This is a genomic window from Neobacillus ginsengisoli (assembly GCF_030813055.1).
The window spans coordinates 1-52190 of sequence record NZ_JAUSTW010000017.1 but is presented as its reverse complement, the minus strand read 5'-3'; the positions used below and the strand labels follow the sequence as shown (position 1 = coordinate 52190).

Here is a 52190-nt window from a genome sequence, read left to right as displayed (position 1 = left end):
ATAAAAGTTACGTTGGCTCAGCTTCACTTTCATACGAAAGATTCACTGATAGTTATTGTTTGTTTACACGATTTTGTTTGTTTAGTTTTCAAAGAGCGATTTAACCCGTCGCCCAAAAGCGACTTTTTAATCTTACCAAGTTATCAACTGAAAGTCAATAACTTTTTTATTTTCTTTTTTCATTTCGTTGTTATTTCGCAACAACAGATATTAATATACCACCATTAATCATAAGGCGCAATAGCTATTTATGCTTTTTATACATAAAATTTAAAGTAAAAATATTCGAACTCTTCTGTATGGGGGTACAAAAAAGCACCGATGAAATCGGCGCTTTTTAAATAGACTATCAACGATGACGCATTAACGGGAATAATAGTACATCTCTAATAGACGGAGAGTTAGTTAATAACATTACCAATCGGTCAATACCGATTCCTAAACCGCCGGTAGGCGGCATACCATACTCTAAGGCTTCTACGAAGTCTTCATCCATCATGTGGGCTTCGTCATTTCCTTGTTCTCTTTCTTTGAGCTGTGCTTCGAAACGTTCTCTTTGATCAATTGGATCATTTAACTCTGTAAATGCATTAGCATGCTCACGGGCAACGATAAATAATTCAAAGCGATCCGTGAATCTTGGGTCTTCATCATTTTTCTTCGCAAGAGGTGAAATCTCAACAGGATGACCGTAGATAAATGTTGGTTGAATGAGCTTCTCCTCTACCTTTTGCTCGAAGAATTCATTAACAATATGACCGTAAAGCATATGGTCGTTTATTTCTACATCATGTGCTTTTGCATGTTCACGCGCTTCTTCAACGCTCATCTCTTTCCAAAAGTCTACACCCGTGTATTCTTTAATGGCATCTACCATATGAAGCCTTTTCCATTCCGGCTTTAGATCTACTTCATAGTCACCATATTGAACGGTTGTTGTGCCCAGCACTTCTTGTGCAATATGGGCAATTAGATTCTCAGTGAGGCTCATGATATCTCTATAATCAGCATAGGCTTCGTAAAGTTCAATCATTGTAAATTCCGGATTATGACGGGTTGAAACACCTTCATTTCGGAAAACACGACCAATTTCATATACTTTTTCAAGACCGCCAACAATTAAACGTTTTAAGTGTAATTCAATCGCGATACGCATAAATAACGGCATATCCAGTGCGTTGTGATGAGTAATAAACGGACGGGCAGAAGCACCGCCGGCAATAGCATGCATCATCGGTGTTTCCACTTCTAAATAGCCATGATCATCTAAATAACGGCGCATCGATTGAATTATAAGGCTTCGGGTAATAAAGGTGTTTTTACTTTCCCCGCTCATAATTAAATCCAAATAACGTTGACGGTACCGTTGTTCAACATCCTTAAGGCCATGAAATTTATCCGGTAATGGACGAAGCGCTTTTGTTAAAAACACAAAGTTATGGACTTTTACAGATAGTTCCCCCACCTTTGTTTTAAAAAGAACCCCCGATACGCCAATGATGTCTCCCAAATCAGCTGAATCAAACACCTCATACTGTTCTTCGCCAATGGCATCCTGTCTTACGTAAATTTGAATTTGACCTGTTAAATCTTGAATATGGGCAAAACCGGCCTTTCCTTTACCGCGCTTTGTCATAATACGTCCAGCCAGACTAACAGTTACGTTTTTTTCTTCAAGCTCTTCCTTTTCCAACTCACCGTATTGTTGGATCAATTCGTTTGTACTGTTTGATCGGTCAAAACGCTTTCCAAACGGATCAAGACCATTTTCACGCATTGTATTCATTTTTTCGCGTCTGACCCTTAATTGGTCATTTAATTCTTCCTGACTCATTCCAACTCAACTCCAATAATCTCTTAATATGTAATAACGCTAGAGCAAACCGCGATCACTTTTTTGCATACTTTATTATTTTACACAAACTTACGAGTTCAGACATCAAAAAAGTTCAAGATAGAATAAAAACTGCCAGTTATTCCACTGGCAGTTTCCTTCTTAAACAAAAATAGTATAAAAAAGTAAGCACAAAAAGTCAAATTCACCCTACAATCAATTGGCTTCTTTCCTGTTCTTCAGCATCTAGGACTAAACCATTTAATAGAGAAACTAAATCGTTGCGTGAATTACATTCATTGATGGCATTACGGGCTTTTCCGTTTCCTCGTACCCCTTTTAAATACCAAGCAGCATGTTTGCGCATTTCACGAACGGCAATATCCTCATTTTTCAAAGCAATTAAGCGATCTAAATGCAGGATACAAACATCAATTTTTTCCCGAACGGATGGCTCGTCCATCAATTTGCCTGTTTCCAGGTATTGAACGGTACGGTAGATCATCCATGGGTTTCCTAAGGCAGCCCTGCCAATCATAACACCATCAACGCCGGTTTCATCCAGCATTCTTTTCGCATCCTGCGGTGTTTGAACATCACCGTTTCCGATGAGTGGAATATTAATCGATTGTTTTACTTCACGAATAATGTCCCAGTTTGCTTTTCCTTCATACATTTGTACACGTGTGCGGCCATGAAGGGAAACTGCTTTCCCGCCGGCACGTTCAACCGCTTGGGCATTTTTAACAGCATAGATATGCTGTTCATCCCAACCTATCCGCATCTTCACAGTTACCGGCTTTTCAACTGCATCTACTACAGCTGAAACCATTTCATAAATTTTATCCGGATCAAGAAGCCACTTAGCCCCTGCATCACATTTGGTGATTTTCGGTACCGGGCACCCCATATTAATATCAATTATATCCGCATTTGTATTTTGATCGACAAATCGGGCCGCTTCTACAAGCGTTTCTTTTTCACCGCCAAAAATTTGCAAACTGAGCGGTTTTTCACGCTCGTCAATATAAAGCATATTCATTGTTTTTTCATTTTTACAAACGATCCCTTTATCACTGACCATTTCAGCACAAACAAGACCTGCTCCAAACTCTTTTACCGTTAACCGAAACGCAGAGTTACAAACACCGGCCATCGGTGCAAGGACGACCGGGTTCTTCATCTCAATATCACCGATTTTTAACATGAAACAACCTCCTTCATTATTCCTTAGGCTCTAATTCTTCTATACTAACCTTTAAGGACCGTGCTATTTTTTCTATAAAATCAACTGCAGGCAAACGGTTTCCTCTCTCAATCTCTCCTAAAATTGAAACCGATACACCTAGTTCCTTCGAAAAGCTTTCCTGTGTGAAACCCTTTAGCTTCCGATAGGCTCGAATACGTCTTCCCCATTTTTCCGCTTCCATATTCGGACTCCTTCTTTATTAGGTAATTCATTTAAGTATGATTCAAAAGGTTTTTCCATTTCCGGAATAAGAACGTCATTGCGAATCTCCAACAGTGGAATCATGACGAAAGCTCTCTCCAGCATCCGAGGATGCGGAACTGTAAGCTTCTCTGTTTCAATATTTTCTTGGTTATAAAGGAGAATGTCAAGGTCTATTGTTCTGGGACCCCACTTTATTTCCCTTTTTCTCCCAAGTTCCAGTTCCGTTTTTAAACAGATATCTAATAATTCCTGAGCGCTATACTCGGTGTTTATCTCAATTACCATATTTAAAAATAAATCCTGTTCCTCATAGCCGACAGGATCTGTTTCATAAACAGAGGAATAATTTACAAGTTGAATCCCAGGGTAATCAATTAAACGCCTAATTGCATTCACTAAATAATCATAACGGATTCCCATATTTGAGCCAAGGGCAATAAATGCTGAATTTCCCATTATTATCTACTCCTTGTAATTTCTACTGCAACAGACTTGTAATGACCCGGTATAGGCGGGTCCGGTTTAATTACCATTACCGTGACCTCCTTAACAGCAGGGAATTCCTGCAATACAGAACCTGCTATTTTTTCAGCAACGGCTTCGACTAGCCTTTTGGGTTTTCCCTCTACAATCTCTTTGCATAACTGAAAAAGTTCACCGTAATTAACTGAGTATAGTAATTCATCAGTATCCCCTGCTTTTTTCAAATCCAAGGAAACCGTTAAATCAACACTAAAACGTTGTCCTAGTCGATTCTCTTCAGGAAATACACCGTGATATCCGTAAAATTCCATCCTATTTACATATATTTTATCCAATGATATCACCTTTTCCCATCAAGGCATCCATCATTCTTGCCATTCTGCTCATTTCCTTAATATCATGGACCCTGATTATCTGACACCCTTTTTGAATGCCATAACAAATGGTTGCACCCGTTCCTTCCGTTCTTTCGCTAACAGGGAGATCTAAAGCCTGTCCAATCACCGTTTTTTTCGAAGTCCCCAAAAGGACCGGATAACCAATCATTGTAAGCTTATCTAAGTTCTGCATCATTTGAATATTTTCTTGATAGTCTTTAGCAAAACCGATACCCGGGTCCAAAATAATATTATGATCCCTCACTCCGGCATTTTTTACGATCGTGATGCTTTCATACAGATCATTGAAAACATCTCTTATAAATAAGGAGTAGTTTCGATCATGGCGGTTATGCATTAAGATAATCGGGACATCATACTCCGCTGCAACCTGCGCCATTTTATCATCGGCTTTAGCCCCCCATACATCATTTATGATATGGGCTCCTGCTTCAATTGCTTGTTTGGCCACCTCTGCTTTATATGTATCAATGGAAATCGGTATCTGTACCTGTTTGGAAATGGCTTTAATAATCGGAATCACCCTGCCGAGTTCATCCTCCAAAGAAACAGCCGCAAAACCGGGCCGAGTTGATTCACCGCCAATATCAATAATATCAGCTCCATTTTCCACCATCTCTATGGCATGTTTAACAGCTATGTCAACCTCATTAAATTTGCCGCCATCTGAAAATGAATCAGGTGTTGCATTTAAGATTCCCATGACAATCGTCTTTTTCCCATAGTCTAAGGTAAATGGGCCACATTGTATCGTTTGTTCATAAGCTGCTTTCATCCCTTATCCCTCCTATGCCGTACTAGTTTTCCTTTTTTATCATACATGAAGTTTATATTGGTTTCATTTTTTATGCAAAAAAAAGAGACGTTGGCCAAATCACCAGCCGCCTCTCTTTGTGTTTTATTCAACATCATATTGGTAAAGCGGTGTGCTTAAATAGCGTTCACCGTTATCAGGAATGATCGCTAACACTTTTTTACCTTTTCCTAGTTCCTTTGCAACTTTTAAAGCGGCAGCAACCGCTGCTCCTGAAGAAATTCCGCCTAGAATACCTTCTTCTCTTGCTGCACGGCGTGAAGCTTCAAACGCTTCTTCCGTTCCAATTTGGATGATTTCATCATATATGCTTGTATTTAGAGTATCAGGAACAAATCCTGCACCAAGTCCTTGAAGCTTATGCGGGCCCGGTTTTCCCCCTGAAAGAACCGGAGAATCCTTTGGCTCAACAGCGTAAATTTTTACATTTGGATATTTTTCACGAAGAACGGTGCCTGCACCTGAAATAGTACCGCCAGTACCGATACCGGAAACAAATGCATCAAGTTGATCCATTTGTTCAGCAATTTCTCTTCCGGTTGTACGTCTATGTACCTCTGGATTTGCTTCGTTCTTAAATTGCTGCGGCAAGAAATAACCATGTTCCTTTACAAGCTCTTCCGCTTTGGCAATTGCACCTTTCATACCTTCCGGTCCCGGAGTTAATACAAGCTCAGCTCCATAGGCACGAAGAAGGTTACGTCTTTCTAAACTCATTGTTTCAGGCATTACAAAAACGGCTTTGTAACCTTTTGCTGCAGCAATCATCGCAAGGCCGATACCGGTGTTTCCGCTTGTAGGCTCAATAATGGTATCTATACCGGGCTTAATTAATCCTTTTTCTTCTGCAGCTTCAATCATTGCTAATGCAATACGGTCTTTAACACTGCTGCCTGGATTAAAATATTCAAGTTTTAAATAAACCTCAGCACTGTTTTCATCTACTAATCTGTTTAATTTAACAATTGGAGTTTGGCCGACTAAATCGGCAACTGAATTTGCAACACGAACCATTAAGAGCACCCCTATTCCGAGTAATTTGATTGGATTTATATTATTAAATTTACCAGTTTCATACTCAGTTTGTCAATCATTTAACCCGAACTTTTTTGAAAATTTTTAATATAGAAAAGCGGAAGCGCCCGTTTTGCGACGATGGACTGGAGCGCTTCGACTGAGATAAAGTCAACACGAATCGCGTTTTTGGCTTTTTCGTGTTGACTTATCGTAGGGAGAAGAGCGAAGTACACTAGTCGCTGGGCGCTGAAGCTGGACAATTCTCAAAGACAAATATTATACATTCTTATATTTTAAAAAGCACAGAAAATTTATTTCTGTGCTTCTTTGTTTCCATAAAACCAATCGACCTTCGCTTCATCCCAAAAGGTGCTTGCAGATTCGGGTGTTTTCATTTGTTCAAGGGCAATTTGGCGGCGAATTTGCTCTTTCACCTCATCAAACGAATATTTTTTTCCGTTCATTTTTCCGACAAGCTTTAGAACGGCATATCCTTTATCAACCTTAATCGGGTCACTGTACGCCCCATCCTTTAACGTCTTTGCTGTATTGATATATTCGGAAGGATAGCGGTCATCATCACCACTAATATAACCAATATCGCCGCCTTCATTAGCAGAAAACTCATCGACAGAGCGTTCCATAGCCATGGCGGAAAAACTTGAGCCTTGAGATAACTCTTTAATCGCCTTAGTTGCTTCCTCATTTGTTTTAACAATGATTTGTGCTAAATGATATGCGGTTGGTACATTGAATTGTTCTTTATTTTTATCATAATAACTTTTTAGTTCTTTATCGGAGATATCCACATCTTTTGTCAATAATTCTTCTAAAAGCAGGCTATTGCGAATTTGTTCTTTCCAATTCTTTTCATCAGCGCTTTTATTCTGGGTGGAAGAATTATAGTTTGTTTGAAGCATCCTGAATTCCCGTTCAACATCCTGGTCAGATACTTTTATATTATATTTCACGGCCATTTCTTTAATTACTTTTTGGTCAATCATTTCTTTTAAAACATCTTTTCCATACCTGTCTGCTAATTCATTAAGCCAATCTTGTCTTGAAATTGTGCTTTTCCCCACCGTGGCTACAGTCTCTTCACCTCCGCCTGCCCCGGATACCTTATTTTCTTTTGATAGAAAAAAGGCAACCGTTAGACAATTGAGCATAGAAAGAGCTACGATTATAAGCCAAAGCTGCTTTCTCCTCAACTTCTCCTCCCCCCATATAAATTTTTATCTGGCTTCTACTTTTAATTGTTCTAATTCTTCCTTTGAAAAATGGTATTTTTCATTACAAAAATGACAATGCGCCTCTGCCTGTCCATCTTCTTTAATCATATCGTCAATTTCAGTAACACCTAAACTGACAATGGCATCTGAAAAACGTTCTTTTGAACAATTACATTCAAAGCGAACCGGCATCGTTTCAAGGATCTTCACATGATCCTTGCCAAAGAGCTCTTCTAAAATCTCTTCAGGAGTTAATCCCTTTTCAACTAACTTAGAAATCGGGGGAATCGTTTTTAACCGTTCTTCCAACTTACTAATCGTTTCTTCCTTTGTACCGGGCATTAATTGAAAAATAAATCCTCCTGCAGCCAAAATACTATCATCAGGATTTACCAGAACGCCCACACCGACAGAAGAAGGCAGTTGCTCAGATGTAGCAAAATAATAAGTAAAGTCTTCCCCCAGTTCACCAGAAACAATAGGAACCTGACCGGAGAAGAAGTCGCGGAGCCCCACATCCTTTACAACTGACATGGTACCCGACGTTCCAACTGCACGGCGGACATCAAGTTTTCCGTGCTCATTTGATTCAAAATCAATTTGAGGATTCGTGACATAGCCGCGGACCTCGCCTTTCGCGTTACTATCAACCAAAATCACACCAATAGGACCGCCGCCATCTATTTTTACGGTTAATTTATCTTCACCTTTAAGCATTGCCCCCATCATAACCCCTGCAGTCATCGCGCGGCCAAGCGCAGCAGAAGCAGTACGCCATGTTTGATGACGGCGCTGCGCCTCTGAAACTGTTTCAGTCGTACGAACCGCATATGCCCTAATATTCCCGTCATACGCAAGAGCCTTTACCAAATAATCATTCATTGTCAAACTCCTTTCCAGCTGTTATTTCTTATCTGTCAGGCACGAGGCACGCCTTACACATTTCTTATCATATCCATGTTTCGTTTATAGATAAGCTGCAGCCCTTTTAAAGTTAAATAAGGATCTACAACGTCAATAATTGTAGACTCTTGGGCAATCAAAGCGGATAACCCTCCTGTAGCGATTACTGTTGGCTTTTTCACACTTTGATCCATCATTCGCTTTACGATACCTTCCACTTGGCCAACATAACCATAGACAATACCTGCTTGCATTGCCGAAACAGTATTTTTCCCAATTACACTCTCTGGCCTGGCAATTTCAATTCTTGGCAATTTTGCTGCTCGTGAGTATAGGGCTTCCGTTGAAATACTTACACCTGGAGCAATTGCACCGCCCATATATTGACTTTGTTCATTAATATAGCAATAGGTCGTAGCTGTGCCAAAATCTACAATAATAAGGGGACTCCCGTATTCATTAATAGCGGCAACAGCATTTACGATACGGTCTGCACCCACTTCTCTTGGGTTTTCATACTTAATATTTAACCCTGTTTTAATTCCCGGTCCAACAACGAGAGGCTTAATATGGAAATATTTATGGCACATTCTTTCTAAGGCAAACATAATTGGCGGAACGACAGAAGAAATAATAATACCTTCAATATCTGAAAACAATAGGCCTGAATGATCAAACAACGATTTAATGATCATTCCAAACTCATCTTCTGTTCGATTTCGATGCGTTTCAACTCGCCAGTGATATTTAAGTTCATCACCTTTATAGACACCTAAAACAATATTTGTATTACCTACATCAAATACAAAAATCAAATCGATCACTCACTTTTCAGGATTTCTTTCTCCACACTGCCAACATCATAACATAAATACAAATTAACATGAAAAAAAGAGGGCTTCAATAGAAGCACTCTTTTTAAATCATACTTTTATTCACGGTCAGAAGGAGGAAGATCCGATTTTTCTAAATCAACTCTCTCATCTTCTTTTTTAGTGTTGATATTAACCTTTACATCGTCAATTTTTTTAGGGCCGATTTGTACGCTTTCGAGAGCAACTGAACTATCCGGCATATGACCGTGGTCTACCAAATATTTGATTTGCTCAGCAACAAGAGTTTCAACTTCAAGAAGAGTTTTGGCAATAAGATCTAATTTATCACGATTTTCAGTAAGGATCTTTCTCGCTCTCTCATAACACTCTTTTATAATCCGTTGAATTTCAAGGTCGATTTCGTAGGCAATCGCATCTGAATAATTTTGTTCATTATGAATGTCACGCCCTAAGAAAACCTGACCTTGTGCTTGACCGAACTGCAATGGACCAAGTTTATCACTCATTCCATATTCGGTAACCATTTTGCGGGCAATTCCAGTAGCGCGTTGGAAATCATTATGCGCTCCGGTACTTACTTCTCCAAAAACAATCTCTTCTGCCACTCGTCCGCCTAATAAACCGACAATTTTATCAAGCAACTCAGGTTTCGTCATAAAGTAGCGGTCTTCCCGAGGAAGCATGACGGCATATCCGCCTGCCTGGCCGCGTGGAACGATCGTAACTTTGTGGACCATGTCCGCTTCATCGAGGACTAAACCAATCACGGTATGGCCACCTTCATGGAATGCCACAATATTGCGTTCTTTTTCAGAAATAACTCTGCTCTTTTTCGCAGGGCCGGCAATTACCCTGTCTGTTGCTTCATCAATATCTTCCATATCGATTTTCTTCTTACTTGAACGAGCTGCAACCAGTGCAGCCTCATTCAATAGATTTTCCAAGTCCGCACCTGAAAATCCAGGTGTCCTCATAGCAATATTCTTTAAGTTAACAGAGTCATCTAACGGTTTATTACGAGCATGTACCTTTAGTACTGCCTCACGGCCAATAACATCCGGCCGGTCAACGGTAATTTGACGGTCAAAACGTCCCGGACGCAATAATGCAGGGTCCAAAATATCGGCACGGTTTGTTGCTGCAACGATAATAATCCCTTCATTTGCGCCAAACCCATCCATTTCAACCAACAATTGATTCAACGTTTGTTCACGCTCGTCATGTCCGCCGCCCAGTCCTGCACCACGCTGACGACCGACAGCATCAATTTCATCGATAAAGATAATACATGGAGCATTTTTCTTTGCATTTTCAAATAAATCACGGACACGGGATGCACCGACCCCGACGAACATTTCAACGAAATCAGATCCGCTTATTGAAAAGAAAGGAACGCCTGCTTCACCTGCTGTTGCTCGGGCAAGAAGCGTTTTACCTGTACCCGGAGGACCTACAAGAAGTACTCCTTTTGGAATACGGGCACCAAGTTCAGCAAATTTGCGCGGGTCTTTTAAAAACTCTACCACTTCTACTAATTCCTGCTTTTCTTCATCTGCACCGGCTACATCTCTAAAACGAACCTTTTTCTTATCATCGTTATAAAGCTTCGCTTTGCTTTTACCAAAATTCATAACCCGGCTTCCGCCGCCTTGAGCTTGGTTTAATAAGAAGAAGAATAATATAAAAATAATCACAAACGGAATAATCGATGTGAAGAAGGTAACCCAACCGCTTGTTTCTTTCGCCGGTAAAACTTCAACGTCTTTTCCGGCTTGATCAATCCGGTCAAGAATTTTTTCACTGTTTGGAATATAAGTTAAGAAATTTTTATTTGTCCCATCCTTTAATTCACCCCGAACCTCATAAACACCGCGTTCAGGCTGCATGGAAAATGACTGTACTTCACCCTTTTCCAAATAGGAAACAAACTTGTCATACGTGATATTATTGGTTGTCTGATTGGTTCCATTGAAGAAACTGACAACACCTATAATGACTAAAAATATCAATAAATAAAAGATGGTATTACGGAAAATCCGATTCATCTCTTACCTCCTCCCACGGATAAACAAACTATATTAAATAGTATCATAGAAAATCATGCCAATTCAAGGAATTACACTTATTAACAAGTCTTTAAAGACTTTAGGCAAACGGAGAAAAAAATCCTTCTATTTAGGTATTGCTTAAAGACTGTCGCTATATACTTCAGGTTTTAAAACACCAATATATGGAAGGTTTCGATATTTTTCAGCATAATCCAATCCGTATCCAACAACGAACTCATCCGGCACGATAAAACCAACATAATCAGCTTTAATAAGGCTCTTTCTTCCAGTCGGCTTATCAAGCAATGTGACAATCTTGATTGATTTAGCTTTCCGATAACGGAAGAGATCGACTAAATAACTGAGAGTTAAACCACTGTCGATAATATCTTCGATGATTAAAATGTCTCTTCCTTCTACTGAAGTATCCAAGTCCTTAAGAATTTTTACTTCTCCAGTAGAAACAGTCGAATTGCCGTAACTGGATACATCCATAAAGTCCATTTCCAGAGAGCAATCCATTCGTTTTAATAAATCAGCCATAAAAGGCATTGCACCTTTTAAAACGCCAATTGCAAGCGGGAAGCGTTCTTTATACTCTTCTGTAAGTTGATGCCCTAAATCCCGAATCTTCGCTTGAAGCTCGTCTTCCGTAAATAATACCTTTTCGATATCCTGTTTCATTTTAATTGTGCCCCCTAGAAGATCATTACTTATCATATGTGAGTAGTATATATTGTTTTGCTTTGTAATCTATTCCTTCTAATGAAGATTTTTTTAATCCCGGAAGCCAAAGAATCGTTCCTTCCGCGTCTGTAATCACAGGCCATGTATCCCGGTCCCGGATTGAGACTTTGCGATCAATAAAGATATCTTTTAATTTCCGCGTGCCTGACATTCCTTTTAAAGTCATTCGATCCCCTATTTTCCTGGTACGGATAATAAAAGGCATCTTGATTTTATCTACATGGAATAATGCAAACACAAGGTTTGTCTCTGTAAATTCCCTATCGATAAAACTCATCTTAATTCTTCCGCCGCACGGTAACTCAATCGTTCCAGGCTCATGTACTTCAAAATGATAGGTTTGATCATTTACCGAGTCAAATTGGAAGGACATATTCAGATAGGATCGAATGATGTGTAAACCATGCGGTAAATCAAGTTTCCCTGAAGGATGTGAATTCTGCATTAATGATAAAACTTGATCAATATGTATAGCTGAAAGGGAACCTGGTTTTTCATTGTAAAGATATTTTAATATTAGTTGAATACCTCTCCTTTGTAAAGGTATAGGCACTATAGAAAAACGTTTAACGTCAATGGTAATTTTGTTCTTTTCCCTTTTTGTCATTACTGTATTCATTTGTTGGACAGTTAATTCCTGCAGAAACGTTTCATCACTTTGCAATTCTTCACTAAACCGTTGAAAATGTTCATGAACATGTCGATTTTCAAGCTTCAAAAAGGGAAGTACTTCTTTTCGGAATCGATTCCTGCTATACGTGCTTTTCATATTACTGGGATCCAGCCTCGGTGTGAGACCCTGCTCTTTACAATACTCCTCGATTTCTGCTTTCGTTAAATTTAAAAAGGGGCGAAATATGATTCCCTTATGAAAAGCACGCGTAAATGGAATTCCTGCTCTTGCTTTACCCGAGCTTCCCCTGGTCATCCGCATTAGCATCGTTTCCATTTGATCATCACCATGGTGCCCAAGAGCTAGATACGGATAATTATACTTTTCCATGATTTTCGCATAAAATTCATATCTCGCTTCTCTTGCTGCAATTTGCGAACTGTTTCCCGTTTGTTTTATCAGCTCGGGGACATTAATCCGTACCATTTCAAAGGGAATGGTGTATTGTTCACAATAATGCTTTACAAACAATGCATCCTCAAAGGATTCCCGGCCACGGAACATATGGTCCACATGTGCCACAACGATGGACAGGTTTCTCACTTCTTTTTGTCCTTTTAGGTAATGAAGCAAGGCAAGAGAATCAGGTCCCCCCGAAACACCGACAACCATTTTTAAATTTTCCAATTTGAATGAGTGGCGGTTAAGAAAAGCCTCTACCTTCGTTTCCAACATATTGTACGCTTCCTTAAAAACAATAATTTTTACTAAAAAATATAGAATACCAATAGCTTACCACTTTTATAAATAAACTATCAAAAACAAAGGCTTGTTTCCCGGTACAAAAAATGATTTTTGAATCTTGCAATTTTTAGAAAACCATTTTTTCCAATATTACTTCCTTTTTATACGATTAAATTTCATAATGGTTTCAAAAATTTACATCATTTTAAAAATATATACCACGTACAAAAGGATAATTCCCGCTGCGATCAGCATGGTCTCCAGCCACCGGCTTTTTTTCTTTTTCCTTCGATAATGTTGTCTTGTAATAGCCTTTGACTTTTCCGGATTATTTGCCGGAGGGGTCTTGCTTTCCGCCTGCTTAGTCCTTAATGGCGGACTTTTATCTTGAGTTGTTTTATCAACCATTAAATCTAATAAATCAGCTCTCATTTGTTTGGCATTTACGTATTGCCCCTGCAATGCTTTTAAAATCACTTTTTCCAAAGGTACTAACTCAGGTTGCTGCTTAATGGCCTCTCTTAATTGAGATAAACCTCCCGCCGTTTTATTAAACCGCTTTGGATAGGCTGTATTAATCATAATCATCGCAACAGCAAAAAGATCATAGGACGGTTCTGCCTTTCTTGTACCAAGACCCCAATAGCCGCGGTCATAAAATTCGGTAAATTCTTTAATGGCTCTCCCTTGAATGGTAGTGCCGCCAACATCAATGCAGCGGATTTTTGGAGGAGGACCTGTCACAATTAAGTTTTCAGGCTTTAAATCACCAAATACCCAGCCCGTCTTATGCAGTTTATCCAAATCATTTAGGAGCTGCAAAAATAACACGATTGTCCACGCTTTCCCTTTTTGCTGAATAAAGGACAAAAGGTCAGTGCCTTGAATATACTCCATTACATAAAAGGAGATTTGACCGCTTTTATTTTGCCAGTCATCAACATCAAGTAAAGAAGGTCCGAGGGCTGACCCCTGGACCTTTGCAAAGGATTTTAAAACATTCACCTCAGAGGTAATTGACATCCCGTTATCACTCATTTTCAAAGCCACTTGAGTGTTCTTATGCTTCGCAAGGTAGACAATCCCATTTGCTCCAAATCCCAGTTCCTTCAATATTGTATATTGCTTGGAGTGCCATTTACCTGAAATGACTGTGCCCGGACTAACTTTACATTGACTCTTCAAAGTATGATTCATCATCACGGGAAAGAAGGCTCCTTAACGATTGTTTTTGATTGAAAGAAGATAAGGCAGTTCGTAACGCAGGACCTGTCGGCGTAATTCCGCCGGTTGTGAGTTGGGAAAAAATACTTGTCAAAGATTGTAGTTTCGGCGTCCAATCTAACAATTTTTCGACATCATTCTTTTTCCCGGGAAATACGAAAACAGAAAATTGATTTTCACCTGATCGGGCATTTAAGCTTAGAGAGAGGTCAAGCAGCGCCTCCTTAACAGTAGGAAGTTTATGCTTCATGCTTGCACTCGTATCGACAAGAATCAACACCTCTAATTCGACAGTTTCCCCTAATTCATCCACTACCTCCATTACTTCACCCCTTTTTTCGGGTGGAAGGTCCTCTATCGTTTGGGAACGGCCCAAAATCTGCTGCAGTTCACGATTTACAACTCCATGAATCGTTTGGGTCATGGCTTTTCGTGTAACCATCTGCACGGTTTGAGAGAGCTGCTGTGCATAAACAATTTGGCTGACCCCCCCACCTGACAAGGCAATTCCATCAATCTCCGTCATTCCCTTTTCATCAATCACATCATGCTCCATCACACCGATAACATTTACAATAATCCCTTGTTCTTTTGCGAGTGCCGCCATCGCAATTGGATCATCACCTTGATTTGAGCATCCGTCTGTTATCAGTAAAATTTGGCGAATTTTCCCTGTATACATAACAATCTCCTTCCACATTCAGAATTGTTACCATTTTCGACCGTGTGGAGGTGATTTATACATAATTCGAGAAGTGATGGAGCAAAATAATCAATTAGGCTCTTTTTTTCATTTTTTGTATGGGAATCGATGCCCATTTTGGTGTATTATGTTTTATTTTTGCGACTGTCACAGTCATATCATCTTCAATTAATCCTCCTCTTGATCGGATAACATCTTCCATGATTAAATCGGATATCTCTTGCGGGTCATCTGTTTGCAATTCTTGAATTTTTCGTTTCATCCATAAATCATAATTTTCTACATGCTTAGGCCCCTCAAAAACGCCATCGCTCATCATAATTAACAAATCTCCTGCTTTTAACTGCTCACTGACGACATCGACTTCAAATTCCTGTATCATCCCGATTGGCAAATTACTGGCTTGAATTTTAATTACTTTATTCCCCCTTTTAATAAAACTTGGGATCGAACCAATTTTAAGAAATTTAGCAGAAGCATTTTGAAGGTCAATCATTGCTAAATCTAAAGTTGAAAAAATTTCATCCGTCGTTCTTAGTGATAGAATGGAATTTACGGACTTAATCGCTACCCGTTCTTCAATACCCGATTGCAGTATTTTTTGTAAAAGCTGCAAGGTTTCCTTACTTTCGTAATGGGCTCTTTCACCATTTCCCATGCCATCACTAATGGCAATCGCATACTTACCAAGGCCGAGTTCAATGGTTGAATAGCTGTCCCCTGATACAAAGCCGCCATCCTTGGCTGCGTGTGCCACCCCTGTTTCGACTGTAAAGGCTTTTGTCGACCGAAAGCCTACCTGACAGAAACCATTTGGATAGGCTGCACATTCTTCCCTATTCACCACGATCGTTTCTCCAAGAATATCAGATAACATCGGAGCAATTAACTTTTCACACTCCCCGTGGCCATTGCAAAAAGGTACCGCCATCTCGATATCCACATTTCCCTGTTCGAGGCTATAAATCTCTACTTGTTCAATTTGAATGCCGAATTCCTGAAGCGCTTCCATGATTTGTTCTTCCTGCTTATGATGATTTTCCCTTTCCCGCTGTATCTCTTTTGCAAAATTGTCCATAACCTCAGAAACACCGAGAAGCTGATCGGCAACTAACTTCCGGCTTTCTTGTACCTGTTTTTTTAATTTCTGATTAGCTTGATAAAAAGTTAACTCTGTTTGAATCGCATCAAAAACTCGTTTATGACGGGTACAATGCTTTTCCCATTCCCTTGATAATTTTGCGGAAACCGCTCCATCCTTTTGATCCATTTCATGAATAATTTCTTCCATATAGGCATAGGTTGTATTAAAATTCTTTGCCCAGCATTGCTCTTTCTTAAAGCATGTTTGGCACGTCTTTTCCGTAATATTGCTCATAAAGTAATCAAGTTCCCGTTCACTATCTTTTTCATTTGGCAAAACATCCATTTGAGAGAAGCTTTTTGACAAGGCGTGGAAAACATTTGAAAATTGGGCAACCCGCTGTGCTGTCACATCTCTCATCTTTCTCATGTATTTTTGCTGCTCAGCTGTATATTCAGCTGTTCCCGGAATATATTTAGCCAAGCGTAATGTAAATGCTTGCGGCGTCAGCATGAATAAGAGGATAGCCGCTGTTGTCTCTAATACGGAGAGTGATAGGGAGCCGCCTCCTTCTCCATACATTCCGATTAGTAAAGTCGAAATAAATAAACCAATCGAAACACCTATTTTCTTCCCTTCTTTCAACAAACCACCTAATACACCCGAGAAAGCGAGTAAACTCATATGATAAAAGCTTGATACACTTGCCAAACTAAAAATTAATCCAGTTACCACTCCAACAGTTGAACCAATGGTAGCACCCGCTACAAAAGAAAAGACAAGAACTAAATATCTTGACATAATATGTTCAACAGACAGATCATATACTTTCCAGCCAATGGTACCAGTCATGATCGAAGCAAGCATTATAATCAAGCAAACAATTTCTTCCGTTTTTAACAATTGTCTGCGTTTATTTAATGTTAACAATGGAATGCTTTGCAAAAAGATGAGCGTTAAAATAAATGAAAGACTTGCTTGTACTCCAGCCATCATCAAATCATATAAAGTCAATTGCCTTTGCATGATAAATGATTCAATTAACTTTCCTACTCCAAGAATACTGCCGACAAAAAACGGTATGGATCTAAGTTCGCTTTTTAGCCACTTCCTACTAATTTTAAAAATAACTAAAAAGAGTAATGTAACTGCAAAGGTAAAAGCGGCATTTGGGAATGATATGGTTATGGCTCCCGCAATGAGTCCAACGAGCGCTAACGGTGCATGGTCTTTTCTTATTAAATAAACGGAAGCGAAAAAGGGGAGGCTAAAGGGCGTAAGCTTTGACAATATTAAAGCCCGTCCAAGCAAAAATCCAACCATTAGTAAGAAGTATCCCTTTTTAATAAAAAAGGATTCCAGTTTTAATAGTATCTTTTTTAGACTGCTTTCCAATTCTGATTTTGATGAATGAAAGTTGACTTCCCCGATCGGTTCTATTAAACTCGCGTTTGGCTTTTCCATAAATCACACTCCCTTTTATTTCATCGTTGCAGACTATTATAAAAGTGATAGAATTAAAAGTTTGTCAAAATAGTGAACAAGCTTAAAATTTTCATTCGACGGTTTCTACGATAAATATCCAAATAATGTTAGTAAGCTAGACAATTGTCGTTTTACGCAGTTTTTCAGAAAAACTCATTGACAACTTTTTTAAAACTATGTAATATATTCTTTGTGTCAAAAACACATGGCGGTGTAGCTCAGCTGGCTAGAGCGTACGGTTCATACCCGTAAGGTCGGGGGTTCGATCCCCTCCGCCGCTATAACGGAAAGCGGAAGCACCGATTTTATAATCGGTGCTTTTTTTTCATAAACAAAAAAGACAAGTCATATGGACCTGTCTTTATCTATAAACGATTCAATGACACCTGCCATCTATCCTACTAATTAATAAGCAGCAAGTTAACCCCGTCTAGCTCCTCTTCCTCCACGCTTTGACTCCGTGTGTCGTTTTAAGGAAGATAAACGATCTTCACTATCTTTTAAGAAACGCGCCATTTTTGATTCGAAATTTTCCGGTCTTGCGTTGTTATTACGATCGTTTGCTCTACCTTGACGTGGACGTTGCGAGTGTGAGTTTGAATTAGAATGGGATCTCTGAGCCGGCTCCGGTCTATCTTTTGCTTTTTTAATTGATAGCCCGATTTTACCATCTTTCTCAACATTAATGACTTTTACCTCTACTTGGTCGCCAACCTTAAGATGCTCGTTGATATCTTTTACATAATTGTCAGCAACCTCGCTGATGTGTACGAGTCCTGTTGAGCCATCCGGCAGCTCCACAAACGCTCCGAAATTTGTAATCCCTGTTACCTTTCCTTGTAACTTGCTGCCTACTTCAATTGACATAAAAAGAATGTTCCTCCTTAAAAATATAAAAAATCAATCTTACTATATATTATACAGAAAGAAAAAAATCAGTGTCAATAAGACTAGTTACCGGTTGATTTTTCCTTTGTCTTATCAGGAATATTGAAGATGATTTCATTTTTATCTGAAAAGAAATATTCTTTTCTTGCGAGCTTTGCAATGTAATTATCATCATTTAATTTAACAATATCCTCTTTCAGTACATCCTGCTGCTTTTTTAATGCCGTTAGCTGCTTATCAAGCTGCTTCTTTTGAGCCTTCTTTGCATCAATAACTGAGGCTTGGGTGATAAAGCTGGAAACCATGAAGTACGATACGAAAACAGCAAAAGCTAAAAACAACGAAAGACGTCTAAATAGAAGCTTTCTTTTCCTGGATGTTGCAATTTCAGCATATTCTTGCTGCTTTACATAGGTTGACTGGATCTTTGCTACATTTTTCTCTCGTACCGCGCCCATTTCCCTTAACCTCCTTACTCTTTCCTTTTTTTGAATTTATCCATCAACTTAAGAATATTATTCTTGATTTCCTTAAAATTTCCTGCCGTTTTATTATATAACTTCTCGACGTTTTTTTTAATACCTTTCGGCAAAAATTTCCAAAGAATTAATAATATTTTTATTAATGGCGTAAAAATCATTGTTTTTATAATAAATAATAAAACCTTAAAAACAAATTTGACAAGGGTAAAAAGCCCCCTGCCAAGAAAGAGAATAATAAGTATTACGAGACGGATTAAACCAAGGACAGGTTTATATACAAGCATAAGAAAGGTGTTTTTCAAAAATCGATAAACGGCTATTACCGTAAAAATGAGTATTTCCAACAATCGAAGATAAATACCTTTAAACAAGCCTTGGTAGGCCGCGAATCCGCAGAGAAGCGCAATAAAGATATAAAACCTTAATTCTCCATTGTTAACCAGGAATAAAATATAAAATATTAATAAGGCTTGAATGATCCAAAATAACAAATCATTAAAGAATACAATCCATCGATTCCTTTTGGGGCGATTTAAAAAGCGTTGATAGGTATCAAACATGACACCAAATAACGACCCCATCCCAATCATGGAAAGCATCGTGAGAAATTGGGCGGAGAGGGTCATCGGAATAACTTGCTAAAGAAGCCTTTAGCTTTCTCCCCGTGATGCTCGTCTAAATAGACTAAATCAAAAATCTTTCCCTTAATTGAAACAATGCCCTTTTCGACATCAAGATTCTTCATTTGCAGGTTTTGCCCCTTGATGGCCAAGAAACCCATTGACGTTTCCAATAAAAACTCCTCATTATCAAAGCTTTCTACCTGTTTGACACCAGTAATTTCAAGGAGTTTTCTTCCCCTCATGATGACATCGTGATCCGGAATATTACTCTTTGGTGTATTGCTTTCATAATATTGGCTCATCCTTCATCCCTCACAATCATTTGTACAACCCTTTTGTACATATGTATGAACAGGATGAAGGAAATAGAACAAGCTATTCTTACAGGCCTTCCGCGGAACCAACCTTCTCCTCTTTTATAATCGTGTACATCTCAGCAGCTTCATCCTTTCGGGATGTTTCTTGAATTCGATCTACCCTTGCTGTAACCAGTCTTTGCCCAAGGCGGATGGTTAACTCATCACCTACTTTTACCGTTGAACTTGCTTTTGCTTCCTTCCCATTAATTTGAATCCTGCCCTGATCGGAAACTTCTTTTGCTAATGTTCTTCTTTTGATCAATCGTGAAACCTTTAAAAATTTATCTAAGCGCATAAAAATCCTCCTGTTCTATAGTCCCTTTAATTTTGCCTCATCCCAATATCGGTCAAGACTCTCGAGCGTGTGTTCTTCAAATGCTTTCCCGCTTCCCTTTACCTTTTCTTCAACAAATTGAAAGCGGCGGATAAACTTTTCATTCGTCTCAAATAGCGCTTCTTCAGGATGGATATTTAAAAATCGCGCGACATTCACAAAAGCAAACAATAAATCGCCAAATTCCTTTTTAGCCAAAAGCATCTGCTCTTCTGTGCCCTTTAATTCATTTTCAAATTCCTGAAGCTCTTCTTTCACTTTCTCCAAAGCAGGTGTAATTTCCTGCCAATCAAAGCCAACCTTTGCTGCTTTCTTCTGTAATTCGTAGGCTCTTACTAAATTGGGAAGTGACTTTGAAACACCTTCAAGGAGTGACTTTGCCGCTTCTCCTTTTTCTTGCTTCTTAATTTCCTGCCAATTCTGCAGTACTTCCTCTGAACTATCGGCCTTTACATTCCCAAAAACATGGGGATGTCTGCGAATCATTTTTGCAGACAGAACTTCAATGATTTCATCAATGGAAAAATAGCCTTCATCCTCACCAATTTGGGCATGGAGCATCACTTGAAGAAGAACATCCCCCAGTTCTTCAATTAAATGATCAATATCCCCGCTGTCAATGGCCTCAATTACTTCATAGGTTTCTTCAATTAAGTATTTTTTTAATGATTCATGTGTTTGTTCCTTATCCCAAGGACACCCATTCGGTCCTCTTAACTCAGCAATAATTTCTCGTAGTTTGGAGAAGCTTTTCAAGAGAATTTGTTCGTCCTTCACCGGTGGAATATAGACGGAAGTAAGATTATTGATGGTTACTCTCCGGTCTAATTCATACAAAGGTACCTTTTCAATGATTTCATCCCTGCTTCCGGCTGCTGTGACGATATATACCTCATAATCATCAGGTAACCGCTCCATTAACGTTAACTTTACCTCCGAGGCAACGAACTGATCATATACCTGGCTGATAAAAATGTGCTGATCCACTTGCAGTTGATTTCTCTCGAGCAACGTCCCGTCAAGGAGCTGGAACCCGTCAATCGGATCAATTTTTAAGGATTGAAAAAGGGCATCAATAAAGCTTTGTCCGCCGCCAATGTTAATTTCAACCTGCCTTTTAGGGCTATTTTCCAAAAGAAGCTGCACTGTCCGTTCGGCAACAAGCGGGTGTCCAGGGACAGCATAAATGATAGATTCACTTTGAGCTTTATCCAATAATATTCGGACGATTTCCTGATATACTGCTTCGAACTGATCATGTTTTTCGTATATGGAATCAAAAGAGGTATAGTGAAGTCCTTCTTTTTCCAATTCAACCACTGCCGGATGTTCCTTCGTCCTAAGGTATAAATGACTTGAGCCGATTAATTTTTTATAAACACCAAGCGGGAGCTGCTCAAGATCTCCGGCTCCCAAACCGAGTATTTCAATTTTTTTCACCATTTTTTTAGCTCCTTTTCTTTCGCGGCAATAAATAGATTAACTTGCTGCCAAGCGGAAATAATGCAAGTTCTTCAGCAAGGAAAACTCCGCCTTTAATCACAATCAGCAAAAATAGGAAACTGCCGAATAACACAGCACTTAATGCTTGAAAAGCTGCGCATATCCGTTCAAAACCGAGTCCACTAATAATAAAATCCGTTACAAATAAATAGCTCTTTAAAAAGAGCACCATTGCTATTGTCGCGATGATAACTGTCCTCAAATATAAAACCGTAAATAGGGGTATAGGTACTATTTTTTTAAATTTGATACCTAGAAGTAAGCTCACAACTGTTAATGTAAGAATAGTAGAAATAGCAGCACCCATTGTACCTATGAATGGGACTAAGACAACGTTTAATCCATACTTAATTGGAAAAGCGACAGCAATGCAAATTGCCGGAAACAATAAATTTCCCAATCCCTGCATGATGGCAGTTAACGTTGAAATGATCGAACTAAATAGGATCATAAAACCTAGGACACCCAAGACGGATGAGCCATTTTCATTTTCAAACAGCATCGTATTCGTAGGTCCAATTATCGCCCAAAGCCCCGCTGAAGCACCGAGGCCAATTACGATACTAATCTTGATCGCTACTTGGATCTTATGATGTAAAAAGTCCGGTTTTTCCTTTAATCTTCCGCTTGATATAAGTGGAACAAGGGATAAGGACATAGAAGTAGCCGCGACTGTCCCTAATTGAATTAAAGGCTGCCCGCGGTCAAAAATTCCTTTTAAATTTTTCGCCATATCCTTACCAAATCCACTGGATACAAGCAAGGAGTACAGGTTTAAAGAATCCGCCATTTGAATAAAAATCATCAGCATTCCACTTATACAAATTGTAAGACCATGAAAGGTCATTTCCTTAAAAATCCAACTAAGTTCGGTTAAAGGGATATGAGCTATTTTTTTTACCGATGATACTTGTTTCCATTCTTTACGAATCCTCAAGAAAGTAAACAGTATAAGTGCAGATATAAGACTGCCTGTAATGGACCCAAACATCGCTCCACCACCCACAAGATAGAGTGAATAGCCTCTATGGGTAAAAAGGAATGCCAGAAGAATAATCGTTAAAACCCGAACTGTTTGTTCCCCTACTTGTGATAACGCCGTCGGAACCATATCTCCATTCCCCTGATAAAAACCCCTTAATATGGAAACAAGCGGAAAGGTTAAATAGACAAATGAAACAACCTTCAATAAAATTGCTAACTTAGGATCCTTCATCCATAATGCAATTTTCTCTGCACCCAAATAAAGAATAAGAAAGCATACAAACCCAAATAATTGCAGATAGATAAATGACCCAAAAAGAAGCAGCTTATTCCTTTCATTGTCTCCCTTTTCTTTTCTTTCCGCATACAGCTTGGAAATCACTACAGGGAAACCGGTAGTGGTCAAAACGATCGCAATTGCATAAAAGGGATAAACTTGTTGATAGATATAAAAACCGACATCACCGACAATGTTTTGAAACGGAATACGGTAAAAAGCACTTAAAATTTTCGTTATTAATCCTGAAAGTGTTAAAATGAAAGCCCCTTTAAAAAGAGCCTTCGATTGATTCACTGGCTTCATTTCCCCTCTCCCTTCCACAGCCTTAAACATATAAACACTAAGGTATTATAGCATAGGCATCATTTTTTAAAGAGCAATTAGAAAAGCGAAAGCGCCCTGTTTAGCGGCGTATGGACTGGAGCGCACCGTATGAGATAAAGGAAACACGGAGAGCGTTAGCGATTCGATGTTGACTTATCGTAAGGAGGTGAGCGAAGTACACTAGCTGCTGGGCGCTCCTCGGAAAAGCTAACGCTTTTCCTTCGTGCGAGGTATCGCTTCCGAAGCTTACTCTTGTGGAGCTGGACAATTCTCAAAGTCAAAAATTTATATTTTCTTATACAATAAAAAAGACAGCAACCGCTGCCTTTTTTATCGTAATAAAATGATTATTTCTATGACTCCATCTGTCTCGCTAAGAAGCCTGCTGCAGTTTCGACAGCTTTTTGTTCGACATCTCCAAGCGTTCCTTCTCTTGAGAAAATAATAACTGCCCCGATTGGATCACCATTTGCAATGATTGGTCCAATGGTATATGATGTAACGGTTTCATCATTTCCGTCGGCCAAAGCAATATCACTTTGCTGCGTCGAGAGTACCGAGTTACGGTCTTCCATTGTCTTTTCAACTAAATCACTAATATTTTTATTTAAATAATCTTTTTTAGAACCGCCTGCTACAGCAATATAGGTGTCTCTATCACAAATTAAAACGGGATTACCAAGGCTATCAAAAAGAGCTTCTGCATATTCTTTGGCAAAATCACTTAATTCACTGATTGGTGAATACTTCTTTAAGATTACTTCTCCATCTCGATCCACAAAAATTTCTAATGGGTCACCTTCACGGATACGTAAGGTTCTACGTATTTCTTTTGGAATGACAACACGACCTAAATCATCGATTCGACGAACTATACCAGTTGCTTTCATCTAATGTTGCCTCACTTTCATCTGATGATTTTAACTTGGTAATGATAATCCTTCCTTTTGTTGTAATCATCACCAACTTTGAACTTAGTATCTTTCATCTGGAAAGTTCTATACACTTTCGTTATATTTTTTCACAAATGCGAGAAAAATTCCAAACTTAGGATAAGATTCACATTTCAGACAAAGAAAAGCGCAAGCGCCCGTTTAGCGACGTATGGACTGGAGCGCACCGTATGAGATAAAGGAAACACGAATCGCGTTTTTTGCGATTTGATGTTGACTTATCGTAAGGAGGTGAGCGAAGTACACTAGTCGCTGGGCGCTCCTCGGAAAAGCTAACGCTTTTCCTTCGTGCGAGGTAACGCTTCCGAAGCTTACTCTTGTGGAGCTGGACATTTCTCAAAGATAAAATACCTTTTTATGTTTCTCCTATTTTACTGAGTTTTCCTCACTCTTTTTTGCAGATTGAAGCCCTTTAATCATTTCAAACACTACATTCAGCCACCCCGCTGTCTCAGAACCTTTTATCTGGATGACCATTTTAAATCTTTGGCCTTCCATTCCGAGACTAACCATTCTGCCAAATTGATTGCTTATCTTAAAAATCTTTTCTCCATCGATTGTGTTGCTTGCCCGCTCGTTTACCAAAATAGTAACTTCCTGTTTTCCTTGTTTTACAACTTCAACTCCTGTGAGGAGCGCAAAGACTTTCATTTCAGCAATTTGGAATAGGTAAGCGACTTCATCCGGATATTCACCAAACCGGTCAAGCATTTCATCCTGAAGCTCTTCAATATCCTCAAGAGTTTGAGCGCCTCTAAAACGCTTATACATTTCAATTTTTTGATGTCCATCTTTAATGTAACTATCCGGAATATACGCATCAATTTCAAAATCAATTTCAACGGTTGCTTTTCCTTCCGCCTTAAGGTCACCTTTACGCTCTTCAATTGCTTCTTTTAACATTTGTGAATACAGGTCAAAACCTACAGAATCGATAAATCCATGCTGTTGGGCCCCTAATAAATTTCCTGCGCCGCGAATGGATAAATCACGCATGGCAATTTTAAAACCGGAGCCTAATTCAGTAAACTCTTTAATTGCTTGCAAACGTTTTTCAGCGACCTCTGTCAACACTTTATCTTTTCGGTAGGTGAAATAAGCGTAAGCTACCCGATTAGACCTGCCGACCCTGCCGCGAAGCTGGTACAATTGCGATAGTCCCATCTTATCCGCATCAAAAACAATCAATGTGTTTACATTCGGAATATCGACACCTGTCTCAATAATGGTCGTGCTGACCAGGACATCAAATTCCCCTGATAAAAAGCTCAGCATAACAGATTCTAATTCATTCTCGGACATCTGACCGTGAGCATAAGTGACACGGGCATCGGGTACAAGCATTGAAATCTCTTCTGCTTTGCGCTCAATATCTTCTACTCTGTTATATAAAAAGTAGACTTGTCCGTCGCGGGCCAGCTCTCTTTCAATTGCTTCCCTTACAAGCGACCCGTTGTACTCCATCACATACGTTTGAACAGGAAACCGATTCTCAGGCGGTGTCTCGATTACCGATAAATCCCTGACGCCGAGCATTGACATATGAAGCGTTCTTGGAATAGGAGTTGCTGTCAAAGTTAAAACATCAACATTTGTCTTTAATCTTTTAATTTTTTCCTTATGCGTTACTCCAAACCTCTGCTCTTCATCGATAATCAGTAGCCCTAAGTCACGGTAAATCACATCTTTTGACAGCAGCCGATGGGTTCCGACTACAACGTCGACCGTGCCTGCATTCAGACCCTTAATTGTTTCTGTTTGTTGCTTTTTCGAACGGAATCGGCTTAACAAGCCAATATTAATCGGGAAATCCTGAAATCTCTCTCGCATTGTTTCATAATGCTGTTGGGCCAAAATAGTCGTAGGCACAAGAAAGGCAACCTGCTTACCGTCAGAAATTGCTTTAAAGGCGGCTCTAATTGCCACCTCTGTTTTTCCGTAACCCACATCTCCGCAAAGCAAACGATCCATTGGGCGCGGCCGCTCCATATCCTTTTTAATCTCATGAATGGAACGGAGCTGATCTTCCGTTTCCTGATACGCAAATGCCGTTTCAAATTCCCTTTGCATATCTCCATCTGGAGAATAGGCATAGCCGACAGCTGCTTCGCGTTCTGCATATAATTTGATTAAATCATCCGCTATATCTTCCACAGACGATTGGACTTTCTTTTTCACCTTTTTCCAATCACTGCCGCCAAGTTTATATACCTTCGGCTCTTTTCCTTCTGAACCGACGTATTTCTGGACAAGGTCTATTTGTTCTACCGGAACATAAAGTTTATCCGATCCTTGGTAACGAATATGCAAGTAATCCTTATGGATGCCATTGATGACAAGTGTTTCTATTCCTAAATACTTGCCAATACCGTGATTGACATGAACAACATAATCACCGATTCGAAGCTCTGAGTAGCTCTTAATTCTTTCCGCATTGGAAAGCTTTTGCCGTCTGGTTGACTTTTTCACTCTTTTATTAAAAAGCTCTTCCTCTGTGATCACGGCAATTTTTTGGATGGAAAGCTCAAAGCCGGAATGGAGGTTTCCTTTTAAAATTTGTACCTTTCCCGGTAAAAGCTGTTGGCCTTCACCTAAAACACTCGCGGAAATTTCGTAATCCTCTAAAACCCGTTCGAGCTTTTTCACCCGTTCCGCATCCGGTCCTAAAAATAAAATAGAATAATTACCTTTTTTCCACCTATCTACCTCGGTTTTTAATAAATGCATTTGCCCATGGAAATTTTGCATTTGTTTACATGATATATTAATAATATTTTGCGGGCTCGTATTTGCAACATGACGCAGAAACAAGGACATATAAAGAATCGGAAAATCCTTCTTTTGTAATAATCCCTGCAGGTCATGAGAAATATGTATATCATGGATAATTTGGCCTTCACTTAGTAAGGATGTATACCATTCCGCCTCTTCCTTTACGAGCGAATCGTTCATTTCTTGGACCCTGCTAATTTCATCAATAAACACGAGGCCATTACTTGGAAGGTAGTCTAGTAAACTATTAGTCCGTTCGTAGGCGAAGGATAAATACTTAAATACCTGGTCAGGTTTTTGCCCATTTTTCAGCTGTTCCAGCTCATAGCTGATCGTTTGCGAAAGCTGCATTTTCGCCTTGTCATCTTTTAATTTCCTGAGGCTCTTTCCTAAGCCTTCCTCAAGCTGACTTATAATGCGGCTATAGTCCTCCGCTTCCAGAAGTACCTCTGTAGCAGGCCCAATTAAAATTTCAGAGACCTTTTCTTTCGATCGCTGGTCTTCAAGAGAGAAAAAACGAATCGAATCTATTTCCGTATCAAACAATTCAATTCGTAGCGGGTCGGCTTCCGTTAATGGATAAATATCAATGATCCCGCCTCTTACACTAAATTCCCCGGGAGTTGAGACCATTTCCGCCCTTGTATACCCCATCATAACAAAGGTATTTAAAATCTGCTCCACATCTAAATCTGCCCCGAGCTTTAATGGAAGCTGATATTTTTTCCACAAATCCTTAGGAGGAATGATCTTTCTAAGTCCGGAAATCGGGACAATCATAATGCCCCGTTCGCTCTTGCTCCAGTGGTTCAGGGCTTCAATTCTTTGGGCTTTTAACTCAGGGCTGGCAACGCTCATCTCAGCAGCGATTAACTCATTTGCAGGGAATAGAAAAACTTCTTTTTCGCTTAATAGATTAACAATATCATCATATAGTTTTTGTGCTTGTAATAGATTGTGTGTAACAAAAAGAATCGGCCTGTTCATCTGATCATAAATGGAAGCAGTAAGTACTGTTCTCGATGACCCGGACAATCCTGCAATAAGCTGCTCCTTCAAGCCTTCCTCCACTCCGGATATAATCGAGCGGATATCTTCCTGTTGAAGGAACAATGATCTTAAACCATTCAAAATTTTATCCTCCTCTCCCAAACAAATTCCTGCTGTAGTATATAGTAGGGTTTTAATTGTTGAATATTATAAATAGAAAAACGCCTTGGAGAACATCCAAAGCAGGATTAATGAATAAGGAAATCGTATTGATGATACTCCGGATTCCGCTCCAAGGCTTCTTGACAATCTTCACAAATTGCCGTTATGTTAATATCTCCGGCGGATAGATCGTACGCAACCATTTCCTGCCTTTCTTGTTCCGTTAATTTATGAAGGCCAAGTGTTTCGCTGTGTATTGATGCGTTTTCAATTGAACCTAGTTTTGTACCACAATGGCGACAATGATAATGGATAGCCACGCCTGTCCCTCCCTAGTATACGATTTATGATTAGTATTACCCTATAGGAGGAACTTATTCAATATTTTTTCCGGTTTAAGGGACTATGCCGTCTCCCCTTCCATAAAATAAGAAGGTTTGATTTATTGTATGAATAAGGGGACTATCTCATGAACAATTACTGATTATATTCATTCATTACTTCCAGGAACGGCTTCTCCAACCAAGCTTCACACGCACCGGCACTTTTTTTGACAGCCTCCGCTTGGGTCATAAGTTCGTCCTGACGAAAACGGCCTAATACATAGTCGGGGACACTCATTCCTTTTTCCGGACGGTCAATTCCGATTCGAATTCTGTTAAACTGCTGTGTACCGAGATGGGCCACTGTTGACTTAATCCCATTATGACCGCCGGGGCTGCCTTTTTGGCGGAGTCTAATTTTCCCTACCGGTAAATCAAGGTCGTCATAAATCACCACTAAATCCTCTAAATCTATTTGGTAATAATCCACTGCAGCCCTGATAGATTCTCCCGATAAATTCATGTACGTAAGCGGTTTTAACAGAAGGATTTTTTCACCCTTGTAAAAGCCGATTCCGTACAACCCTTTAAATTTTGACTGATCCAACGGAATACTAAACTCACGTGACAATTCATCGATTACTTCAAAGCCGATGTTGTGCCTGGTATGTTCATATTGCTTCCCCGGATTGCCTAAACCAACGATCAATTTCACCTTTCCCACCTCTTCCGGCCCCGTCCATCTTCTAAAGATTTTCCGTAACATACTTGTCTCCTATAAAATTTAAAGCGGAAGCGCCCGTTTAGCGCACGACAGGACTGGAGCGCTTCGACTAAGATAAAGGAAACACGAATCGCGTTTTTTCGATTCGATGTTGACTTATCGTAGGGAGAAGAGCGAAGTACAATAGTCGCTGGGCGCTGCAGCTAGATAGTTATCTTAGTTCAGAAAGTTATAATTTCTTAACATCAAAGAAAAAACTGCAAAAGACGTAACCTAAAAACAGGCTACGTCTACTTACTATTCTCCTACCGGAGTTGTTTCTCTTCCTTCTTCATTATCAGGATGACCTGATTCCTGTTGTTCCCCGGCATTAATTTCCTCTTCTTGCTTAGGAGGAAGAATGGATGCTACGACTTCGTCTGCTTCATGGTTGATGGTAAATGAACCTTGATAAAGAATATCAGCTACCGTTACCGTTTCGCCTACCTGTAAGTTCGCTACGTCCACTTCAATTTGCTGCGGGATATCTCCCGGTGTAGATGTAATTGAAAGCTCATGAACAGGCTGCTGCAGTACACCGCCGTCTTTTACACCAGCTGCATCTCCAACAAGCGCTAATCTCACAGTCACATTGATTTTTGAAGATTTATCAACGGCTAGAAAATCGACATGGATGATTTCCTTTTTTATAAAATCCTCTTGATAATCAGTTAGTACAACATCATGCTTACTGCCGTCTACATCTAGAGCAATGACTCCATTCCGGCCCACAGTGCGGATTGTTTTGGTTAAGTCAGCTGAACTAACAAACACCGGCTTGTTCTCAACCTTTGCTCCATATATGACTGCAGGGATATTTCCATCATCTCTGATTTTCTTTAAAGCTGAATGTCGGAATTCCTTCCGTTCTTTTGCCTGTAAAACAGTACTCATGAGTTTGTCACCTTCCTATTTTAGTTGAATCTGTCTCTATAAAAATTCCCTAAAACAGGAAGGTCTAAACATAAAAGTTTATTAAACCAAATCCGCTTAATCAAACAAAGTACTGACGGACTGTTCTTCGTGGACACGAATAATCGCTTCACCAATTAACGGTGCTACAGATAGGTTAATAATTTTATCCGTCTTTTTCTCATCCGGAAGGGCAATGGAATTGGTTACGACTAATTCTTTAATTTTTGAATTTTGAATTCTATCAATGGCAGGTCCCGATAATACTGGGTGTGTACAGCATGCATACACTTCAAGGGCACCGTTCTCTACCAAAGCGTTAGCAGCAAGAGTAATCGTTCCTGCTGTATCAATGATATCATCAATTAAAATCGCTACTTTTCCTTCGATATTACCAACGATGTTCATCACTTCGGCCACATTCGGTCTTGGGCGTCGTTTGTCAATAATCGCAATCGGTGCTTTTAGACGCTCAGCCATTTTCCTTGCTCTCGTTACCCCGCCGTGGTCAGGAGATACAATAACAATATCACCATTTAATTCCTTATTTTTAAAGTACTCTGAAAGAATAGGTACACCCATTAAATGGTCAATCGGTATATCAAAGAAACCTTGAATTTGCGGAGCGTGTAAATCAAGACAGATAACACGGGTTGCGCCGGCTGTCTCAAGCAGGTTTGCCACTAGTTTCGCCGTAATAGGCTCACGTGCTCGTGCTTTACGGTCCTGACGGGCATAGCCATAGTAAGGCATAACAATATTAATGGTCTTCGCAGAAGCTCTTTTTAAAGCATCAATCATGATTAACAATTCCATGATATGTTCATTAACAGGTCCACTTGTCGACTGGATGACATACACATCACAACCGCGGATACTTTCTTCAATATTGATTTGGATTTCTCCGTCACTAAATCTTGTTACAGAGCTTTTTCCAAGTTCAACACCGATAAATTTTGCAATTTCTCTAGCAAGGGGAACATTTGAATTTAAACTAAACACCTTTAAATTTGGATCTAAGTATTGATTTGACATGATGGCCCTCCTGAATCATTCGCTTATTTCTTAAGATTTAGCTTTTGAACGTAATTTTCCTTATTCACTTGCTGAGAACGGGCAATGGACAATGCATCACCTGGTACGTCTTTCGTTATAGTGGAACCTGCTGCCACATAAGAACCTTTTCCTACTGTTACAGGGGCAACTAGATTTGAATTACAGCCGATAAAGACGTCATCTTCAATTTTTGTTAAGAATTTATTTTTACCATCGTAATTAACGGTAATCGAGCCGCAGCCAATGTTGACATTGCTGCCTACCTCGGCATCACCTATATAGCTGAGATGTGATGCTTTGCTTCCTTTTCCGAAAATAGCCTTTTTAATTTCGACAAAGTTACCGATTTTTACGTCGTCGGAAATATCAGAATCCGGTCGAATATGGGCAAACGGGCCGATATTAACATGTGCGCCAACGGAGCTTTTATGTACAACCGATTGACGGACAACCGTTTCTTCCCCAATTACACTGCTATCGATCTCTGAGTTAGGCCCGATTTCGCAACCTAAGCCGATGACTGTTTTTCCTTTTATCATTGTTCCCGGATAAATAACCGTATCCTGACCAATTTCCACATCTGCCCCAATGTATGTATTTGCAGGATCAATAATTGTTACTCCGTTACGCATATGCAGTTCATTCGTGCGCTCACGCATAATCCACTCTGCTTCTGCCAATGCCACCCGGTCATTTACTCCCAGTGTTTCTTTAAATTCTTCAGTTTGGAAAGCTGAGACAACTTCCCCTTGTTTCTTCAGTATTTCAATTACATCCGGTAAATAATATTCTCCCTGAACATTATTATTGGAAACATTTTTTAATGCTTCAAATAAAGCAAAATTGTCAAAGCAATACGTTCCGGTATTGATTTCATTTATTTCCCGTTCTGCGTCTGTTGCATCTTTATGTTCAACAATTTTTTCAACCAGACCGTTTTCATTACGAATAATTCGGCCGTAACCGGTCGGGTCATCTATTTTTGCAGTGAGAATCGTAGCTTTTGCCTTTAATTCCTCATGGTGTTTAAAAAGAGATTCCATCGTTTCCGCTCGAATCAAAGGGGTATCACCGCAAACAACAATGGTTACACCTTCTTTTCCCCCAAGAATCTTATTCGCCTGCATGACTGCATGAGCAGTACCCAGTTGTTGTTCCTGTAGTACATATTGACTCTGGTCCCCTAACCCGGCTTTTACCATTTCGGCTCCATGACCAATGACTGTGACCAAATCTTGTATTCGGAGCTTTGTTACTTGATCAACAACATGTTGGACCATGGGTTTACCACATACAGGGTGTAATACTTTATAAAGCTTAGACTTCATCCGCGTCCCTTGTCCTGCGGCTAAAATCACAGCATACCGATTTGACATGAACAGGCCTCCAATTTAACCTTTTATCCATTAAAAATATTATCGTAAATGACCTGCCTTTTCAAGGAATGAACCGAAAGTGTCAAATTTTAATATCTGGAAATTTTTTCGAAAGGATTCAGAAAGAGATTTTCGAGGAAGGGAATTAAAAATAAAAAGAGCCTTACTTGTGAAGTAGGCCCTAGTTGTATTAATCCTTAGGAAGCTCCGGCTTCTTCAAATTCTACTTCTAATTCACCTAAACGGTGGTACTCAGCCAATACAGCTTCTTGGATTTTACCGCGTGTTCCTGAATTGATTGGATGCGCAATATCACGAAACTCTCCGTCCGGAGTACGTTTACTTGGCATAGCTACAAACAAACCGTTGTTACCGTCAATAACCCGGATGTCATGAACGACAAATTCATTGTCTAAAGTGATTGAAGCAATTGCTCTCATGCGTCCATCCGTATTAACACGGCGTAATCTTACGTCTGTTACTTCCATTTGCTCACACCCTTTTCTCATAGATAAAAAGCTAGTTAAATAAATTCAACAAAAAATTATGTATTCCTTCTTAAATTTTAAAAAATTTTTGAAAAATTAGGGCAAAATAGTGAACTATTGTAAAAATTGGTCATTTTTTTACAAAAAAATACAAAAGAATAACCATTTTCGAATTAAAATAAAAAAAACGCCCGTTTATTTCACGAGCGCAACTACTTCAATTTCAATTAAAGCATCTTTTGGCAAACGGGCAACCTCAACACACGATCTTGCCGGTTTATGAGTAGAAAAATATTCGCTATACACTTCGTTTACTAAGGAGAATTCATCCATATTTTTAATAAATACGGTTGTTTTAACAACGGTTTCTAACGAAGCTCCGGCAGCAGCAAGAACCGCCTTCAAGTTAGCAAAAACTTGGTGTGTCTGCTCCTTGATATCTCCTGTAACCATGTTTCCTTCTGCCGTTAATGGAATTTGTCCTGAACTATAAAAAAGATTATTAACAATAATTCCTTGGGAGTACGGTCCAATCGCAGCAGGTGCTTCATTTGTTTGAATTACGTTCATGTCACTACCTCCGGTCTATTTAGTAAAATAATTTCCTTCTCTAACATTAATCTTTTTTTGTTTGACATCCACTTCCGTTAATTGTACAAGGGATAGATATTCATCCACAAGGCGTTCATGGATTTTTTCCGCTTCAACTAAAACAGCAATTCCTGCAACATGTGCATTAAATTCCTCAAGCAGACTAATCATACCCATAATTGTTCCGCCGGCTTTCATAAAATCATCAACGATCAGAACCCTGGACCCCTGTGCTAAGCTTCTTTTGGATAGGACCATCGTTTGAATTCTTTTTGCCGAGCCGGAAACATAATTAATGCTGACCGTGGGTCCCTCCGTTACTTTGCTGTCCCTTCTGACGATAACTACAGGACTATTTAACTGACTGGCCACTGCATATGCAAGGGGGATCCCTTTGGTTGCCACCGTCATGACAACATCAATTTTCGTATCAGAATAAGCGGATGCAATAATTCGTCCTGCTTTTTGAACGATAGAAGGATTGCCTAAAATATCTGTTAAATATAAGTACTCACCGGGTAAAAGCCGATCAGGATCTGCAATTAAATCGCAAATTTCCTGTACAAACGGCTTTGCCTCTTCTTCACTAACCTTTACGAAAAATTTAACTCCACCGGCAGCCCCGGGGACCGTTTGAAGTGTACCGATTCCCCTTTGTTCAAAGGTCTCTTTGACAATCCCTAAATCTTCACTTATCGATGATTTTGCAGAATCGTAGCGTTCAGCAAAAAAAGTTAGCGGAACGAGCTGGCGAGGATGATCCAGTAAATAAGTCGTCATATCAATCAAACGTTCACTGCGGCGAAACTTCATAGCTAACCCCCAAAAAGACGAATATTCTAACTAAAGGATATCACTATTGTACGCATTTAATCAAGAGAATGCCGTTCACCTAACATGCGTACTGCAAATACTTGATCGCAAAACCCTCTAAGACCATTATAGATTCGATGCATTCTCGAATCGTGCTGGACAATCCCGAAAACAGTTGGGCCGCTTCCGCTCATTAATACAGCATCAGCTCCAAAGCGCTTCATTTGATCCTTTATCTGTGCTACTTCCGGATGGAGGTTTAAGGTCACATCTTCTAAGACATTCCCTAGATTTTCGCATACCTTTTGATAGTCATTACCTTTGATGGCCTTAATCATTTCATTTATATTTGGATGCTGCATTCCATTCAAATCAAGCCTTCTGTAAACTTCTGCTGTAGAAACACCAATAAACGGCTTGGCAAGAATAACCCAGCATGTCGGCGGGGCAGGAAGATCTGTAATCATTTCCCCTCTCCCTTTTGCCAGGGCTGTACCCCCATAAACACAAAATGAAACATCGGAACCGATTTCAGAACCGATCTCTGCTAATTCATCTAATGTTAATCCAAGATTCCATAGCTTATTTAAACCTCGTAATGTAGCTGCCGCATCACTGCTCCCTCCGGCAAGTCCTGCTGCAACAGGGATGGTTTTTTCAATACAAATCAGTACGCCTTTTGTTACTTGAAATCGATCTTTCAATAGCTGTGCTGCCTGATAGGCTAAATTACGCTGATCATCCGGAACGTATCGATTATGGGAAAGAATATGTATTTTATCTTGATTTAATAAAGTTAGCTCAACCCGATCGGCCAAATCAATCGTGGTCATAATCATTTCTACCTCATGATATCCATCAGGACGTTTGTGCAAAACATCTAATGATAAATTAATTTTGGCCGGTGCTTTTACTAAAAGCTTCACGCTAAGTCCACCTACTTTTGTCAATGTCCAGCTCTTGCGCCAGGGCGCTTGCGCTTTTCTCTTTTCCGCGATGCATATTTTGTCCTATTTTACCACAAAATGATAAAAGTAAGACGTGACATATGATAATCCTAACAAATTAATTATTTTATCATTAGAACGATAGAGAATAAAGTGTGTGAGAAAATACGGGGATTGGATCAATTTTTGACTGAAAACGAATTAAAGCCAGGGGTTTTATACCCCTGACCATGCCGCTACGGATGAATGATGTTTAAACTACAAGCGGAAGGTTCCGTTAGAGTTAACTTACTTTCGCAACTGTTGTTCTGCAAGTTCGATGGCACGTTTCACCATATTGCCTGCATCCCGTGCACGAATGCCGCCCCATCCCTCTTTTTGGACGACATCATAAAAACCAAGCTCTTTTGCAAGTTCCTCTTTAAACCGTTCGGACATGATCCCTTTTCTTCTGCCCATCTAAACAACCCCTTTCTTCACTCACGGCATTCTTAGTATGTTCATTATATCCTGCATAATCCCGTGCAGGCTTTTTGAAATAGCAAAAAGCAGTAAACGGTTTGTTTACTGCTTTTTATTGCTTATATTCTAGCTTAAAGCTACATGTCCTGCTGCATCTTCATAGAAAGTAATTTGAACAGTTTCAGTTAAGACATCCGCGTAGCTGTAAGAAACACGTTCAAATGCATTTTCATCTTGATCTAACTCAATTACAAAAACAGATGGGTACGTTTCAGCTAATACACCTGAACGTTCGATTGTTTTTCTACGTCCTCCGTTTGCCTTAAGTAACAATCTTTTCCCTAAATTTGAATCGAGAGCCAGTTTAATATCGGCTAAGGTTTTTGGCATTCGGTCCACCTCACTATGTAAAGTATAACACACTGACATAGTTCTGTCAAACAAAAACATAAAATTATATCAGTCCAACAAAATGATTGTCAATATTTTTTCTTCTACTTTTTCTCCCAAATTTCAACATCCTTATGGTTACCCTAACAAGAGAGGAATATGTACGCCCGCAAAAAAATAAGCCTTCGTGAAAATGAAAGGCTTATTCCTCTTCTTCTTGTACCGGTCGATAGGGCATTCCTGTTCGTAAAACTCCTTTTGTTTCTATTCCTCCTAACCCTTTTTCACCTGTTAGCGTATTACGCAAAACATCCCATACGTTTATTCTTTCCATAAAGGGAGTAAAACCTATTTTTGCAACAATATATACGGGATCCAGTGCATGTATATTGATCCTGGATGGAGAGCTGGCAAAATTAGCACCTGCATGGATAAGTGATTCGAAATGAGATTGACATGCACCTGCAAAAATGACGAGTTGATCTAAATGGGGGATTTTTCTCCGTGCCTCCCTTACTGTTTGCACAAAGTGTTTTGAATGGCGGTATGCATTGATATCCGACATTTTCCCTTTGGCCTTTGAATAGGCATCATGTCCGGTGATGACTAGGATATCGGGACGGTAATAATCAATGAGCTGGCCAATTTTTCCGGGCATCTCCTTTTCATTACAATGGATACCAAATACAGGAACTCCGATTTTCTCATATAATGTCAAACACTTTTTCAAATAGGCCTGATCCCCATCCAGATGAAGGACCTTCCCCGGTATTTGAAAGTAATTCGTTGGTTTAACATAACCGCCGGTTGCTTCATATTCCTGTCTCTGCTTGATAAGCTCGACATCCTGAGTAAAAAGCCGAAAAGATTGCTCTTCAAGGGTTCTATATTCCTGTGTCATCTTAGCTCTTTCATATGGATTGATGACAATCAAATCCTCGTAGGGAGCATCAGCAACCAGACGAAAATCCTCACCATAAAGAACGGCCATTTTTTGATCATTTATTTTACGAATATCAATAACGCGGAATAGAATATCACAGTTATACGATCGTCTTCCGACCATATCCATCAAATTAATATCCACTGCCTTCACTCCAATAAGACCTGTAATAGATCTTACAAATAAAGTTTCTCTCATAGGCTATGCAGACTTCTTTATACATGTGAATTTTTGTAGGATCGAAGTAATTGGAGGAGTAAAAAAATAAAAAAGACCCGTAAACCGGTCTCAGACTATCGAAAAACTTTCGATAGCCTTTTATTTTATCCATTTCCTTTAACAATTCACCGCGTTAATTTTTTATATATTATTAATATATAGGCTTTTCAACAGGCCAGTTAGCAGAGACAATTAATTAATAAAAAATTAGTAATTTAGATTCAGACAAAATAAAAAATTGCCGAGAAAAATATCTTTTCTCGACAATCTGAAGACCCGTAAACGGGTCTATCGAAAATATGGGTATAATTCATCGCTTAAGCGACCAAATTCCTCTAAGGAAAGGGTTTCTCCTCTTCTTGAAGGATCAATCCCACTTGCTGCTAAAGCAGCTAGGATTTCTTCCTTTTTCTGCTTTCCATCCGGAAGCTGGCTTGTTAGATTATTGAGCAAGGTTTTTCTTCTTTGAGCGAAGCCGGCCCTTGTTACTTGGAAAAAGAAGACTTCATCTTTTACTATAACAGCAGGTTTTTCCCTTTTCGTAAGTCTAATAACAGCAGAATCAACATTCGGCTGCGGAACAAAAACCGTTTTTGGGACAATCATGACCGTTTCAGCATTGGTATAGTATTGAACCGCGATCGAGAGTGAACCATAATCCTTTGTCCCTGGGTTGGCTGCAATCCTGTCTGCAACCTCTTTCTGGAGCATGACAACAATACCGCGAATCGGTAACTGTTCCTCAAGGAGCTTCATGATAATCGGAGTGGTCACATAATACGGCAAATTAGCTACCACCATAATATCTTCAAGATTTGCAAACTCCTCATCCATCACTTCCCGTACGTTCGCCTCCAGGACATCTTTATGAATGATTTTCACATTAGGATAGGGTGATAACGTCTCTGATAAAATCGGGAGCAATCGTTGATCAATCTCAAAGGCAACCACTTTTTTACTGCTTCGTGCCAGCTGCTCCGTAAGCGCGCCGATACCCGGTCCAATTTCAATTGCACCGGTGTTCTCACCAATATCAGCAAAATCGACGATTTTCCGTAATATATTTGTATCAATAAGGAAGTTTTGTCCAAGGCTTTTCTTAAAAGAAAACCCGTATTTTTCAAGAATGGCCCTCGTCCTCACGGGGGTAGCAATATCTTTATTCATTTTTTTCCTCCTGCCTTACAACCGCAATCGCTTCTGCGAATTCCTTCTTACTAATTTGAAACATCATTAAACGTTTATGCAGCTGTTTACCATTTGTATAACCAATTTTTAATAGCTTTCCCAAAACGATCCTTCGTTCCTTTGAGCCTTCTCCGCCGATCAGACCGGCCGTAATTAGGTCCTCTTGCGTTATTTCTTCAGTAATCGTTTCATGCATGAGTTGAGCACATTTTAGCGCTTCTCTAATCGTTTCCGGACTGGCATGTTCAACCCCTACACCCTTACCATTTTTCGCTATCGCCGCTTCTTTTTCCAAGAAGGCGTGTTTACAGCCGGGGACATTTTCAGTAATCGTCTTCCTGATTTTTTCACCGGGGTAATCCGGGTCCGTAAAAATAATAACACCTCTCGATTTTTGCGCGCGTCTTACTTTTTCAATCGTTTCCAAATTCACTGCAGAGCCATTTGTTTCAATGGTATCGGCATCAACAGCCCGTTTAATTGCTGTAGTATCATCTTTTCCTTCAACGACAATAATCTCTTTAATCTTCATATATTTCTTCCTTTAAAAAAATATTAAAATTGAAAAAATTTTGAAACATTTTTGTAATGTCCTTCGTCTATATTAACGTAAATATTCATACAATGAAGTATAAAGAAATTTACGAAAAATGCAAAATGCAGAGGATAGGACCCTCTGCACAAAAAAGATTAATTCAAAATTTTTATTTTTATCTTCTTATTCCCCCAGCGGTAGCAATCCGAGCTAGAAGGAAAGAAAACATCAATTTTGTACCCTTTAATCGCTGAACCAGTGTCAGCTGCTACTGCATAACCATAGCCTTCAACATAAACCTTTGTTCCAAGGGGAATAATCCTCGGATCAACGGCAATCACTTTCATGTTCGGGTTTGCACGCAGATTAATGCCCGTTGCCGTATTCCCTGAACAGCCATTACAATCAGCTGTATAGGCGGTAGAACTCACGTAAAACTCCGGTCCCGGGTCAGTTGCACCACGGGATACCTGTAAGGCCAAATCCTTCGTTCCGACAGCCACTACTTTATCTTGTTTGCCTCTAACTAATTCTTGACTGATTAACATTCTCGATACTTCTTTGCCATTCTCAACAAATACTTCGTATTGATTAGAAATAAGTCCTGGCTGCCCTTCAGAAACAGTCTTTTCAGTCCCTTTTTCCAAACTTTCATCTTTCTTGGTGATCACAGCAAATTGAAGAGGTTCTTCCACTACATCGGTGACTTTTTCTACTCGAATGATGTTTACCACACCATTCTCTGATACTGTCTCTGTTAATGACGGTTCAACTCGGTCAAATTCATTTAGTTTGATTCCCTGTTGTGTTAAAAAGTCAGCGACCGTAGCCGAAGTGGACCAAACGTGTTGCTGTTTCCCGCCGTCAACATATGTAAGATGAAAAGCTCTTTTAATTCCGATATTCATCTTATCCTTAATTGCAATTTGCGGTCTTGGTGAGATTTGGTCGTGGTCTTTCAAAACAATTTTCTGCTCTTTTAGGAGCTCAGCCACCGTATTGGCAGTTGTCCAAATCGTTTTTTTCTTGTTGTCTTTGACAATATGAACCTGCTTTGCTTGCTTCCAGACAACCCTAAGGCGGTCCTTCACCTTGGTGCTTGCCGCGGGAAACAAGTAGTCTTTTGAGTGAATCGGTACATCCAGTTCATCAAATAGTTCCTTGACGGTATCTGCATGTGTTGCTACGACTTTTTGCTTGCCATTAAGAGTAAGTGCAACGGTTTTCTTTGATCCTTCAAAGGTAAGAATCCCAAAAGTTGTTGCCAAAACTACAAAACTAGCAAAAGCGATGGCCAATTTCTTCTTACTCAAAGACTTGGAAAACAGGTTTTTCATGTTTTCAAATACGATGAAAAACGCCTCCTTTTCTCGGAGAGATTGTAAGAACCATGCTGTCGGCTGTCAACCCTTGCATTTTTTGTGAAGGTATTTCTAATTATGCATAATGTTGGGTAAATTGCAAAGGAAAACTTATCGACATGGTAATCCTATGAGGAAAAGGAGACTTGTAGAACTTTTTGTTAAAAGAAAAAATTTGGACAAGCTTCTAGCTGCTTCGACATCATTCTTTATCGATTTATGGCGAATAATTTTTTAGCATTTTGTGTCGTAGCTTCAGCAACTTCCTCGAACGATACACCTTTTATCGCCGCAATTTCTTCAGCAACCAACTTAACATAACTTGGTTCATTTCGTTTTCCGCGGTATGGATGCGGTGCTAAGTATGGGCAATCTGTTTCAATTAACAATTTATCTAATGGAATTTCTGCCGCAACATCTTTTGGCTTTTTTGCATTTTTGAAGGTAACAGGACCTCCAAGTGAAATATAAAAGTTTATTTTCACACATTCTTTTGCTACCTCAGGGCTGCCGCTAAAGCAGTGCATGATTCCTCCTACTTCTTCTGCTCCCTCTTCTTTTAATATTTCCACAATATCTGCAGTCGCCTCACGATTATGGATAACAATCGGAAGCTTTACTTTTTTTGCGAGTCTGATTTGCTTCCGGAAAACCTCTTTTTGAATATCCTTTGGTGACTTGTCCCAATGATAATCTAATCCCATTTCGCCGATTGCCACTACTTTAGGATGTGCAGCTAACTCCTCGATCCATAACAAATCCTCATCCGTCATGTCAATGGCATCAACCGGATGCCATCCCACACATGCATAAATAAACTCATAGCTTTCGGCCAGCTCCATTGCCCTTTGAATGGTCGGACGATCAAAGCCTACAACCACCATATTATGTACGCCTTCTTCCCTGGCTCTTTCAATAACTTCTTCTAAATCTTCATCGTATTGCTCTGCATTTAAATGTACATGGGTATCAAATAACATCATACTGCTACTCCTTCTCATCCTTTTATTAATCCGTGTCAAATGCTGAATAAAAAAATAGAAATGTCCCGAAATTTGTTTCACGTGGAACATTTCTATCAGAAAAGCGCAAGCGCCCGTTAAGCGACGTATGGACTGGAGCGCTTCGACTGAGATAAAGGAAACACGAATCGCGTTTTTTGCGATTCGATGTTGACTTATCGTAGGGAGAAGAGCGAAGTACACTAGTCGCTGGGCGCTGGAGCTGGACAATTCTCAAAGTCTAATTTTATACATTCTTATCTTTTCAGAAAAGCGCAAGCGCCCGTTCAAGGACGCTTGCGTTAGACCGTTTTCAAATCCATATGCTTATTTTACTTTTGCCCCATTAGCCAGCGATTGATCAACCGTGGCTAAAGATAGCGAACCGTCTTTTGAGCCAGCCAAAATCATTCCTTGTGACAGCTCTCCACGTAGTTTTACCGGTTTTAAATTTGTAATACAAATAACCTTCCGTCCCACTAGTTCTTCCGGTTTATAGTACTCTGCAATCCCCGAAACCACTTGACGCTTTTCGTATCCAAGATCAAGCTGAAGCTTGAGAAGTTTATCGGCTTTTTTAATAGGTTCCGCCTGAATAACTTCAGCAACGCGCAAATCAATTTTCATAAAATCATCAATAGCAATTTCGTCGATCGTTTCCGGGACTTCTTCTTTCTTTTCTTCGACTGCCGGTGCAGTGCCTTGCATTTTCGTCTTTATGAATTCAACCTCTTCAGCAATTTCGAGCCTTGGGAAAATTGGAGCATCCTTTTCAACCTTTGTTTCGTGAGGAATAACACCAAAGCTGTCAAGACTTTCCCAAGATTTAAGAGCCTCATCTTGAATGCCTAACTGTTTAAAAATCGCATTAGGTGTACGTGTTAAAAACGGTTGAAGAAGAATACCGATTCTCCGAAGAGATTCCGCTAAGTGAACCATTACGCTTGCCAGCTCGGGTTTCCGTTCTTCGTCTTTTGCCAATGTCCACGGCTGTGTTTCATCGATATATTTATTTGTCCGGCTCACCAGTTGCCAAATAGACGTTAAGGCAATTGAAAACTCCATTTTCTCCATTGCTTCCTCGTATTTTGCAACCGTTTCGTTGTTAACTTGAAGCAATGAAGCATCAAACTCGCCAACTGACCCGGTGTAATCAGGAATGACCCCGGCAAAATACTTCTCAATCATTGCAACCGTTCGATTCAACAGGTTTCCAAGATCATTCGCTAAATCAAAATTAATTCTCTCGACAAAACCTTCCGGTGTGAAAACACCATCTGCTCCAAAAGGTACTTCCCTTAATAGGTAATAACGAAGAGCATCCAAACCATAACGGTCAATTAACGTAACGGGATCGACCACATTTCCTTTTGATTTGGACATTTTACCGTCCTTCATCAATAACCAGCCATGGGCAAAAACCTTTTTCGGTAATGGTAAATCAAGGGCCATTAACATAATCGGCCAATAAATCGTATGGAAACGCACAATTTCCTTTCCGACCAGGTGTACATCCGCAGGCCAATAATTTAAATACTTTTGATCATTTTCTGTTCCGTAACCAAGGGCCGTAATATAGTTCGATAAGGCGTCAATCCATACATACACGACATGCTTCGGATCTCCGGGTACTTTGACTCCCCAATCAAATGTAGTTCTTGATACAGCTAAATCCTCGAGACCGGGTTTAATAAAGTTATTAATCATTTCATTTTTTCGGGACTCTGGTTGGATAAAGTCCGGATTTTCCTCATAGTATTGGAGCAAGCGATCCACATATTTTCCCATTCTAAAAAAGTACGATTCTTCTTTTACCTTTTCAACCGGCCTGCCGCAATCGGGACAATTCCCTTCCACTAGTTGACGGTCCGTATAGAACGATTCACACGGTGTACAGTACCAGCCTTCATACTTGTCCAGATAGATATCCCCTTGCTCAAGCAATCTGGCAAAAATTTTTTCTACAACCTGCTTGTGCCTTTCTTGTGTCGTCCTGATAAAATCGTCATAAGAAATATCCATTTTCTTCCATAACTCTTGAATTCCCTCAACGATCCCATCAACATAAGCCTGCGGTGTTATCCCGGCTTCTTCTGCCTTACGCTGAATTTTTTGACCGTGTTCATCCGTACCGGTCAAATACATAACATCAAAGCCTCTCATTCGCTTATAACGCGCCATGGCATCACCGGCTACCGTTGTATAAGCGTGGCCAATATGTAAATTACCACTCGGATAGTAAATTGGTGTGGTAAGATAGAAAGTTTTTAATTTTTCTTGCATAAGTGTCCCTCCTCTTTTATTGACAACCATCAATACTCATTCTATCATTATAGCCTGTTTTTTCCCTCTTATATCATCAAAATATACCGAAAAACCACCCTTGTTGCAATAAACCTAAAATGTAGCAATTTAAAAAATCCCTTTCAACCCCCATAAAAAAGGATTATCAACTGAATCCTTTGTTGGTGAACTATCGCCTATTGTAGATTTTTGTCGAATCAACTTCAACTAAAAAAATTATTCCGTTTTACAATATGATGGTAGTAAAACCCCTTGATATTGAATGATTATTCACTTTTTCCTTGTTAAATCAACATTTATAAAATATCGTATTTTTTCCAATTATTTTTCAAAATAAAATAATTGACGGATATGGGAATGGCTGGTATTATTGATTTATAAGAAATTTGTCGAATAATGACGAATAAAAGATAGAGAAAATAGCATGATTAAGTGAGAGGAGATTGTAAATATGAAATCTACAGGTATCGTTCGTAAGGTTGATGAATTAGGCCGTGTGGTTATTCCGATCGAATTAAGACGTACATTAGGCATTGCAGAAAAAGATGCTCTTGAAATTTATGTTGATGATGAGCGCATTATCTTAAAAAAATATAAACCAAATATGACTTGCCAAGTAACTGGGGAAGTTTCTGATGACAACTTAGCTCTTGCAGGCGGTAAATTAATCCTTTCCCGTGAAGGTGCAGAGCAATTAGTACAAGAAATCCAACAATCATTTGAATTAGCGAAATAATAAAGTACTCCAGCCCTAAAGTAGGTGCTGGAGTTTTTTTATGTACAAAAAATCATTGCTCAATATGATACGCCTGGTAAACATCCCTTTTATTTAGGCCGCGATCTTTAGCCGTTTGTTTAATCGCTTCCTTTGATGAAATATTTTTAAGTGAGATGTAGTGGTTAACATGTTCATCTAGGGTTAAATGCTCCCACCAGCAAGTTTCTTCTTCTAATTGGTCCTTAGCACCCTCAATAATCAAGCAAAATTCACCGCGAATCTCATCCTCATTCGCCCATGTGATTGCTTCTTGTAAGCTGCCGCGAATAAATTCCTCAAATTTCTTTGTTACCTCGCGTGCAAGGGCAATATTCCTGTCTCCGAAAATTTCCAACATAATCGACAGGGTCTCTTTAAGGCGGTGTGGAGATTCGTAAAAAACAAGCGTAGCCATTTGTTTTTTCAAGCTTTCCAGTTGGCTCCGCTTCTCCTTTTTATTTCGGTCAAGAAATCCGAAAAAATAAAAAGGCTGGCAAATCAGGCCGGAGGCAATTAAGGATGTTAGCGCAGCGTTCGCACCTGGTAACGGGACAACTGCTACTTTTTCCCGGATGGCAGCGGCCACCAGTTCATAACCGGGGTCAGAGATTGCAGGCATTCCGGCATCACTGACTAATGCGATTTTTACCCCTTCCTTTACCTTATGAATCAGCTTCTCGCCACTCGTTTCTTTGTTGTGTTCATGGTAACTAACCACCGGGGTCCCAATCTCAAAGTAATTGCACAGCTTTTTTGTATTTCTTGTATCTTCTGCGGCAATCAAATCCGCTTCCTTTAAAATTCTAATCGCCCGAAAACTCATATCCTCCAAATTTCCAATCGGAGTGGGAACAAGATAAAGGATTCCTTTCTGTTCCTCGTTCTCAAAGCTTTTCTGCTGCCACATCATAACCACCCGTTTCCCTAATTAAAAACTCTATTTTTTTCTTCCTTGTTAATTGCTTAAATTGATATTCCGCCTTTAATGCATCACTTTTATTGTCAAAGCTTTGAAAATACGTTAACGTTACCGGCCTTCTTCCGCGTGTATACTTTGCCCCTTTTCCTTCATTATGAAGCCTAATCCGCCGTTTAAGATTATTCGTATAACCTCCATAAAAACTTCCATCCGTACAGGTTAACACATAAAAAAAATGATCATGATTCTCCATATAAAATCTCTCTTATTTCAGGTGTGTATTCATCATCCTCATTATAGACAATGAGCGGAGGCAAAATTTTCAAATCAGGATTGCCGTCTTTTATGGCTTCAATCAAAATTGTATTGGCTTCTTTTCCCAGCTTCGGATAAACGAATTGAATCCGTTTCGGCTCCAGCCTGTATTGCCGCATCAAGGTAATGATGTCAATTAAACGGCCGGGCCGGTGGACAAAGGCCACTTTTCCACCCTGCCTTACTAATTGACTTGCGGCCCTAATCGCATCTTCAAGCGTACATAGTATTTCATGACGGGCGATTGCCAGATGTTCATTTGGATTTATTTCTTCTTTTGATAGTGTAGGAAAATAAGGAGGGTTGCATGTGACCACATCATATTTTCCAAAACCCAATTGTTTCGGCATTTCCTTAATGTCCCCATGAATCATTTTTATCCTATTGTGAAGATTATTATATTCAATACTTCTTATTGCCATATCATATAATCGCTCTTGAATTTCCACACCGGTAATTTGCCCTTTTGTCCTTGCACTTAAAAATAAAGGGATTACCCCATTCCCGCTGCACAAATCGATTAAGTTCCCCTTTTGGATCGGTACGTACACAAACCTCGCCAGCAAAACAGCATCGAGTGAAAAGGCAAAAACCGATGGACTTTGGATAATCCTCAGGTTTTCGGCAAGCAAGTAATCAAGTCGTTCATCTTCTTTTAAGTTAACCATTTTGAAATCTCCTTGCATAGCAAAAGTATAAAAATAGCCTTCCTGCTGAAGGAAGGCTTCATGTTATTTCTTATTAAGAAAGGAAAGACAAAATAAACAATCGCCTTCTTTACGCAAGCTGCCAAAATGAAGGTTGCAAATATGAAACCCTTCATGATAGAGACGGGCGAGGTTATCATATCCTTCCCCTACATCAAAGGGCTTAGCTTCAGGGGATTGTATTGGGATTGTCCCCTTTTTATTAGTGACATCCTTCTTTTCCTTATCCGTAGATACATCTAAGCGGCGCCTTAGATGTTCATTTTCAAGCTTTAAATAATGATTCTCTTCTAGTATTTCGGCTAAATGCTGCTTTAATTCCCCTAGCTGCTGGTAAAGATGACCAATTTGTGTTTCCATGTTACTTACTGATTCAAATATTTCTTTTTTATCCACGTATTCCACCTCATTAATCTGTGGATTGTATAGAAAAGGCACCCTCTTTATTGATCTCGTCCAATGTATACTCCAGAACCCGGTCCTGTTCCTTTAGTTCTACCTGAAGTACCCGCTCTAATATATTTAATCCTACTACTTTTCCTTGCCCCTGTGGCGTAAGAATTATCTCTCCTAAATCAGGCAGCTGCTCTTTAGCTGATTCATATTCATCATTTTCATATTTTAAACAGCACATGAGTCTGCCGCATAAACCTGATATTTTTGTAGGATTTAATGAAAGGTTTTGGTCTTTCGCCATTTTAATGGAAACAGGATCAAAATCGCCTAAAAACGTGGAGCAGCAAAGCATTCTTCCACATGGGCCAATTCCCCCAAGCATCTTGGCTTCATCTCTAACTCCAATTTGGCGCAGTTCGATTCGTGTTCGAAAAATAGCTGCTAAATCCTTTACCAGTTCGCGGAAATCCACTCTCCCATCAGCGGTAAAGTAAAAGATTACCTTGTTTCTGTCAAATGTATATTCAACATCCACTAGTTTCATATCCAGTTGATGCTCATTTACTTTTTCATTACATACTTCATAGGCTTCATGGGCGGCTTGTTTATTTTCATCAACAATCATTTTATCCTTTTGGTCCGCTATTCTGACTACCTTTTTTAATGGGAGAACGACATCGTGCTCCTCTACCTGTTTACGGGCAATAACCGCTTTACCATATTCGACACCGCGGACTGTTTCGACAATTACGAAGTCATCCTTTTGAATAGAAAGATCTCCCGGATCAAAATAATAGATTTTCCCCGCCTTCTTGAAGCGTACTCCTACAACATCATACAAATGAAGATCCCTCCTGCAATTTTAACACAAGCTGTTCCATCATCAGCTGAGGATTCATATTAGCCTGCAGCCTTCTTTTTGCCTCAAGAATAGCTGACATTTGTTCCGATAGGCGCCGCCCGGATACATGTAGGGCAAATTGCTTTAACCGTTCGCTTTCTCCCATGAAAACAATTTGCTCCTGCTTATCTAATTGTATATATAGTAAATCCTTAAAAATAAGAAGTAAAAGATCTAAACCAAGATTGACCTGTTCTTTATCCTTAAAGTGAAGAAACCAATCTCCTTGAAGCGTTACCATTGCCTCCAACGGATTTTTTTTCAACACCTCATATAATTTTAACACTATTTTTTGGGCTTGTGCAAACCAATCATCGTCATTTAATTTCAATGCCTCATCAAGACTATTCGTCAACTGGGCTAAAACGCGCGCTTTTGTTGGTTCAATGCCGCTTTCCTTTAATTGACTAATCATTGCATGGGGTGATAAAGGTTTGAATGTTAAGATTTGGCACCTGGAAAGAATAGTCGGTAATAGTTGCTGCGGCTGCTCTGTTAACAGAATGGCCACTGTCCCCGCATTTGGTTCCTCAAGAAACTTAAGCAGACTATTTGAAGCTCCTGTACTCATTTTATCTGCATGGATAATGTTATAGACCTTTTTTGAGGATTCTACTCCTTTTTTTGAGAATTCTACTTGCAGGTCTTGGATTTGTTGTTTCTTTATTGACAATCCATCCGGCTCTACCATATGAACGTCCGGATGGTTTCCGTTATTGATCCTTCTGCAATTCGCACAAGTTTCACATGGTTTGTATCCTTCTTTTAAGGAATCGCAAAAAAGAGATTTTGTCATTAACAAACTTATTTCCCTTTTTCCTGTCCCTCTTATACCTTCAAATAGGTAAGCATGGGCCACTCGATTTTTAATAATACTGTTTTTTAACATTTTCAAAACAGTAGGCTGTAACTCTTCTAATTGATCCCATGTTTTTCCCAAATCAATCACTCGCTTATCAAACTTATTTTAAAAATGCATAAATTGCTCGATAGGTAAGACGAATACTGTTGCCCCTCCAACCTCTACTTCAATTGGATATGGAACATATGAATCTGCATTTCCTCCCATCGGTGAAACAGGAGCTACTAATTGATCCCGCGCACTGCAATTATCCTTAATAATTTTAAGAGCCCGATCAACGCGAATATCCTCCGTACCAATCATAAAAGTAGTGTTGCCCGACTTCAAAAATCCACCTGTACTCGCTAGTTTTGTCGCCCTAAAATTATTTTCTACTAACGCCTTTGATAATCGGTTGCTATCTTGATCCTGTACAACAGCAATGATAAGTTTCATCCAACCCACCCTCTCCATTATTAATACGGGATTTTCCACTTTTCTATATTATAACAGGTATTACTACAGCATACATGGATATTCGATAGGGAAAACAATACGATTTTTTTGCGACTCTACTATAATAAAAAAAGCCCTATACAGGCTTTCTTTGCTCTAATCTTTCTAATACGATTTTCATTGTTTTTTGGAATACATCCTCTAATGTTCCCGAAGCATCAATTTTTACTATTCTTTTTGGGAAACGTTCCATTAGGATATAATATCCTTCTCTAACTTTATAATGGAAATCCAAATTTTCTAAATCTAATCGATTAACTTCTCTGCCTTTATTTCTATTGATTCGTTTAAGCCCTAACTCCGGCTCAATATCAAAGTATATCGTTAAATCAGGCATCATTTGTTCAATGGCAAATTGATTGATATTAAATACCTCTTCTATTCCCAAACCGCGGCCATGCCCTTGATAGGCCAAAGAACTATCCACAAACCGATCGCACAAAACAACTTTTCCCGCGTCCAATGCCGGCTTTACCTTTTCAATTAGGTGCTGTCTTCTGGCAGCTGCATACAGAAGCGCCTCCGTACGGGGGTCCATCGCCGTATTGTCCTTATCCAATATGACTCTTCTAATTTGTTCCGCTATATCTATACCGCCCGGTTCCCTTGTTAACAGTGCATTTTCAAGCTGTTCTGCTATCATACTGATAATGGTGGTCTTCCCAGCACCATCAGGTCCCTCGAATGTAATAAAAATTCCACTTTCCATCTAGTTAAACCTCCAAAACTGTTCTTTTCTTAAGATGTCCAAAAAACTTTTATAAAGCCATCCTCCAATGAGTTGCCTCCTTGGAACTTCGCCCGGTTATCTATTAATTTTTTTAGATATTGAATCTTTTCATTTGTAGCCTCTTCTCCCCGTAAAAGCAAAGGAATGCCGGGAGGGTACGGAATAACCGTTTCTGCGCAAACTTCGCCAACTGCTTTTGAAATAGGAATATCCTTTTCTTCATAATCCGGCATGTCTTTATAAGCTATGGCCAACTCGGAAATCTTCCGGTTATCCACTTGACATTCATCTGTTCCCTTTTGAAAAGAGAGCCCCTTTAATGCCTTTTTTATTCCTTCAACACTTTCTGTCAAAGGATAGTCTTGTTTTTCTTTTAACAAGGGGAGGATTAATAATATATTATAAGGATCGGCCAATTCCGTAAAAATCCCTATCTCTTCAAATCGTTTTTGCAGTTCAAAGCCGCTTATACCACACGCTGATTGAATCGTTACCTTCAACGGATCGCCTAATTTATTCGGATACTCTAACACCCTAACACTGGGAATGTCCGCAAGCTCCCTTTTAAATCGGCCTATTTCTTTTATTAAAAATCGGACATCCTGCCTTTCATAGGCAGCTAAATAATTCCTTGCTAAATCCAAAGAGGCCATAATTGGATAGGATGGGCTGCTTGATTGAAACATATGTAAGTAATCCTTTAGCTTGTCTACATTAACTAAATGGCTATTAAAATGTAAAAATGAGCCCATCGTCATAGCCGGGAGTGTTTTATGAGCGGATTGGACGACAATATCCGCCCCCATTTGAATGGCGGAGGAAGGAAACGGTTCGCCGATAATAAAATGCGGCCCGTGTGCCTCATCCACTAATACCGGAATGTCATGACTATGTGCTTCATGGATTACACTTTGCAAGTCATAAACCATCCCATAATAATTAGGGTAGGTCAAAATGATGGCCTTAGCTTCCGGATATAAATGAATAGCTTCCTTGACTGTTTCGAGACTGACACCTGTGGCTACTTTCCATTCCCGGTTAAATTCAGGCTCTAAAAATACAGGATTTACTTTCGCTAGTTTAAGAGCATTCATAACTGATTTATGGCAATTTCTTTGAACAAGGACATGTGTTCCTTCCGTGCAAGCTGCCATAATCATTGCAAGATTTCCGACTGTCGAACCATTGACAAGGAAAAAGCTCTTCCTCACTTGATAAAGCTCCGCTAAAAGGGCCTCTGCTTCCTCTATAATCCCATCTGGCGAGTGTAAGTCATCCAAGCCCGTTAATTCGGTTGCATCGATTTGTAAAATTTGCTGAAAAACACTTGCTGTTGGTTTAAAAATACTGCCATATTTATGTCCGGGGACATGGAATGAAATAGGATTTTTCCTAGCATGTTCCACTAATGCTTGATATAAAGGCATTTTTAATTGATTATTCATTTTTATACTTCCTTCTAAGAGTCTCATCTATTTTAACAAAAAAATAAAGCCCTTAAAGGACTTGTTAAGAAAAAATCTCCGGCGTTGTTATTTTTTTTAGCTGTTTTAGGAAATATTTATATTTTGGATCATTTATTTCTGTTCGAATTAAATCATTTTCACATTCAGTACAGATAAATGAAGTATATAGATGTATGCCCTTCGGTTTTAATTGATCACAAATCACGCACGTTTCCTCTAAATGACTATGTGCAAACAATGAACTCAATCGCTCCACCTCCATACACCTATTCTTCCCTTATCAACTAATTGTATACAATTTTTCGAATAATCTTTTCAGGTTGCTCCTGATTTATATTTTATGTAGCAATGAGCCGTTGGGTGTATGTCTAACAACGATTTCTTTCAAAACATTTTGTACTTTTTTATCAACTTAAAAGGAAACCTTTCGCAAATAAAACAAAAAAAGCTGGGTTTTCAATTCATCTACATGCTTTTTTGCAGCTTATCAGCGAAAAAATACACTTTATCAGCGAATATTACATTTAATCAGCGAATCTAGGAGTTTTATCAGCGAATTGTTTAGATCATTAATAAGGACCATTGTCCTTACGGACAAACACAAAAAAAGACAACCCATATCAGGTTGTCTTTCATCTTTGCCTGGCAACGTCCTACTCTCACAGGGACTCGCGTCCCAACTACCATCGGCGCTGAGA

General features: G+C 39.4%; 53 protein-coding genes and 1 tRNA gene. 2 read left to right on the top strand and 52 right to left on the bottom strand.

The window, feature by feature from the left end; genetic code table 11:
• Positions 1–349: 349 nt before the first annotated feature.
• From lysS to spoIIE, 16 genes are all read right to left on the bottom strand, one after another.
• On the bottom strand, positions 350–1834 hold the full coding sequence (gene lysS, locus J2S10_RS26580; RefSeq protein ID WP_307414099.1) for a lysine--tRNA ligase: 1485 nt from the start codon (positions 1832–1834) through the stop codon (positions 350–352).
• Between the two features lie 205 nt (positions 1835–2039).
• Positions 2040–3041, bottom strand: coding sequence for a tRNA dihydrouridine synthase DusB (dusB, locus tag J2S10_RS26575; protein ID WP_307414097.1), 1002 nt, complete (start codon positions 3039–3041; stop codon positions 2040–2042).
• Between the two features lie 16 nt (positions 3042–3057).
• Positions 3058–3264: a helix-turn-helix domain-containing protein gene (locus J2S10_RS26570; RefSeq protein ID WP_307414095.1), complete on the bottom strand. Its 207-nt coding sequence runs from the start codon at positions 3262–3264 to the stop codon at positions 3058–3060.
• The gene (gene folK, locus J2S10_RS26565; protein WP_307414093.1) at positions 3216–3743 is read right to left on the bottom strand and encodes a 2-amino-4-hydroxy-6-hydroxymethyldihydropteridine diphosphokinase; all 528 of its coding nucleotides are present in this window, start codon (positions 3741–3743) and stop codon (positions 3216–3218) included. The genes J2S10_RS26570 and folK overlap by 49 nt, the downstream gene beginning before the upstream one ends.
• A gap of 2 nt (positions 3744–3745) precedes the next feature.
• On the bottom strand, positions 3746–4105 hold the full coding sequence (gene folB, locus J2S10_RS26560) for a dihydroneopterin aldolase (protein ID WP_307414092.1): 360 nt from the start codon (positions 4103–4105) through the stop codon (positions 3746–3748).
• Entirely contained in the window at positions 4098–4943 is an 846-nt protein-coding gene (folP, locus tag J2S10_RS26555) for a dihydropteroate synthase (RefSeq protein WP_307414090.1), read from the bottom strand. Before folP ends, folB begins: the two co-directional genes overlap by 8 nt.
• 123 nt (positions 4944–5066) lie before the next feature.
• Positions 5067–5996: a cysteine synthase A gene (cysK, locus tag J2S10_RS26550; RefSeq protein WP_307414088.1), complete on the bottom strand. Its 930-nt coding sequence runs from the start codon at positions 5994–5996 to the stop codon at positions 5067–5069.
• 314 nt (positions 5997–6310) lie between these two features.
• Positions 6311–7210 (bottom strand): peptidyl-prolyl cis-trans isomerase, encoded by a 900-nt coding sequence (locus J2S10_RS26545; protein WP_307414086.1) that lies wholly within the window; start codon positions 7208–7210, stop codon positions 6311–6313.
• Between the two features lie 24 nt (positions 7211–7234).
• Complete coding sequence (gene hslO / locus J2S10_RS26540) at positions 7235–8113, bottom strand: Hsp33 family molecular chaperone HslO (protein WP_307414085.1); 879 nt, start codon at positions 8111–8113, stop codon at positions 7235–7237.
• A gap of 53 nt (positions 8114–8166) precedes the next feature.
• Positions 8167–8949 carry a type III pantothenate kinase gene (locus J2S10_RS26535; protein WP_307414083.1) on the bottom strand — a complete coding sequence of 261 codons (783 nt, stop codon included), beginning with the start codon at positions 8947–8949 and terminating at the stop codon, positions 8167–8169.
• Positions 8950–9065: 116 nt separating this feature from the next.
• The gene (ftsH, locus tag J2S10_RS26530) at positions 9066–11015 is read right to left on the bottom strand and encodes an ATP-dependent zinc metalloprotease FtsH (protein ID WP_307414081.1); all 1950 of its coding nucleotides are present in this window, start codon (positions 11013–11015) and stop codon (positions 9066–9068) included.
• Positions 11016–11156: 141 nt separating this feature from the next.
• Positions 11157–11702 (bottom strand): hypoxanthine phosphoribosyltransferase, encoded by a 546-nt coding sequence (hpt, locus tag J2S10_RS26525; protein ID WP_307414079.1) that lies wholly within the window; start codon positions 11700–11702, stop codon positions 11157–11159.
• Between the two features lie 25 nt (positions 11703–11727).
• Positions 11728–13113: a tRNA lysidine(34) synthetase TilS gene (gene tilS / locus J2S10_RS26520; protein ID WP_307414077.1), complete on the bottom strand. Its 1386-nt coding sequence runs from the start codon at positions 13111–13113 to the stop codon at positions 11728–11730.
• A 204-nt stretch (positions 13114–13317) separates the two neighbouring features.
• A complete protein-coding gene (locus J2S10_RS26515) occupies positions 13318–14322 on the bottom strand; it encodes a protein kinase domain-containing protein (RefSeq protein ID WP_307414107.1) in 1005 nt (334 codons plus the stop codon).
• A complete protein-coding gene (locus J2S10_RS26510) occupies positions 14291–15028 on the bottom strand; it encodes a vWA domain-containing protein (protein ID WP_307414075.1) in 738 nt (245 codons plus the stop codon). The genes J2S10_RS26515 and J2S10_RS26510 overlap by 32 nt, the downstream gene beginning before the upstream one ends.
• A 94-nt stretch (positions 15029–15122) precedes the next feature.
• A complete protein-coding gene (gene spoIIE, locus J2S10_RS26505; RefSeq protein ID WP_307414073.1) occupies positions 15123–17597 on the bottom strand; it encodes a stage II sporulation protein E in 2475 nt (824 codons plus the stop codon).
• Positions 17598–17825: 228 nt separating this feature from the next.
• Between spoIIE and J2S10_RS26500 the strand changes: the two genes are divergently transcribed.
• Positions 17826–17899, top strand: a tRNA-Met gene (locus J2S10_RS26500).
• A gap of 139 nt (positions 17900–18038) precedes the next feature.
• Here the strand turns inward: J2S10_RS26500 and J2S10_RS26495 are convergent.
• From J2S10_RS26495 to metG, 26 genes are all read right to left on the bottom strand, one after another.
• Positions 18039–18485 (bottom strand): S1 domain-containing RNA-binding protein, encoded by a 447-nt coding sequence (locus tag J2S10_RS26495; RefSeq protein WP_307414057.1) that lies wholly within the window; start codon positions 18483–18485, stop codon positions 18039–18041.
• Positions 18486–18568: 83 nt separating this feature from the next.
• Complete coding sequence (locus J2S10_RS26490; RefSeq protein WP_307414055.1) at positions 18569–18964, bottom strand: FtsB family cell division protein; 396 nt, start codon at positions 18962–18964, stop codon at positions 18569–18571.
• A gap of 14 nt (positions 18965–18978) precedes the next feature.
• Entirely contained in the window at positions 18979–19614 is a 636-nt protein-coding gene (yabQ, locus tag J2S10_RS26485) for a spore cortex biosynthesis protein YabQ (RefSeq protein ID WP_307414054.1), read from the bottom strand.
• The gene (gene yabP, locus J2S10_RS26480; protein WP_307414051.1) at positions 19611–19913 is read right to left on the bottom strand and encodes a sporulation protein YabP; all 303 of its coding nucleotides are present in this window, start codon (positions 19911–19913) and stop codon (positions 19611–19613) included. Before yabP ends, yabQ begins: the two co-directional genes overlap by 4 nt.
• A gap of 79 nt (positions 19914–19992) precedes the next feature.
• On the bottom strand, positions 19993–20265 hold the full coding sequence (locus J2S10_RS26475; protein ID WP_307414049.1) for an RNA-binding S4 domain-containing protein: 273 nt from the start codon (positions 20263–20265) through the stop codon (positions 19993–19995).
• Positions 20266–20280: 15 nt separating this feature from the next.
• Positions 20281–21747, bottom strand: a complete 1467-nt coding sequence (gene yabN / locus J2S10_RS26470; RefSeq protein WP_307414046.1) for a bifunctional methyltransferase/pyrophosphohydrolase YabN — start codon at positions 21745–21747, stop codon at positions 20281–20283.
• Between the two features lie 4 nt (positions 21748–21751).
• Positions 21752–23374 (bottom strand): putative polysaccharide biosynthesis protein, encoded by a 1623-nt coding sequence (locus J2S10_RS26465; RefSeq protein ID WP_307414043.1) that lies wholly within the window; start codon positions 23372–23374, stop codon positions 21752–21754.
• Between the two features lie 374 nt (positions 23375–23748).
• Positions 23749–24285, bottom strand: a complete 537-nt coding sequence (gene spoVT / locus J2S10_RS26460) for a stage V sporulation protein T (protein WP_307414040.1) — start codon at positions 24283–24285, stop codon at positions 23749–23751.
• Positions 24286–24714: 429 nt separating this feature from the next.
• Entirely contained in the window at positions 24715–28251 is a 3537-nt protein-coding gene (gene mfd / locus J2S10_RS26455; protein ID WP_307414037.1) for a transcription-repair coupling factor, read from the bottom strand.
• 107 nt (positions 28252–28358) lie between these two features.
• On the bottom strand, positions 28359–28592 hold the full coding sequence (locus tag J2S10_RS26450) for an anti-sigma-F factor Fin family protein (protein WP_307414035.1): 234 nt from the start codon (positions 28590–28592) through the stop codon (positions 28359–28361).
• 157 nt (positions 28593–28749) lie between these two features.
• Positions 28750–29310 (bottom strand): aminoacyl-tRNA hydrolase, encoded by a 561-nt coding sequence (gene pth / locus J2S10_RS26445; RefSeq protein WP_307414105.1) that lies wholly within the window; start codon positions 29308–29310, stop codon positions 28750–28752.
• Between the two features lie 306 nt (positions 29311–29616).
• Positions 29617–30252, bottom strand: coding sequence for a 50S ribosomal protein L25/general stress protein Ctc (locus tag J2S10_RS26440; RefSeq protein ID WP_307414034.1), 636 nt, complete (start codon positions 30250–30252; stop codon positions 29617–29619).
• Between the two features lie 96 nt (positions 30253–30348).
• Positions 30349–31305 carry a ribose-phosphate diphosphokinase gene (locus J2S10_RS26435; RefSeq protein WP_307414032.1) on the bottom strand — a complete coding sequence of 319 codons (957 nt, stop codon included), beginning with the start codon at positions 31303–31305 and terminating at the stop codon, positions 30349–30351.
• Positions 31306–31328: 23 nt separating this feature from the next.
• Positions 31329–32702 (bottom strand): bifunctional UDP-N-acetylglucosamine diphosphorylase/glucosamine-1-phosphate N-acetyltransferase GlmU, encoded by a 1374-nt coding sequence (gene glmU / locus J2S10_RS26430; protein WP_307414031.1) that lies wholly within the window; start codon positions 32700–32702, stop codon positions 31329–31331.
• 197 nt (positions 32703–32899) lie between these two features.
• Positions 32900–33190, bottom strand: coding sequence for a septation regulator SpoVG (gene spoVG / locus J2S10_RS26425; protein WP_003347151.1), 291 nt, complete (start codon positions 33188–33190; stop codon positions 32900–32902).
• Between the two features lie 195 nt (positions 33191–33385).
• Entirely contained in the window at positions 33386–33760 is a 375-nt protein-coding gene (locus J2S10_RS26420) for a RidA family protein (protein ID WP_307414030.1), read from the bottom strand.
• Between the two features lie 15 nt (positions 33761–33775).
• Positions 33776–34594 carry a pur operon repressor gene (gene purR / locus J2S10_RS26415; protein WP_307414028.1) on the bottom strand — a complete coding sequence of 273 codons (819 nt, stop codon included), beginning with the start codon at positions 34592–34594 and terminating at the stop codon, positions 33776–33778.
• Positions 34595–34650: 56 nt separating this feature from the next.
• Complete coding sequence (gene ispE / locus J2S10_RS26410; RefSeq protein ID WP_307414026.1) at positions 34651–35520, bottom strand: 4-(cytidine 5'-diphospho)-2-C-methyl-D-erythritol kinase; 870 nt, start codon at positions 35518–35520, stop codon at positions 34651–34653.
• 309 nt (positions 35521–35829) lie between these two features.
• Positions 35830–36000 (bottom strand): small, acid-soluble spore protein, alpha/beta type, encoded by a 171-nt coding sequence (locus J2S10_RS26405; protein ID WP_307414024.1) that lies wholly within the window; start codon positions 35998–36000, stop codon positions 35830–35832.
• Between the two features lie 129 nt (positions 36001–36129).
• Entirely contained in the window at positions 36130–36393 is a 264-nt protein-coding gene (gene veg / locus J2S10_RS26400; RefSeq protein WP_307414022.1) for a biofilm formation stimulator Veg, read from the bottom strand.
• A 202-nt stretch (positions 36394–36595) separates the two neighbouring features.
• Positions 36596–37480, bottom strand: a complete 885-nt coding sequence (yabG, locus tag J2S10_RS26395; protein WP_442417895.1) for a sporulation peptidase YabG — start codon at positions 37478–37480, stop codon at positions 36596–36598.
• A gap of 363 nt (positions 37481–37843) precedes the next feature.
• Positions 37844–38722 (bottom strand): 16S rRNA (adenine(1518)-N(6)/adenine(1519)-N(6))-dimethyltransferase RsmA, encoded by an 879-nt coding sequence (rsmA, locus tag J2S10_RS26390; protein WP_307414021.1) that lies wholly within the window; start codon positions 38720–38722, stop codon positions 37844–37846.
• On the bottom strand, positions 38715–39275 hold the full coding sequence (rnmV, locus tag J2S10_RS26385) for a ribonuclease M5 (protein ID WP_307414019.1): 561 nt from the start codon (positions 39273–39275) through the stop codon (positions 38715–38717). The genes rsmA and rnmV overlap by 8 nt, the downstream gene beginning before the upstream one ends.
• Positions 39276–39433: 158 nt before the next feature.
• Entirely contained in the window at positions 39434–40615 is a 1182-nt protein-coding gene (locus tag J2S10_RS26380) for a G5 and 3D domain-containing protein (RefSeq protein ID WP_307414016.1), read from the bottom strand.
• Positions 40616–40848: 233 nt separating this feature from the next.
• On the bottom strand, positions 40849–41619 hold the full coding sequence (locus tag J2S10_RS26375) for a TatD family hydrolase (protein WP_307414101.1): 771 nt from the start codon (positions 41617–41619) through the stop codon (positions 40849–40851).
• A gap of 348 nt (positions 41620–41967) precedes the next feature.
• Positions 41968–43923: a methionine--tRNA ligase gene (metG, locus tag J2S10_RS26370; RefSeq protein WP_307414015.1), complete on the bottom strand. Its 1956-nt coding sequence runs from the start codon at positions 43921–43923 to the stop codon at positions 41968–41970.
• Between the two features lie 472 nt (positions 43924–44395).
• On the opposite strand from metG, the gene J2S10_RS26365 reads away from it, so the two are divergent.
• Positions 44396–44680: an AbrB/MazE/SpoVT family DNA-binding domain-containing protein gene (locus J2S10_RS26365; protein ID WP_307414013.1), complete on the top strand. Its 285-nt coding sequence runs from the start codon at positions 44396–44398 to the stop codon at positions 44678–44680.
• A gap of 52 nt (positions 44681–44732) precedes the next feature.
• On the opposite strand, the gene rsmI is transcribed toward J2S10_RS26365, so the two are convergent.
• The 10 genes from rsmI to J2S10_RS26315 form a co-directional block, all read right to left on the bottom strand.
• Positions 44733–45608, bottom strand: a complete 876-nt coding sequence (gene rsmI, locus J2S10_RS26360) for a 16S rRNA (cytidine(1402)-2'-O)-methyltransferase (RefSeq protein WP_307414012.1) — start codon at positions 45606–45608, stop codon at positions 44733–44735.
• Positions 45586–45873 (bottom strand): GIY-YIG nuclease family protein, encoded by a 288-nt coding sequence (locus J2S10_RS26355; RefSeq protein WP_307414010.1) that lies wholly within the window; start codon positions 45871–45873, stop codon positions 45586–45588. Before J2S10_RS26355 ends, rsmI begins: the two co-directional genes overlap by 23 nt.
• Positions 45860–46603, bottom strand: a complete 744-nt coding sequence (locus tag J2S10_RS26350) for a tRNA1(Val) (adenine(37)-N6)-methyltransferase (protein ID WP_307414008.1) — start codon at positions 46601–46603, stop codon at positions 45860–45862. Before J2S10_RS26350 ends, J2S10_RS26355 begins: the two co-directional genes overlap by 14 nt.
• A gap of 63 nt (positions 46604–46666) precedes the next feature.
• Entirely contained in the window at positions 46667–47038 is a 372-nt protein-coding gene (yabA, locus tag J2S10_RS26345) for a DNA replication initiation control protein YabA (RefSeq protein ID WP_307414007.1), read from the bottom strand.
• Positions 47039–47051: 13 nt separating this feature from the next.
• Positions 47052–47879, bottom strand: coding sequence for a PSP1 domain-containing protein (locus J2S10_RS26340; protein WP_307414004.1), 828 nt, complete (start codon positions 47877–47879; stop codon positions 47052–47054).
• Complete coding sequence (gene holB, locus J2S10_RS26335; RefSeq protein WP_307414002.1) at positions 47872–48879, bottom strand: DNA polymerase III subunit delta'; 1008 nt, start codon at positions 48877–48879, stop codon at positions 47872–47874. The genes J2S10_RS26340 and holB overlap by 8 nt, the downstream gene beginning before the upstream one ends.
• A 27-nt stretch (positions 48880–48906) precedes the next feature.
• Positions 48907–49236 (bottom strand): cyclic-di-AMP receptor, encoded by a 330-nt coding sequence (locus J2S10_RS26330; protein ID WP_307414000.1) that lies wholly within the window; start codon positions 49234–49236, stop codon positions 48907–48909.
• Positions 49237–49372: 136 nt separating this feature from the next.
• Positions 49373–50005, bottom strand: a complete 633-nt coding sequence (gene tmk / locus J2S10_RS26325; RefSeq protein WP_307413997.1) for a dTMP kinase — start codon at positions 50003–50005, stop codon at positions 49373–49375.
• Between the two features lie 29 nt (positions 50006–50034).
• Entirely contained in the window at positions 50035–51471 is a 1437-nt protein-coding gene (locus J2S10_RS26320; RefSeq protein WP_307413995.1) for an aminotransferase class I/II-fold pyridoxal phosphate-dependent enzyme, read from the bottom strand.
• Between the two features lie 64 nt (positions 51472–51535).
• Positions 51536–51739, bottom strand: coding sequence for a sigma factor G inhibitor Gin (locus J2S10_RS26315; RefSeq protein WP_370876297.1), 204 nt, complete (start codon positions 51737–51739; stop codon positions 51536–51538).
• Between the last annotated feature and the right edge of the window lie 451 nt (positions 51740–52190).

Bases quoted from the DNA above. Each gene is read 5' to 3' on its own strand.
- tilS (WP_307414077.1), bottom strand. From the start codon at position 13,113: ATGTTGGAAACGAAGGTAGAGGCTTTTCTTAACCGCCACTCATTCAAA.
- J2S10_RS26440 (WP_307414034.1), bottom strand. From the start codon at position 30,252: ATGAGTACTGTTTTACAGGCAAAAGAACGGAAGGAATTCCGACATTCA.
- J2S10_RS26475 (WP_307414049.1), bottom strand. From the start codon at position 20,265: ATGCGCTTAGATAAATTTTTAAAGGTTTCACGATTGATCAAAAGAAGA.
- rnmV (WP_307414019.1), bottom strand. From the start codon at position 39,275: ATGAAGATTAAAGAGATTATTGTCGTTGAAGGAAAAGATGATACTACA.
- spoIIE (WP_307414073.1), bottom strand. From the start codon at position 17,597: ATGGAAAAGCCAAACGCGAGTTTAATAGAACCGATCGGGGAAGTCAAC.
- J2S10_RS26355 (WP_307414010.1), bottom strand. From the start codon at position 45,873: ATGGAGAATCATGATCATTTTTTTTATGTGTTAACCTGTACGGATGGA.
- metG (WP_307414015.1), bottom strand. From the start codon at position 43,923: ATGCAAGAAAAATTAAAAACTTTCTATCTTACCACACCAATTTACTAT.
- J2S10_RS26465 (WP_307414043.1), bottom strand. From the start codon at position 23,374: ATGAAGCCAGTGAATCAATCGAAGGCTCTTTTTAAAGGGGCTTTCATT.
- spoVG (WP_003347151.1), bottom strand. From the start codon at position 33,190: ATGGAAGTAACAGACGTAAGATTACGCCGTGTTAATACGGATGGACGC.
- spoVT (WP_307414040.1), bottom strand. From the start codon at position 24,285: ATGAAAGCAACTGGTATAGTTCGTCGAATCGATGATTTAGGTCGTGTT.
- J2S10_RS26405 (WP_307414024.1), bottom strand. From the start codon at position 36,000: ATGGGCAGAAGAAAAGGGATCATGTCCGAACGGTTTAAAGAGGAACTT.
- J2S10_RS26570 (WP_307414095.1), bottom strand. From the start codon at position 3,264: ATGGAAGCGGAAAAATGGGGAAGACGTATTCGAGCCTATCGGAAGCTA.
- hslO (WP_307414085.1), bottom strand. From the start codon at position 8,113: ATGAATGATTATTTGGTAAAGGCTCTTGCGTATGACGGGAATATTAGG.
- J2S10_RS26350 (WP_307414008.1), bottom strand. From the start codon at position 46,603: ATGGTTAACTTAAAAGAAGATGAACGACTTGATTACTTGCTTGCCGAA.
- ftsH (WP_307414081.1), bottom strand. From the start codon at position 11,015: ATGAATCGGATTTTCCGTAATACCATCTTTTATTTATTGATATTTTTA.
- glmU (WP_307414031.1), bottom strand. From the start codon at position 32,702: ATGTCAAATCGGTATGCTGTGATTTTAGCCGCAGGACAAGGGACGCGG.
- lysS (WP_307414099.1), bottom strand. From the start codon at position 1,834: ATGAGTCAGGAAGAATTAAATGACCAATTAAGGGTCAGACGCGAAAAA.
- yabN (WP_307414046.1), bottom strand. From the start codon at position 21,747: ATGGTGAAAAAAATTGAAATACTCGGTTTGGGAGCCGGAGATCTTGAG.
- J2S10_RS26510 (WP_307414075.1), bottom strand. From the start codon at position 15,028: ATGTATACAGGGAAAATTCGCCAAATTTTACTGATAACAGACGGATGC.
- J2S10_RS26320 (WP_307413995.1), bottom strand. From the start codon at position 51,471: ATGAATAATCAATTAAAAATGCCTTTATATCAAGCATTAGTGGAACAT.
- J2S10_RS26495 (WP_307414057.1), bottom strand. From the start codon at position 18,485: ATGTCAATTGAAGTAGGCAGCAAGTTACAAGGAAAGGTAACAGGGATT.
- rsmA (WP_307414021.1), bottom strand. From the start codon at position 38,722: ATGAATAAAGATATTGCTACCCCCGTGAGGACGAGGGCCATTCTTGAA.
- J2S10_RS26490 (WP_307414055.1), bottom strand. From the start codon at position 18,964: ATGGGCGCGGTACGAGAGAAAAATGTAGCAAAGATCCAGTCAACCTAT.
- J2S10_RS26515 (WP_307414107.1), bottom strand. From the start codon at position 14,322: ATGATGAATCATACTTTGAAGAGTCAATGTAAAGTTAGTCCGGGCACA.
- veg (WP_307414022.1), bottom strand. From the start codon at position 36,393: ATGCCAAAAACCTTAGCCGATATTAAACTGGCTCTCGATTCAAATTTA.
- purR (WP_307414028.1), bottom strand. From the start codon at position 34,594: ATGAAGTTTCGCCGCAGTGAACGTTTGATTGATATGACGACTTATTTA.
- J2S10_RS26365 (WP_307414013.1), top strand. From the start codon at position 44,396: ATGAAATCTACAGGTATCGTTCGTAAGGTTGATGAATTAGGCCGTGTG.
- J2S10_RS26330 (WP_307414000.1), bottom strand. From the start codon at position 49,236: ATGAAACTTATCATTGCTGTTGTACAGGATCAAGATAGCAACCGATTA.
- J2S10_RS26375 (WP_307414101.1), bottom strand. From the start codon at position 41,619: ATGTTATTTGATACCCATGTACATTTAAATGCAGAGCAATACGATGAA.
- yabQ (WP_307414054.1), bottom strand. From the start codon at position 19,614: ATGACCCTCTCCGCCCAATTTCTCACGATGCTTTCCATGATTGGGATG.
- yabP (WP_307414051.1), bottom strand. From the start codon at position 19,913: ATGAGCCAATATTATGAAAGCAATACACCAAAGAGTAATATTCCGGAT.
- J2S10_RS26435 (WP_307414032.1), bottom strand. From the start codon at position 31,305: ATGTCAAATCAATACTTAGATCCAAATTTAAAGGTGTTTAGTTTAAAT.
- tmk (WP_307413997.1), bottom strand. From the start codon at position 50,005: ATGGAAAGTGGAATTTTTATTACATTCGAGGGACCTGATGGTGCTGGG.
- folK (WP_307414093.1), bottom strand. From the start codon at position 3,743: ATGGGAAATTCAGCATTTATTGCCCTTGGCTCAAATATGGGAATCCGT.
- cysK (WP_307414088.1), bottom strand. From the start codon at position 5,996: ATGGTTCGTGTTGCAAATTCAGTTGCCGATTTAGTCGGCCAAACTCCA.
- hpt (WP_307414079.1), bottom strand. From the start codon at position 11,702: ATGAAACAGGATATCGAAAAGGTATTATTTACGGAAGACGAGCTTCAA.
- J2S10_RS26420 (WP_307414030.1), bottom strand. From the start codon at position 33,760: ATGAACGTAATTCAAACAAATGAAGCACCTGCTGCGATTGGACCGTAC.
- rsmI (WP_307414012.1), bottom strand. From the start codon at position 45,608: ATGTGGCAGCAGAAAAGCTTTGAGAACGAGGAACAGAAAGGAATCCTT.
- dusB (WP_307414097.1), bottom strand. From the start codon at position 3,041: ATGTTAAAAATCGGTGATATTGAGATGAAGAACCCGGTCGTCCTTGCA.
- J2S10_RS26380 (WP_307414016.1), bottom strand. From the start codon at position 40,615: ATGAAAAACCTGTTTTCCAAGTCTTTGAGTAAGAAGAAATTGGCCATC.
- folP (WP_307414090.1), bottom strand. From the start codon at position 4,943: ATGAAAGCAGCTTATGAACAAACGATACAATGTGGCCCATTTACCTTA.